Annotated in this window: 55 protein-coding genes, 3 pseudogenes and 1 other annotated feature (1 of these 59 running past the window's edge); of the genes and pseudogenes, 18 read left to right on the forward strand and 40 right to left on the reverse strand. The window is 56.8% G+C overall.

The window, feature by feature from the left end; all coding sequences use genetic code 11:
* Window positions 1-54 precede the first annotated feature (54 nt).
* The 12 genes and pseudogenes from nepI to INF86_RS12415 form a co-directional block, all read right to left on the reverse strand.
* A complete protein-coding gene (gene nepI / locus INF86_RS12360; protein WP_023298972.1) occupies window positions 55-1,245 on the reverse strand; it encodes a purine ribonucleoside efflux pump NepI in 1,191 nt (396 codons plus the stop codon).
* Between the two features lie 100 nt (window positions 1,246-1,345).
* The gene (locus INF86_RS12365) at window positions 1,346-1,798 is read right to left on the reverse strand and encodes a DUF1198 domain-containing protein (RefSeq protein ID WP_014830062.1); all 453 of its coding nucleotides are present in this window, start codon (window positions 1,796-1,798) and stop codon (window positions 1,346-1,348) included.
* A gap of 151 nt (window positions 1,799-1,949) precedes the next feature.
* Window positions 1,950-2,954, reverse strand: coding sequence for an alpha/beta fold hydrolase (locus tag INF86_RS12370; RefSeq protein WP_193543573.1), 1,005 nt, complete (start codon window positions 2,952-2,954; stop codon window positions 1,950-1,952).
* A gap of 161 nt (window positions 2,955-3,115) precedes the next feature.
* Window positions 3,116-4,507, reverse strand: a complete 1,392-nt coding sequence (gene uhpT, locus INF86_RS12375) for a hexose-6-phosphate:phosphate antiporter (protein ID WP_193543574.1) — start codon at window positions 4,505-4,507, stop codon at window positions 3,116-3,118.
* A 132-nt stretch (window positions 4,508-4,639) separates the two neighbouring features.
* Complete coding sequence (locus INF86_RS12380; RefSeq protein ID WP_022646557.1) at window positions 4,640-5,950, reverse strand: MFS transporter; 1,311 nt, start codon at window positions 5,948-5,950, stop codon at window positions 4,640-4,642.
* Window positions 5,943-7,448: a signal transduction histidine-protein kinase/phosphatase UhpB gene (gene uhpB, locus INF86_RS12385; protein ID WP_032626673.1), complete on the reverse strand. Its 1,506-nt coding sequence runs from the start codon at window positions 7,446-7,448 to the stop codon at window positions 5,943-5,945. The genes INF86_RS12380 and uhpB overlap by 8 nt, the downstream gene beginning before the upstream one ends.
* Window positions 7,445-8,038 carry a transcriptional regulator UhpA gene (gene uhpA, locus INF86_RS12390; RefSeq protein WP_022646555.1) on the reverse strand — a complete coding sequence of 198 codons (594 nt, stop codon included), beginning with the start codon at window positions 8,036-8,038 and terminating at the stop codon, window positions 7,445-7,447. Before uhpA ends, uhpB begins: the two co-directional genes overlap by 4 nt.
* 125 nt (window positions 8,039-8,163) lie before the next feature.
* The gene (gene ilvN / locus INF86_RS12395; protein ID WP_015570113.1) at window positions 8,164-8,451 is read right to left on the reverse strand and encodes an acetolactate synthase small subunit; all 288 of its coding nucleotides are present in this window, start codon (window positions 8,449-8,451) and stop codon (window positions 8,164-8,166) included.
* Window positions 8,452-8,454: 3 nt separating this feature from the next.
* A complete protein-coding gene (gene ilvB, locus INF86_RS12400; protein WP_193543575.1) occupies window positions 8,455-10,143 on the reverse strand; it encodes an acetolactate synthase large subunit in 1,689 nt (562 codons plus the stop codon).
* A gap of 106 nt (window positions 10,144-10,249) precedes the next feature.
* Window positions 10,250-10,348 carry an ilvB operon leader peptide IvbL gene (gene ivbL / locus INF86_RS12405; protein WP_057979964.1) on the reverse strand — a complete coding sequence of 33 codons (99 nt, stop codon included), beginning with the start codon at window positions 10,346-10,348 and terminating at the stop codon, window positions 10,250-10,252.
* A gap of 146 nt (window positions 10,349-10,494) precedes the next feature.
* Window positions 10,495-10,914 carry a type II toxin-antitoxin system HigA family antitoxin gene (locus INF86_RS12410; RefSeq protein WP_193543576.1) on the reverse strand — a complete coding sequence of 140 codons (420 nt, stop codon included), beginning with the start codon at window positions 10,912-10,914 and terminating at the stop codon, window positions 10,495-10,497.
* Window positions 10,911-11,225, reverse strand: a pseudogene (locus tag INF86_RS12415) (type II toxin-antitoxin system HigB family toxin). The gene INF86_RS12410 and the pseudogene INF86_RS12415 overlap by 4 nt, the downstream one beginning before the upstream one ends.
* A 486-nt stretch (window positions 11,226-11,711) precedes the next feature.
* Between INF86_RS12415 and tisB the strand changes: the two are divergent.
* The 4 genes and pseudogenes from tisB (at window position 11,712) to emrD (ending at window position 14,153) form a co-directional block, all read left to right on the forward strand.
* On the forward strand, window positions 11,712-11,801 hold the full coding sequence (gene tisB / locus INF86_RS12420) for a type I toxin-antitoxin system toxin TisB (RefSeq protein ID WP_022646551.1): 90 nt from the start codon (window positions 11,712-11,714) through the stop codon (window positions 11,799-11,801).
* 64 nt (window positions 11,802-11,865) lie between these two features.
* Window positions 11,866-12,312, forward strand: a complete 447-nt coding sequence (locus INF86_RS12425) for a GNAT family N-acetyltransferase (RefSeq protein WP_023298965.1) — start codon at window positions 11,866-11,868, stop codon at window positions 12,310-12,312.
* Between the two features lie 62 nt (window positions 12,313-12,374).
* A pseudogene (locus INF86_RS12430) lies at window positions 12,375-12,793 on the forward strand (EamA family transporter).
* 175 nt (window positions 12,794-12,968) lie between these two features.
* On the forward strand, window positions 12,969-14,153 hold the full coding sequence (gene emrD, locus INF86_RS12435; RefSeq protein WP_193543577.1) for a multidrug efflux MFS transporter EmrD: 1,185 nt from the start codon (window positions 12,969-12,971) through the stop codon (window positions 14,151-14,153).
* Here emrD and INF86_RS12440 read toward each other — a convergent pair.
* A pseudogene (locus INF86_RS12440) lies at window positions 14,059-15,144 on the reverse strand (cellulase family glycosylhydrolase); the annotation flags it as partial. The gene emrD and the pseudogene INF86_RS12440 overlap by 95 nt on opposite strands.
* Window positions 15,145-15,241: 97 nt before the next feature.
* Between INF86_RS12440 and dsdA the strand changes: the two are divergent.
* The gene (dsdA, locus tag INF86_RS12445) at window positions 15,242-16,528 is read left to right on the forward strand and encodes a D-serine ammonia-lyase (RefSeq protein ID WP_193543578.1); all 1,287 of its coding nucleotides are present in this window, start codon (window positions 15,242-15,244) and stop codon (window positions 16,526-16,528) included.
* 32 nt (window positions 16,529-16,560) lie between these two features.
* Here dsdA and INF86_RS12450 read toward each other — a convergent pair whose 3' ends face one another.
* The 4 genes from INF86_RS12450 to INF86_RS12465 form a co-directional block, all read right to left on the reverse strand.
* Window positions 16,561-16,908 carry a DUF202 domain-containing protein gene (locus tag INF86_RS12450; protein ID WP_022646545.1) on the reverse strand — a complete coding sequence of 116 codons (348 nt, stop codon included), beginning with the start codon at window positions 16,906-16,908 and terminating at the stop codon, window positions 16,561-16,563.
* Window positions 16,898-17,245, reverse strand: a complete 348-nt coding sequence (locus tag INF86_RS12455) for a YidH family protein (protein ID WP_022646544.1) — start codon at window positions 17,243-17,245, stop codon at window positions 16,898-16,900. Before INF86_RS12455 ends, INF86_RS12450 begins: the two co-directional genes overlap by 11 nt.
* Window positions 17,246-17,337: 92 nt before the next feature.
* Entirely contained in the window at window positions 17,338-18,660 is a 1,323-nt protein-coding gene (locus INF86_RS12460; protein WP_038414984.1) for a 6-phospho-alpha-glucosidase, read from the reverse strand.
* On the reverse strand, window positions 18,657-20,279 hold the full coding sequence (locus tag INF86_RS12465) for an alpha-glucoside-specific PTS transporter subunit IIBC (RefSeq protein WP_063150655.1): 1,623 nt from the start codon (window positions 20,277-20,279) through the stop codon (window positions 18,657-18,659). The genes INF86_RS12460 and INF86_RS12465 overlap by 4 nt, the downstream gene beginning before the upstream one ends.
* 221 nt (window positions 20,280-20,500) lie before the next feature.
* On the opposite strand from INF86_RS12465, the gene INF86_RS12470 reads away from it, so the two are divergent.
* Window positions 20,501-21,247 carry a GntR family transcriptional regulator gene (locus INF86_RS12470; protein WP_022646541.1) on the forward strand — a complete coding sequence of 249 codons (747 nt, stop codon included), beginning with the start codon at window positions 20,501-20,503 and terminating at the stop codon, window positions 21,245-21,247.
* On the opposite strand, the gene INF86_RS12475 is transcribed toward INF86_RS12470, so the two are convergent.
* From INF86_RS12475 to ibpA, 3 genes are all read right to left on the reverse strand, one after another.
* Window positions 21,215-22,876: a putative transporter gene (locus INF86_RS12475; RefSeq protein WP_023305138.1), complete on the reverse strand. Its 1,662-nt coding sequence runs from the start codon at window positions 22,874-22,876 to the stop codon at window positions 21,215-21,217. The genes INF86_RS12470 and INF86_RS12475 overlap by 33 nt on opposite strands.
* A 172-nt stretch (window positions 22,877-23,048) precedes the next feature.
* Window positions 23,049-23,477 (reverse strand): small heat shock chaperone IbpB, encoded by a 429-nt coding sequence (ibpB, locus tag INF86_RS12480; protein WP_022646539.1) that lies wholly within the window; start codon window positions 23,475-23,477, stop codon window positions 23,049-23,051.
* Between the two features lie 136 nt (window positions 23,478-23,613).
* A complete protein-coding gene (ibpA, locus tag INF86_RS12485) occupies window positions 23,614-24,024 on the reverse strand; it encodes a small heat shock chaperone IbpA (protein ID WP_003861094.1) in 411 nt (136 codons plus the stop codon).
* Window positions 24,018-24,092, reverse strand: a sequence feature (ROSE (Repression Of Heat Shock gene Expression) occurs in the 5'-region of heat shock genes and acts as an RNA thermometer to modulate expression.). It overlaps the preceding gene by 7 nt.
* 247 nt (window positions 24,093-24,339) lie before the next feature.
* Between ibpA and INF86_RS12490 the strand changes: the two genes are divergently transcribed.
* Entirely contained in the window at window positions 24,340-24,672 is a 333-nt protein-coding gene (locus INF86_RS12490; protein ID WP_032622035.1) for a YceK/YidQ family lipoprotein, read from the forward strand.
* Here INF86_RS12490 and INF86_RS12495 read toward each other — a convergent pair.
* The 8 genes from INF86_RS12495 to INF86_RS12530 form a co-directional block, all read right to left on the reverse strand.
* Entirely contained in the window at window positions 24,669-25,898 is a 1,230-nt protein-coding gene (locus tag INF86_RS12495; protein WP_227414785.1) for a DUF3748 domain-containing protein, read from the reverse strand. The two genes, INF86_RS12490 and INF86_RS12495, sit on opposite strands and share 4 nt — an antisense overlap.
* Before the next feature lie 51 nt (window positions 25,899-25,949).
* Window positions 25,950-27,287 (reverse strand): MFS transporter, encoded by a 1,338-nt coding sequence (locus INF86_RS12500; protein WP_161496779.1) that lies wholly within the window; start codon window positions 27,285-27,287, stop codon window positions 25,950-25,952.
* Between the two features lie 117 nt (window positions 27,288-27,404).
* Entirely contained in the window at window positions 27,405-28,553 is a 1,149-nt protein-coding gene (dgoD, locus tag INF86_RS12505) for a galactonate dehydratase (protein WP_017694024.1), read from the reverse strand.
* Window positions 28,550-29,167, reverse strand: coding sequence for a 2-dehydro-3-deoxy-6-phosphogalactonate aldolase (locus INF86_RS12510; protein ID WP_038414979.1), 618 nt, complete (start codon window positions 29,165-29,167; stop codon window positions 28,550-28,552). The genes dgoD and INF86_RS12510 overlap by 4 nt, the downstream gene beginning before the upstream one ends.
* Entirely contained in the window at window positions 29,151-30,029 is an 879-nt protein-coding gene (locus INF86_RS12515; protein WP_058646759.1) for a 2-dehydro-3-deoxygalactonokinase, read from the reverse strand. Before INF86_RS12515 ends, INF86_RS12510 begins: the two co-directional genes overlap by 17 nt.
* Entirely contained in the window at window positions 30,026-30,715 is a 690-nt protein-coding gene (gene dgoR / locus INF86_RS12520) for a D-galactonate utilization transcriptional regulator DgoR (protein ID WP_003861109.1), read from the reverse strand. Before dgoR ends, INF86_RS12515 begins: the two co-directional genes overlap by 4 nt.
* Window positions 30,716-30,941: 226 nt before the next feature.
* Window positions 30,942-31,754, reverse strand: a complete 813-nt coding sequence (yidA, locus tag INF86_RS12525) for a sugar-phosphatase (protein ID WP_023305134.1) — start codon at window positions 31,752-31,754, stop codon at window positions 30,942-30,944.
* A gap of 113 nt (window positions 31,755-31,867) precedes the next feature.
* A complete protein-coding gene (locus INF86_RS12530; protein ID WP_193543580.1) occupies window positions 31,868-32,893 on the reverse strand; it encodes an NAD(P)-dependent alcohol dehydrogenase in 1,026 nt (341 codons plus the stop codon).
* A gap of 110 nt (window positions 32,894-33,003) precedes the next feature.
* Between INF86_RS12530 and INF86_RS12535 the strand changes: the two genes are divergently transcribed.
* Window positions 33,004-33,939 carry a LysR family transcriptional regulator gene (locus INF86_RS12535; RefSeq protein WP_063147012.1) on the forward strand — a complete coding sequence of 312 codons (936 nt, stop codon included), beginning with the start codon at window positions 33,004-33,006 and terminating at the stop codon, window positions 33,937-33,939.
* 9 nt (window positions 33,940-33,948) lie between these two features.
* Here INF86_RS12535 and INF86_RS12540 read toward each other — a convergent pair whose 3' ends face one another.
* The 6 genes from INF86_RS12540 to dnaA form a co-directional block, all read right to left on the reverse strand.
* On the reverse strand, window positions 33,949-34,350 hold the full coding sequence (locus tag INF86_RS12540; RefSeq protein ID WP_038414975.1) for a hypothetical protein: 402 nt from the start codon (window positions 34,348-34,350) through the stop codon (window positions 33,949-33,951).
* A gap of 2 nt (window positions 34,351-34,352) precedes the next feature.
* Window positions 34,353-35,057, reverse strand: a complete 705-nt coding sequence (locus tag INF86_RS12545) for a hypothetical protein (RefSeq protein ID WP_022646529.1) — start codon at window positions 35,055-35,057, stop codon at window positions 34,353-34,355.
* Between the two features lie 229 nt (window positions 35,058-35,286).
* On the reverse strand, window positions 35,287-37,698 hold the full coding sequence (gene gyrB / locus INF86_RS12550) for a DNA topoisomerase (ATP-hydrolyzing) subunit B (RefSeq protein WP_023298951.1): 2,412 nt from the start codon (window positions 37,696-37,698) through the stop codon (window positions 35,287-35,289).
* A gap of 28 nt (window positions 37,699-37,726) precedes the next feature.
* The gene (gene recF / locus INF86_RS12555) at window positions 37,727-38,800 is read right to left on the reverse strand and encodes a DNA replication/repair protein RecF (RefSeq protein WP_022646527.1); all 1,074 of its coding nucleotides are present in this window, start codon (window positions 38,798-38,800) and stop codon (window positions 37,727-37,729) included.
* Window positions 38,800-39,900, reverse strand: coding sequence for a DNA polymerase III subunit beta (gene dnaN, locus INF86_RS12560; RefSeq protein ID WP_003861122.1), 1,101 nt, complete (start codon window positions 39,898-39,900; stop codon window positions 38,800-38,802). Before dnaN ends, recF begins: the two co-directional genes overlap by 1 nt.
* Before the next feature lie 4 nt (window positions 39,901-39,904).
* Window positions 39,905-41,299, reverse strand: a complete 1,395-nt coding sequence (gene dnaA / locus INF86_RS12565; RefSeq protein ID WP_063150663.1) for a chromosomal replication initiator protein DnaA — start codon at window positions 41,297-41,299, stop codon at window positions 39,905-39,907.
* Window positions 41,300-41,937: 638 nt separating this feature from the next.
* Between dnaA and rpmH the strand changes: the two genes are divergently transcribed.
* The 9 genes from rpmH (at window position 41,938) to INF86_RS12610 (ending at window position 49,457) form a co-directional block, all read left to right on the forward strand.
* On the forward strand, window positions 41,938-42,078 hold the full coding sequence (gene rpmH, locus INF86_RS12570; RefSeq protein WP_000831330.1) for a 50S ribosomal protein L34: 141 nt from the start codon (window positions 41,938-41,940) through the stop codon (window positions 42,076-42,078).
* Between the two features lie 16 nt (window positions 42,079-42,094).
* Window positions 42,095-42,454 (forward strand): ribonuclease P protein component, encoded by a 360-nt coding sequence (gene rnpA, locus INF86_RS12575; protein ID WP_006808764.1) that lies wholly within the window; start codon window positions 42,095-42,097, stop codon window positions 42,452-42,454.
* Entirely contained in the window at window positions 42,418-42,675 is a 258-nt protein-coding gene (gene yidD, locus INF86_RS12580) for a membrane protein insertion efficiency factor YidD (protein ID WP_001307474.1), read from the forward strand. The genes rnpA and yidD overlap by 37 nt, the downstream gene beginning before the upstream one ends.
* 2 nt (window positions 42,676-42,677) lie before the next feature.
* A complete protein-coding gene (gene yidC, locus INF86_RS12585; RefSeq protein WP_023298949.1) occupies window positions 42,678-44,321 on the forward strand; it encodes a membrane protein insertase YidC in 1,644 nt (547 codons plus the stop codon).
* Window positions 44,322-44,393: 72 nt separating this feature from the next.
* Entirely contained in the window at window positions 44,394-45,758 is a 1,365-nt protein-coding gene (gene mnmE / locus INF86_RS12590; protein ID WP_155024912.1) for a tRNA uridine-5-carboxymethylaminomethyl(34) synthesis GTPase MnmE, read from the forward strand.
* 111 nt (window positions 45,759-45,869) lie between these two features.
* Window positions 45,870-47,045, forward strand: a complete 1,176-nt coding sequence (locus INF86_RS12595; protein WP_032622027.1) for an MFS transporter — start codon at window positions 45,870-45,872, stop codon at window positions 47,043-47,045.
* The gene (yidZ, locus tag INF86_RS12600) at window positions 47,014-47,985 is read left to right on the forward strand and encodes an HTH-type transcriptional regulator YidZ (RefSeq protein ID WP_022649883.1); all 972 of its coding nucleotides are present in this window, start codon (window positions 47,014-47,016) and stop codon (window positions 47,983-47,985) included. Before INF86_RS12595 ends, yidZ begins: the two co-directional genes overlap by 32 nt.
* 122 nt (window positions 47,986-48,107) lie before the next feature.
* Window positions 48,108-48,854 carry a 4'-phosphopantetheinyl transferase superfamily protein gene (locus tag INF86_RS12605; protein ID WP_023298947.1) on the forward strand — a complete coding sequence of 249 codons (747 nt, stop codon included), beginning with the start codon at window positions 48,108-48,110 and terminating at the stop codon, window positions 48,852-48,854.
* 36 nt (window positions 48,855-48,890) lie between these two features.
* Window positions 48,891-49,457: an NADPH-dependent FMN reductase gene (locus INF86_RS12610; RefSeq protein ID WP_022649881.1), complete on the forward strand. Its 567-nt coding sequence runs from the start codon at window positions 48,891-48,893 to the stop codon at window positions 49,455-49,457.
* A gap of 91 nt (window positions 49,458-49,548) precedes the next feature.
* On the opposite strand, the gene adeP is transcribed toward INF86_RS12610, so the two are convergent.
* Window positions 49,549-50,886, reverse strand: a complete 1,338-nt coding sequence (gene adeP, locus INF86_RS12615; RefSeq protein WP_139152660.1) for an adenine permease AdeP — start codon at window positions 50,884-50,886, stop codon at window positions 49,549-49,551.
* 165 nt (window positions 50,887-51,051) lie between these two features.
* On the opposite strand from adeP, the gene yieH reads away from it, so the two are divergent.
* Window positions 51,052-51,717 (forward strand): 6-phosphogluconate phosphatase, encoded by a 666-nt coding sequence (yieH, locus tag INF86_RS12620; protein WP_193543581.1) that lies wholly within the window; start codon window positions 51,052-51,054, stop codon window positions 51,715-51,717.
* An 85-nt stretch (window positions 51,718-51,802) separates the two neighbouring features.
* Here the strand turns inward: yieH and phoU are convergent, their stop codons facing one another.
* The 5 genes from phoU to pstS all read right to left on the reverse strand — a co-directional run.
* Entirely contained in the window at window positions 51,803-52,528 is a 726-nt protein-coding gene (gene phoU, locus INF86_RS12625) for a phosphate signaling complex protein PhoU (protein WP_003861153.1), read from the reverse strand.
* 26 nt (window positions 52,529-52,554) lie between these two features.
* Window positions 52,555-53,328, reverse strand: coding sequence for a phosphate ABC transporter ATP-binding protein PstB (pstB, locus tag INF86_RS12630; protein WP_003861154.1), 774 nt, complete (start codon window positions 53,326-53,328; stop codon window positions 52,555-52,557).
* A gap of 47 nt (window positions 53,329-53,375) precedes the next feature.
* Window positions 53,376-54,266, reverse strand: coding sequence for a phosphate ABC transporter permease PstA (gene pstA / locus INF86_RS12635; RefSeq protein ID WP_022649878.1), 891 nt, complete (start codon window positions 54,264-54,266; stop codon window positions 53,376-53,378).
* Complete coding sequence (pstC, locus tag INF86_RS12640) at window positions 54,266-55,225, reverse strand: phosphate ABC transporter permease PstC (protein WP_022649877.1); 960 nt, start codon at window positions 55,223-55,225, stop codon at window positions 54,266-54,268. The genes pstA and pstC overlap by 1 nt, the downstream gene beginning before the upstream one ends.
* A 127-nt stretch (window positions 55,226-55,352) precedes the next feature.
* Window positions 55,353-56,061, reverse strand: the 3' portion of a protein-coding gene (pstS, locus tag INF86_RS12645) for a phosphate ABC transporter substrate-binding protein PstS (RefSeq protein WP_022649876.1). The gene runs 332 nt beyond the window's last position; the window shows 709 of its 1,041 coding nt (coding positions 333-1,041); its start codon lies beyond the right edge, outside the window; the stop codon is at window positions 55,353-55,355.

Consider the following 56,061-nt stretch of genomic DNA (forward strand, 5'->3'; position numbering starts at 1 on the left):
CGAGCAGTCCCCTCTCCCCTGCGGGGAGAGGGTTAGGGTGAGGGGGAAAATTGACTACTTCGCCTTAACCTTCCCCGCCACCAGCAGCGCGGTCAGCAGCATCAGCGTACCGGAGATCACCAGCGGTGACGTCAGCCCCAGATGGTCGAGCGCTACGCCGCCCACCGCCGCGCCGCAGGTGTTCGCCAGCTGGATCACCGCCACCTGAATCGACCCGGCTTTTTCCGCCTGATCGGCAAGCGAGCGGGTGATCCACGTCGACCAGCCCACCGGCACCAGCGCAAAGGCAAAGCCCCAGACAATCGCAATCGCCGATGCGACCCACTTGTCGCTGCCCCACAGCACCAGCACCGCGGCACTGATCGCCAGCACCAGCGGCGCACCCGCCAGCGCCACCTTCAGGGAGCGCTTCAGGAACTGAGACGACAGTGAGGTGCCGACGAAGCTGGCGATACCGAAGCTCAGCAGCACCAGCGTCAGGCCATCCACGTCAAAGCCCGCCATGGTCATATACACCGGGCGAATATAGGTAAAGAAGGCAAACTGCCCGGCAAAGGCCATGAAGATGGCGGTCATCCCCGCCAGCACGCCCGGACGCTTGAGCAGCGCGAACATGTTCTGTTTGTGGTGCGCCGCTTCACCCGGCAGAGACGGTAGCGCTTTCCACACCCAGATAATGCACAGCACGCCCATCACTGCCGCCGCGTTAAAGACGTTACGCCAGCCGATAATCCCACCAAGGAAGCTGCCCAGCGGCGCGGCAATCACCAGCGCAATAGAGACCGCGCCGAAGATAACGGACAGCGCTTTTGGCACGGTGCGCGCGGGCACCAGGCGCATGGTCAGCGAGGCCGACATCGCCCAGAAGCCGCCTAACCCCAGCCCCAGGCAGGCGCGACCCAGCAGCAGCAGGGTGAAGCTTTCAGCGAAAGAGACCAGCAGGCAGGAGAGCGTCAGCAGCACGCTGAACAGAATGACCACTTTACGACGGTCAATGGTGCCAATCGCCTGGGTGATAAACAGGCTGGCGAACATCGCCACAAAAGCGGTGACGGTAACGGACTGCCCCGCCACGCCTTCGGAAATGCCCAGATCCTGCGCCATCGGCGTCAGCAGGCTGACCGGCAGAAACTCAACGGTGATCAGGCAGGCGACGCAAAATGCCACGGAGAAAACCGCCGACCAGTTGGGGCGAGACACCTCTTTGGCCTGCGGCGGAGTCGTGGGCTGGATATGTTCTGTCATGGCATCACCTGAGATAAAAACGTGCGGAAAAGTCGCGCAGTTTATCATCAAAAGTGTGACGGATTTAACGATTTGACAACTTTTGTGGTTTTAGAGGGGATCAGTGCAGATAAAACACACCTTCTTCCGGCAGAAATAGCTGGTTATAGCGCAGCTGGAAGGCGTTCAGCTCCTGCGGATCGGGCTCCATTTCGCGCATAAAGCCAAGTGCCAGTCGAATTTGCGCATCGGTAATGGGTGCGGCAAGGCGGGCTTTACGCAGCATACGGTGCCAGGTATGCAGATTCTCTTCACTGCCGTCGACAATGCAGACCTGCCAGATGAGCAGCACCTGCGCCGCATTTTGCAGATGTGCCTCGTCGGGGCGCTCAAGGTAGCGGATAAACTCATTGCCCGGCGTTTTACCGAACTGATCGATCATCGACTCGACTGGCATCGGGGTGATGCCCAGCCGCTCGCTTAAACGTTTGATGGCGCGGCGGGAGTCTGAGGTCAGGACACGAAATCCAACCACAAATACCACGGCAAGCGTTGCCAGCATTATCCAGACCATGCGTTCTCCTTAGACTAGCCGCCCATCATAGCGGGAAACGCAGCGCGTCAACAGCGGGAACGGCCAGAATAGTGAACCGAAAAAAGCTGGATAATTGCGATGAAAGCAATCCCGCGCAGGCGTGGCTGCGCGGGCTGTTGCTGGAGACCCGTCAGCGCGCCTGAAGCCCTTTCAGCAGCGCGTCGTGGAAACGTTCAGGATCCTGCATCTGCGGCGCGTGGCCCATGTCGTTAAACTCGACCAGCGTCGCGTGCGGAATGCGCTTCGCCGTCTCTTTGCCCAGCACCGCGTAATTGCCGAGCGTCTTGCGGATCTCCGGCGGGGCGAGATCTTTCCCGATGGCGGTATTGTCCTTCGTACCGATCATCAATAATACCGGCATCTTCAGCTCGCTAAATTCATAGACAACCGGCTGGGTATAAATCATGTCATAGAGCAGCGCCGAGTTCCACGCCACGCGCGCTTTACCCGGCCCGTTGTTCAGCCCGGCGAGCATGGTGACCCAGCGCTCGTACTCCGGTTTCCACTCCCCGGCGTAGTAGGTGTTTTTCTCGTACTGACGAATACCGTCGGCGCTAACTTTCAGCTCGCGCTGGTACCACTGGTCGACCGTAATATGCGGCACGCCGCGCGCTTTCCAGTCTTCCAGACCAATCGGGTTCACCATCACCAGCTGCTCTACCTGGTGCGGCCACATCAACGCATAGCGGGTTGCCAGCATGCCGCCGGTCGAATGTCCTATAACCGTCACGCGCTCGACGCCCAGCGTTTTCAGCAGCGCGTGGGTGTTATCCGCCAGTTGCTGGAAGGTGTACTGGTAATGCTCCGGCTTGGTGGATTTACAAAAACCAATCTGGTCAGGGGCGATCACGCGATACCCACCGGCCGACAGCGCGCGGATAGTGCCGTCCCAGGTGCCAGCACAGAAGTTTTTGCCGTGCATCAGCACCACGGTGCGGCCGTTGGGTTTTTCCGGTTTCACGTCCAGGTAAGCCATATCCAGAGGCTGGTTCTGCGAGGTAAAGGTAAAGTGTTTTACCGGCCAGCCGTAGTCAAAACCTTCCAGCTTCTCGCCGTAGGTGGGGGCATCCGCGGCCATTGCGGGGGACGCCAGCGCCATCAGCAGCGCCAGGCAGGACAATCGTCGGGTTAACATGCAAGCTCTCCGTTAGCAAAAGGGCTAAGGCTGCACGAAAGGCGGCAGCAAAAACACTGTAGAGCATAGAGAGGAGCGAGTGTGTAAAGCGGAGTAAAGGTAGGCCGTGCAAAATAAAAAAGCCCGGCATCACACACCGGGCAAAGAAGTTACCTGCACACTCAGGCTACTTTTAATTTCTGCGCACGATTCTCACGGCGGATCTTACGCTCTTCCAGCACCGCAACCATCGTCATCAGGACGATACAGCCAATCGCGGCGGCATCCAGCGCGGCGAAGGTGCCCGCCCAGCCGGTAAGGCCGAAAATCGGCGTGCCGTCGGCGATCATCCCCAGACCCAGCTTTGCGAAGCTGTCGCCGATCAGGTAGGCGAAGGTGCCCTTAATCCCATCGGCGGCGCCGATCGCTTTTTTCGGGACGAAGCCCACTGCCGCCACACCGATCAGTAATTGCGGACCAAACACCAGGAAGCCGAGCGCGAACAGGGACGCCAGGTAAATGTACTGGTTGCTGGCGTGCTGGTAGACGCCAAGGGTGGCGATAATCAGCGCCAGCGCGACGCAGGCCACCAGCGCGCGGCGGCCATTGGCGAGGTCGGAGAGCCATCCCCACAGCAGCGTGCCGACCAGCGCGCCCACTTCAAACAGGGTGAAGCCCTGAATCGCCACTTCTTTAGAAAGCTTCAGCTCCTGGAAGGCATACACGGTGGACCACTGGTCGATACCAATGCGCACCACGTACAGGAAGATGTTCGAGAAACAGAGCAGCCAAATCACTTTGTTTTTCAGCACGTACTCAACAAAGATCTGCCATTTGGACATCTCGTTTTCTTCGGTCTCTTTGTCCTCTTCGCTGATCTCTTCCCCGAACAGCTCTTCGGCTTTGCCGAGGCCGTACGATTCCGGGGAATCGCTGCCGTAGCGCAGGCCGATAAAGCCAACAATCAGGGCAATAATCGACGGGAAGATAAACATGCCGATGACGTGACCGTCGAACAGGTAGTTCGCGCCGAACAGCGCCACGCCTGCCGCACCCGCTCCGCCGAGGTTGTGGGAGATGTTCCACATGCCGAGGTACGAACCACGCTTGCGGCGCGGGGTCCATTTGGTGATGGTGGAGTAGCTGCACGACCCGCCGGTGCTCTGGAAGAAACCGCTCAGGGCGTAAAAGGCGATCATCAGGAACAGGCTGACGGAGCCCGCGCCCATGCTGGCGCTGAAGCCGAGCATACAGATGGCAGAGAGGATCAGCATAAACGGCAGGAACTGCTTGGTGTTTTTGCCGTCCGCATAGTAGGAAACAACGGTTTTCCCCACGCCATAGGTGATGGAGAAGCCCAGGCCAATCATCCCCAACTGCGTCATGCTCAGCCCGTAGGTGGAGATCATGTCGTTCTGCGCGATGTTAAAGTTTTTGCGGATCAGGTACATAGTCAGGTAGCCGATGAAGACCACCAGATAGGACTGCATGAACGGTTTGAACCACATTTTGCGCCGCACGTCGAGCGGCAGATCCAGGGTCGGCTTGCGCACCTGATTTAAGAAGGCCAGCATGACTGAGTTACTCCTGAGCTGATTTTTGCAGCATTGTAAAAACCAGCCAGGAGAGATGCCTGAGACAGCGTCCAGGTGAAACCGGGAAAATTTCTTAGTTTTGCGCGACTCGGCAGCAAAAGGTGAGGCGCGTCACGCTTCGCGCGGTGCCTGCGCGTGCAAAAACGGCAGCAACAGCAGGGCGGAGATGCCCGCCGCGATAGCGATCACCGCGAAGAACCCGCTCCAGTGCCAGATGTCGATCACCCGCGCCAGCGGCCAGCCGGAGAGCGATGCGCCGAGGTAGGCAAACAGCCCGACAAAGCCCGTCGCCGCGCCTGCCGCCTCTTTGTGGGAGCACTCTGCCGCCGCCATGCCGATCAGCATCTGCGGGCCAAAGACGAAAAAACCGATGGTGAAGAAGCACGCCGCCTGCATCACGTAGCTGGCGAACGGCATCAGCCACAGCGAGCCGACGGAGAGCAAAATACCGGCGGCGAAGATCAGGTTCATCGGCCCGCGGTTGCCGTTGAAGAGCTTGTCCGAGCCCCAGCCCGCCACCAGCGCGCCGATAAACCCGCCCAGTTCAAACATGGTCACTGCCGAGTTGGCGGTCACCAGATCCACACCGAGCGTCTCGGACATGTACAGGTTGCCCCAGTCGTTGATGGCCGCGCGCACCACGTAGACCAGCACGTAGCAGAGCGACAGCAGCCAGATGTAGGGGTTTTTCAGTACGTATTTGGTGAGGATCTGCTGGCGGGACAGCCCGGCCCCCTCCTGCTGCTGGGCGATCTCCATCTCGTCGTGCCGCCAGTCGCCCACCGGTGGAAGGCCGACGGTTTGCGGCCTGTCGCGCAGGCGCCAGCAGAGGAACAGCCCGGCGACAATCGCGAGGCTACCGGCAATCATCATCCCCGCACGCCAGCCGTAGTGCAGCGCGGCAGCCCCCACCACCATCGGGATCAGCGCTCCGCCAACGTTATGCGCGGTATTCCATATCGCCCACCAGCCGCCGCGCTCGTTGCGTGAGTACCAGGCGGTCAGCAGGCGGGCGCAGACCGGCGCGCCCCAGCCCTGGAAGAAGGCGTTCAGCGCCCACAGCAGGGCGAAGGCCCAGAGCGAGGTGGAGAAGCCAAACAGGATGTTCACCACGCCGGTGGCGATCAGCCCAACGCCCATGAAATAGCGCGCATTGGAGCGGTCGCTGACGATGCCGGAGAAGAACTTCGACAGACCGTAGGTGATGTAAAACAGCGTCGCCAGCAGGCCGATGTCGGTGCGCGCCATCACGCCGCTGGCGAGGATCTCCGGCGCGGCGGCGTTGAAGCTTTTGCGGGTGAAGTAGAACAGCGCGTAGCCGAGCCAGATAGTGACCAGGATATGACGTCGCCAGTAGCGATAGCGGGCGTCGATTTCCGCTTTGTTGCCTAGCGGGGCGGCGCTGGCCGGGGTTTTAAACATGGTACGTCCTTAACGGCAAACTGACGCTGACGCGCGTCCCGTGGGTGCAGGAGATCGTCAGCGTGCCGCCCAGCGCCTTCACGCGCTCGCGCATGCCCGCCAGGCCAAAGCCCTGTTGGCCGGATCCCGGCGGCAGGCCGCAGCCGTCGTCTTCAATCACCAGCATCAGGCGCTCGTCCTGCTGCCAGCCCTGGATCGTGACCGCGCTGGCACTGGCGTGTTTGACGATGTTGTTCAGCCCCTCCTGACAGACGCGGAACAGCGTCACGCGCTGACCTTCGCTCAGGATAGCTTCATTGATGCGCCAGTCGAGATGGCTGACTATCCCGCGGCTTTCCAGCTCCATCTCGCGCATCAGGGAACGCACCGCCTGCTCCAGGGACAGATCGTCAAGCTGGCGCGGGCGCAGCCGTCCTAACAGGCGGCGAACGGAGTCATAGACACCCAGCGAAAGCTGTTCGATATGCGCCCCGCCCTGCTTCACACCCGCGTTTTCTGCCGCCAGGCGCTGGACAATGCCCGCCTGGGTGCGGATGGCGGTGATGGTCTGACCGATGTCATCGTGCAGCTCGCGGGCGACCTCCTGGCGCACGCTCTCTTCCGTCTCCAGCAGACGCTCCGCCAGACGGCGATTGCGCGCCAGCTCGGCTTGCAGAGACTGGTTCAGCTCGCGCAGACGCTGGATGCCCGCCCCCAGCAGCAGCCCGGTCAGGCTCTGGGCCAGCAGCGAGAGCAACAGATCTACCGGATGATCGTGCCAGGTCTGGCTGGCGATCAGCGCGATGGCGTTCATCAGGGTCGCGATCAGCGCCCCCTGCCAGCCGTAGTGCCAGGCGAGGGCGATGATCGGCAGCGCCAGACAAAACGGCGTGAAGCGTGATAATTCAGCGGGCAGACCAAGCTGCAACCACAGGCTCACCACAAACAGCAGCAGATACCAGATCAGGTGCCGGGCGCGCCAGTTCACCGGCTGGGAGACCAGCGCCGGGCCGAGCGGCTGCCAGACGGTGCTGGTAAGGTAATGCCAGAAAACCAGGCAGGTCGGTGCCAGCGTCAGGCCGCCGGTGAGGGTCAGCAGCAGGGCGTTGAGCACCTCCTTTTCGCCCACCCACGGCAGGGACTGCAACAGCGCGGCGGCAATCAGCGCCGCCCCCTGACGCAGCAGCGTGCGCCAGTCGCGCTGGTGACGGTAGCGGGAAATCAGGGCGACCGGGATAAGCGTGAGCAGGCTTCCGGTCATCAATAAGGGCAGATGCGCCAGCGCCACTTCCTGCGCCAGCCAGATCAGCATCAGCCACTCTGCGCCCAGCAAAACGGGCCAGTAGCCGCGCGGGCACTGAAGCATCAGTCCCAGACGCAGGCCAAAGGGGAACAGCAGCACCGCCAGCTCCGGGCGTTCCACCAGATGCAGGCTGATGCTCCACAGGCAGAACCATGCGGCGGAGAAGATAAAAAAGCTGGCGACGACGGCGATCAGCCGTGAAAAAACGGGGCTCATTGCCAGCTGTCAAACATACGGCGCGCCAGCTCGACATCGTTACTGACGTTGAGTTTTTCCATCAGGTTGGCGCGATGAACGTGCACGGTTTTCGGGGACAGATCCAGCTCCGCGGCAATCTCTTTCACCGACATGCCCTGGGCAAGTTTCTCTGCCACCTGACGCTCGCGTCTGGTGAGCGGATCCTGCCGTCCCGCCGCCAGCTTGATGGCGATATCCGGCGTCAGGTAGCAGCCGCCGGTGGAGACGGTGCGCACGGCGGCAATCAGCTCGTCGGGGCTACAGCGTTTAGAGAGGAAGCCGCGCGCGCCCGCGTTGAGCGCCTGCTCGACCAGCGCCGGGCTGTCGTGGACCGAGAGCATAATGGTCGCCATCCCTTTCGGCAGCTGGCTTAACAGCTCCAGCCCGGAGAGATCCGGCATTGAGATGTCGCAGATACAGACCTGCACCCCGCGTCCCGGCAGGCCCGCCAGCGCCTCGCGACCGGAGCCAAACTCGGCCACGACCTGAAAATCCGGTTCGAGGTTTAAAAGCTGGGCAAAGCCGGAGCGGACGATAAGGTGGTCGTCGATAAGGGCGATGGTGGTCATGGTTTGATCCTGATGCGTGAACACGCCGGATGGCGGCGTAAACGCCTTATCCGGCCTACGTGTAACGTCCTTGCAGGCTGGATAAGCGCAGCGCCATCCGGCAAAAGCCTTTTACCTTAAGTGATTTACTCGAAAAACACCGCAATTTTGTTAAACATGGTGGGATCGGACTGGTTGCGTGCCACTTTGGTGACATCTTCCAGCTTGTCGATCTGCGCCATCATCTGCTCCAGACGCTGATCGTCGTTCACCAGTAGCCAGATGCGGCTGTGCTCGCTGCCCTGAATCGGCAGGCACAGAATGCCTTCCACGTTAAACGCCCGTCGGGCAAACAGCCCGCAGACGTGGGTCATGACGCCAGGGTGGTTGCGGACGGTGAGTTCCAGAATGACATTATCACATTGTTTCTGCATGGCTTATTCCCCCACCATCTCAGTATTGGCCGCACCCGGCGGCACCATCGGATACACTTTTTGTTGCGCGTCGATACGCACGTGGATCAGCGCCGGGCCAGGGCGAGAAATCGCATCCTGCAACGCCGCGTGGGCATCTTCTTCGGCGTTCAGATCGCAGGTGTGCAGGCCAAAACCAGCGGCAATCTGCATGAAGTTGATCATCCCCGGATAGGTCGCCGCAAACACGCCCTGCTTATAGAACAGGCTCTGCTGCTGGTGTACCAGGCCCAGCGCCTCGTTGTTCATCAGAATGATTTTGACGTCTAACTGGTTTTCGGCTGCGGTGGCCATCTCCTGAATGTTCATCATCAGGCTGCCGTCACCGGAGAAGCAGATCACCTTACGGTCCGGGTTGGCGAGCGCCGCGCCAACCGCTGCTGGCAGGCCGAAGCCCATGGTGCCAAGGCCGCCGGAGGTCAGCCACTGGCGCGGGCGGTTAAGCGGATACGCCTGGGCGGTCCACATCTGATGCTGGCCGACGTCGGTGGTGATAATCGCGCTGTCATCCACGCAGGCGGCAACGGCGTTGATAAGGCCATAGTGGCTCAGCGGGTCGCCCTCGGTTGGGATAGCGCCCGGGAACTCGCGTTGCAGATCGGCTACCAGCTGGCGCCAGTCGGCGCGGTCGTTTGCCTCCGTCTGTGGGATCAGCTGTGCCAGCACCTCGGCCACGTCGCCCTGAATCGCCACGTGCGGCTGCTTGATTTTACCCAGCTCGGCGCGGTCGATATCCACATGAATGATTTTGGCGTTCGGGCAGAACTCCTCGGTTTTGCCAATCGCCCGGTCATCAAAACGCGCCCCCATAACAATCAGCAAATCCGCCTCTTGCAGGATGTAGTTGGTGCTGCGCGCGCCGTGCATGCCCAGCATGCCGAGAGAGAGCGGGTGCGCTTTTGGCAGCATGCCGAGCGCCATCAGGGTCATGGTGGTAGGCAGGTTGGCTTTTTCCGCAAACTGGCGGATTTCATCCGCGGCGTTAATCGCCCCGCCGCCCAGATAGAGCACCGGACGTTTGGCGGCGTTAATCATGGCGGCGGCGTCGCGCACGCTCTCAGCGCTGAACTCCGGCGCGGGGGCACGCTCGCCCGGCTCCGGCAACACGTCGATCTCGATCTCTGCGGTCTGGACATCCTTAGGAATGTCTATCCACACCGGGCCCGGGCGGCCAGACTGCGCAATGCGGAACGCATCGCTGATAACCTGAGGAAGCTCTGCGATGTCGCGAACTAAATAGTTATGTTTGGTGATGGGGATAGAGATGCCGTAGGTATCCACTTCCTGGAACGCATCGGTACCGATCATCGAGGACGGCACCTGGCCGGTAATGCAGATCAGCGGAATGGAGTCGAGACGCGCGTCGGCGATGGCGGTGACCAGGTTAGTGGCGCCCGGCCCGCTACAGGCCATACACACCGCCGGTTTGCCCTGGGTACGCGCCATGCCCTGAGCGATAAAGCCTGCGCCCTGCTCGTGACGCGCCAGCACGTGGCGGATCTGTGTACTTTGGCTTAACGCATCGTACAGCGGCAGCACGGTCCCACCCGGGATGCCCGCAACGGTGGTGATGCCCTGTCGTTCCAGTAAATGAACAATCAGCTGCGCGCCGGTGAAACGCGTTTTTGTGGATGTTGTGCCCGAACTTGCCATGCTCCAGTCCTTTTCTTCTGGGCCGACTTTCCGGGGAGGCTCTTAAACGAAAAACCCCGCCCGGTTTGCGCCGGCGGGGTTTTGGATTCGTGTGTTGATCCAGTCCCTACGGCGCATTGCCGACGACCACCACCACACGCACGACGACCACTGCGGCAGGTTGCGCAGTTTTTAGTAGGGTCGAAGTGAAGATGGATGAAGTCATTGGGGACCTGTGTTTGGAATCATTGATAGAATTTATACAAACACAGGTTTTCGGATGTGACAATGGAAATATTTTCAACTGCCCAAAAATGCGTCAGGGATCACGTTTCGTTTGTTGGGCGATGACACTCAATAAAGGGTTTTTACTCACTCAATAAATAGCGCAGGTGATACCCCAAATCTGGCCGCCAGCTTTTTAATATGGTTCAGAGTAAGCTGTCTCTGACCATTCAGAACCCGTGAAACCATCGATTTACTACCAATTTCATCCGTAAAATCCGATATCGTCAGATTGTATTGATCCATCAAGGTTCTCAAAACTGCAATTCCGACGGGAACGGACTCCATCTCCTTGCGTAATGCGACTATCTCTGGCCGATTAGCTTCGTAATGGCTAATTCTGGCGCAAACAATATCCAGCAAGGGGCTATTGGGCTCGTTCATAAGGAGATACTCAACCAGCTCAAGCGCATCCTTATAATCTTTCTCGCTCGGCTGTTCACCCAGTAAAGGAACGGCCGCAACAAGGGCGTGCGTAGCTTTCATTGCATCAGCGACGATCATCATTTCTTCCCCTTAGTGCGATGTTTCTCCGTAAAACGGTCATATTCCTTATGAGTAAAAACATGGCGCACATAAAACTTTTGGCTTTCAAAGAATATGAGAGCCACTACTCTGAGATTGTTATTTGCAATATCAATAACATAATGCTTATCAAGATACTTGAAGTTATCCAGCGTTGGGAAAAGTTTTCTCAGTGCAGCGGGCGTCGGGCAGTGGCTCTTTTAAATAACTCGTCCTAAAAAGAGAAGCTCTTCTCTGTATTGCGGGAACTGGCTTACCGCATCCAAAATTGCCTTCATTGAGATTAAATGCATCCTGCTTGCCTGCCGCGTCCGTTGCCATTATGGCAACGATAACACCTATTGCCAATAAGTCAACGGAGGATACTATTTTCACTTCGTCAGAAAACAAAAAACCCCGCCTAAGCGAGGTTTTTATCAGGGTTTTGCGGTTGGTCGCCGCAGAACACACTGTGTTACGTCAACGCAAAAAGTATACGCGATCGAAGACGAACGCGCAATTCCGGCACGGATTTTGACGTTTTTGAGTATGGATCGCCTTCCAAAATTTGTCCATAAAATACTGTTCATGCATACAGTATTTATCTATACTGAGGGTGTTCGCAGTGAGCGAGGGGGCCGCAGTTTACCGGCGCAACGAAGTCCTGGCTGAAACGGGTGGTGCCGTCAGTGCCTTAACCCCTGAAGTGAGCACACTGTGTTACGTCAATCCAGGTGCTGGCCACAGGCGGCGGAAAGGTACGCCAGCATCGTGCTCCTTTTAACCAAAAGGAGACGCGTATGAGCGTCGTGGATATGGTCATACTTGTCCTCAAACTCATTGTTGCTGTATTGCAACTGCTTGATGCTGTCCTGAAATACGTTAAGTGATTCAGGTTCAAGTCGCACCTGAGAGGGGCGGGCAACCGCCCCTCTTTAATAACGAGGGAATGCTATGTCGCGTCTGTTAATTGAGCCTGTTACGCCTGATGAACCGGGCTATATCGCCCTGAAGGCCGAGAGTATCGCGTTAAATTTCAATATGCTGCGCAGGCTGGAAGAGAACTGGCAGCGCGGTGAGAATCGCTTTAACGCGCCGGGTGAAAAGCTGCTGGGTGCGTTTCTTAACGGCAGGCTGGTGGGCGTGTGCGGTCTAAATCGCGATCCATTCAGCCAGCAGCCGCGCGCCGGACGTATTCGTCATCTCTACGTCAGCGAAAAGTGCCGTGGGCTGGGGATTGGAAAACAACTTTTGACCGTGGTGATGGCGGATGCCAGCATCTGGTTTGATTTTCTTAATACCCATGCGCCGGAAACCGCGTACGGATTTTATCATCGGGCGGGCTTCAGGCTGGTGTCAGACGAGCCCCGGGTGACGCACCGCCTTTTTTGCGCAGTGTAAGCGGCTGGCAGCCTCGACGGGGGAATGTTACAGTTGGATGACATTTCACCAACCGATCCGCCATGTCCATCACCGTTTTCTGCATTTTACTGTTCGCCGCACTGCTGCATGCCAGCTGGAACGCCATCATTAAAGCCGGAACGGACAAGCTCTACTCGGCGATCGGGGTCAGCGGTTCAGCCGCGCTTATTGCGCTGATTTTACTCCCCTTCTCGCCCCAGCCGACTGCCGCAAGCTGGCCATATTTGTTCGTCTCCTGTGCGTTACACTGCTCGGCGGCGTCGGGACGATGGGATCTTACGGTCTGGCACTCTGGGCGATGACTCAGGCGCCGCTGGCGGTGGTCGCCGCACTACGTGAAACCTCTATTCTCTTCGGCGCATTCATCGCATTTGTGCTTTTAAAAGAGAAGGTTGTGGGCCTGCGCATCGCGGCGGCGCTGGGTATTGCAGCCGGTGCGGTCCTGCTGCGCCTGGCGTAATTCGCTGGCAACATTAGTTGCCGATCTTGTTTACAAATCCTGCCTTCACGCCTTCTGTCATTCATCACAGTAATGCTTAAATTGTCATCTCTCTGTGGTAGATTCCTCGCGCATTTATGGGAATGCGTAGTCACTTATTCTTTATTTATCTCTTTTGGCAAAAGTATTCAGCGACATGAAAAAGCAACGGAACGTGAACTTATTGTTGATGCTGGTGTTACTGGTGGCCGTCGGGCAGATGGCGCAAACCATCTACATTCCGGCGATTGCCGATATGGCAAAAGATCTGAGCGTCCGCGAAGGTGCGGTACAGAGCGTGATGGCAGCCTACCTGCTGACCTATGGCGTTTCACAGCTGGTTTATGGTCCCCTGTCCGATCGCGTCGGGCGTCGTCCGGTCATTCTGGTGGGCATGAGCATTTTCATGGTGGCGACGGTGATTGCCATTATTACGCACAGCCTGACCATCCTGATTGCCGCCAGCGCCCTCCAGGGCGTGGGCACCGGCGTCGGCGGGGTCATGGCGCGTACCCTGCCGCGTGATATGTACCAGGGCACCCAGCTTCGCCACGCCAACAGTCTGTTAAATATGGGCATTCTGGTCAGCCCGCTGCTCGCCCCGCTGATTGGGGGTCTGCTGGACACCGTCTGGTCCTGGCGCGCCTGTTACGCCTTCCTGCTGGTGCTGTGCATTATTGTCACCTTCAGCATGGCGCGCTGGATGCCGGAAACACGTCCGCAGGACGCGCCGCGCACGAAGCTCATCGCCAGCTACAAAACGCTGTTCGGTAATGGGTCGTTTACCTGTTATCTGTTGATGCTAATCGGCGGCCTGGCGGGCATTGCGGTGTTTGAAGCCTGTTCCGGCGTGCTGCTGGGCGCTGGTCTTGGCCTGAGCAGCATGGTGGTGAGCATTTTGTTTATTCTGCCGATCCCGGCGGCGTTCTTCGGCGCATGGTTCGCCGGACGTCCGAACAAACGCTTCTCTACGCTGATGTGGCAGTCGGTGATCAGCTGTCTGCTGGCCGGGCTGATGATGTGGATCCCGGGGCTGTTTGACGTGATGTCGGTCTGGACGTTGCTCATCCCGGCGGCGCTGTTCTTCTTCGGCGCGGGCATGCTGTTCCCGCTCGCCACCAGCGGCGCAATGGAGCCGTTCCCGTTCCTCGCGGGCACCGCTGGTGCCCTGGTCGGCGGTTTACAGAATATCGGTTCCGGCGCGCTGGCCTGGCTTTCGGCTATGATGCCGCAGACCGGGCAGGCGAGTTTGGGCCTGCTGATGACCCTGATGGGGCTGCTGATTTTGCTGTGCTGGCTGCCGCTGGCGTCGCGCGTCCCGCATCACGAACAGCCGGTTTAACCGCATGATGGCCCGGCTTCTCGCCGGGCTTTTCACACACGGGCGCAATCATCGCCTGTAATAACGGCTCTGGCGCAGGCCGCCAGGCACCCTCTTCCCCGTCGTAAAACTGGAAGTCCGCGTTAAGCGCATACGGGATTTTCGCCTTTTGCAGCTCGCAGGCCATATAGTTGGCGAAGGCCATTTGCGAAGCGGTTGGCGTGAGGTGGTTTGACTCCCCCACGCCCCAGCCCCCGACCCAGCTAACGTGCCCGGTTTTTTGCTGCCAGTGCAGCGCGGCATTGATTCGGTTACGGATAGCCGCTTTCTCAGCCGCGGTTCCGGACGTCCACGGGTATTTGCCGTTCGTTTTCAGCGGACCCCAGGGGAAAATATGCCATTCCGCCAGCAGGTAATTCTGGCTGTGTGCGGGCAGCTTCAGGCTGGATAAATCCTCCGGCGCGGCGCGCAGACGAGGGGCGATAAAAATCATGCGGCTGGCATCAATGGCGTGAATGTCTTTGATCGCTTTCTCATACACCCGGTTGAGCGAAGCAACGTTGTGGTTGAGCTTGTCCGCCGGTTCGTAGATCAGGTCAAACCCCAGCAACGGCGAGCGCTGACCAAAATAGTGCGCCACGGCAATCCACCAGTTGATCACCGCTTTTTCGGTATCCGCTTTCGGGTCGTTTTTATATTCATCGGCCTGATAAGCGATGATGGGGATGACGCCGTATTGCTCGCAAGCCTCCACCAGCTTACGCAGGTGAATCAACCGCGCTTCCGTCGGTTCGCCCGCCACCCGAATACGGACATGATGTATGCCTTTCGCCTGGAAATCACGGACCACCAACGGGTCGAATTCGCGTATACCGCGCTCGGTGCGGGCCCAGTCGACATCCATTCCGACGCCCAACATCTGCGCGTAACGGGCAGCCGTCAGGGGTGGCTCAGCGGCACAGGCCCAGCCGGAAGCGAGCGCTAACACGGTGACAATTAACGGCTTTAACACGACGCCCCTTGCAAATAATCAAATGCTTTACTCTGTATTTAGCATGCTTTTTCACAATTGGTGTAGAGTCAAAACGAACTAAATTCTGAGACAGATTATGAAAACGACTGACCTGACCGGCCTCATTGACCGGTTTCCGCTGCTGGCGGATTTGATTGCCCTGAAAGAGATCACCTGGCTTAATCCGAACACCACGACGCTGGCGGAAGGGTTGCCATATGTCGGGCTGACCAAAGCCGACGTGGACGACGCGCATGCGCGCCTGAAACGCTTCGCGCCGTATCTGGCGAAAGCCTTCCCGGAAACGGCGGCAACGGGCGGGATTATCGAATCCGAACTGGTCGCGATCCCGGCGATGCAAAAGCGGCTGGAGAAAGAGTCCGGCAAGGCCATTCCAGGCACGCTGCTGCTGAAAAAAGACAGCCATCTGCCGATTTCCGGCTCCATTAAAGCGCGCGGCGGTATCTATGAGGTGCTGGCCCACGCGGAAAAACTGGCGCTGAAAGCCGGGTTGGTGAGCGTTGAAGATGACTACAGCATCCTGCTGGAGCCACGCTTTAAAGCCTTCTTCAGCCAGTACAGCATCGCGGTGGGTTCAACCGGCAACCTGGGGATGTCCATCGGCATTATGAGCGCGCGCATCGGCTTTAAGGTCACGGTGCATATGTCCGCAGACGCCCGCGAGTGGAAGAAAGCCAAACTGCGCAGCCACGGCGCGATCGTCGTGGAATATGAGCAGGATTATGGCGTGGCGGTGGAGCAAGGGCGCAAAGCGGCGGAAAGCGATCCAAACTGTTTCTTTATTGACGATGAGAACTCACGCACGCTGTTCCTGGGCTACGCGGTTGCAGGTGAGCGCCTGAAAGCGCAGTTTGCCGCGCAGGGGCGCGCGGTGGATGCTGAACATCCTCTGAACGTTTATCTGCCGTGCGGCGTCGGCGGCGGGCCTGGCGGCGTAGCGTTTGGCCTGAAGCTGGCCTTTGGCGATAACGTCCACTGTTTCTTCGCCGAGCCCACGCACTCCCCGTGCATGCTGCTGGGCGTTTACACCGGGCTGCACGATGAAATCGCCGTGCAGGATCTGGGTATTGATAACGTGACGGCGGCGGACGGTCTGGCGGTAGGTCGCGCGTCTGGCTTCGTGGGCCGCGCGATGGAGCGTCTGCTTGACGGGTTCTATACCCTCTCCGATCAAAGCATGTACGACCTGCTCGGCTGGCTGGCGCAGGAAGAAGGCATTTGTCTGGAGCCGTCGGCGCTGGCGGGGATGGCCGGGCCGGTACGCATAACGGCGAATGCTAACACTACACACCTGGTCTGGGCGACCGGCGGCGGCATGGTGCCGGAAGACGAGATGGCGAAATATTTAGCGAAAGGGAAGTAAATATGCCGGGTGGCGGCTGCGCCTTACCCGACCTACAGGTGCAAAATTTGTTGAATGTGGGTGACCGCAAACAGCAGTGACAGCGACAGCACGGCCAGGGCGATAAGGAACTTATCCCGCACCGCCTTCGGCTGTACAAAGTCGCTCTGCGCCACGTCCATCAGGTTACGACTGCGGGTGTAGCGCCATAAAATGATGGCTACCAGCGCCAGCACAACAATGGAGATCCAGAATGGCGCCCCCGTGCGGTGCCAGTTGTGCTTAATGGCAAGCGCGATCAACGCACCATACCCCAGCAGCGTGCGCAGCCAGGCCAGCGAGGTTCGCTCCGGCTGAAGCCCGGGGTCCGCTTCCCGCCGCGCTTTGCGGCTATCCGGCATACAGCACCAGTAACATCACTACGCCCGCAACCATCAGCAAAATCGTACTGATGATGATCAAACCGCGCGTGTAGGGGAGATCCTGCTTCAGACGCATCGCCTTTTCATTTCTCAGCCAGCGCAGATAGCCATAAATCGCCAGCACGCCGGCAATCAGGCACAGCAGCAGGGCCAGCACTTCGCGAATCAACGGAGTGGCAAAATCGGGGGCGAGCTGATCAAGGCCAACGCCTGCGGCCAGAAAGCCCAGGGCGGTGCGGATCCACGCTAAGAACGTGCGTTCGTTAGCCAGTGAGAAGCGGTAGTCCGGCGCTTCACCGAGGCGGGAAATGTTCATGAAGGTTCCTTGTCGTGCAGCATGCAGGCTTCAGCATAGCGTAATTCAGCCAGGACAAGGAGACCGGCATCTGGCGATGCCGGTCAGAAAGATTAGTGCAGCTCTGGCCAGTAATCCTTATTAGCTTCAATCAGATCGTCCAGAATCGCCTTCGCCACCGATGCGCTCGGTACGGTTTTCGACAGGGTAATCGCCTGCCAGAGTTTCTGATACGAGCGCTGCTCCCAGGCGTCCACCACCAGTTTTTCCACCGCCACCTGCTGGCTCATGAGCCCTTTCTGGAAGTGCGGAATATCACCCACGGTCAGCGGCTCCGGTCCGTTGTGGCCGACCAGACACGGAATTTCTACCATCGCGTCGGCGTCAAAATTATGGATAGCCCCATTGTTAGGCACAATCAGCAACATGCGTTCCTGGGTATTAAAGGCAATCGCGGTCGCCAGATCGACGATGTACGATGCATGTTCGTCGATTTCCAGTTCACCGGCAGAAGAATGACCGGCTTCGATAATCGCCCGGCATGAACTGAATACATGCTTCTCACGGTGATCCATCACTTCATTGGCGCGGGTACGCTCCGGGTTGGAATGGGCGACCACATAGTCCGGGAACAGGTAATACTTCAGGTAGGTGTTCGGCATGGTGTCCGGATCCAGCGCCTGTACGTCTTTGGCCTTGGCGAAGGTATCGTTCCAGCTCGCTTCAGTATGCGCATCTTCCGAAGGTGGAACATAACCGTTTTTCGCCACGTATTCGCGCAGTTTCGGCATCAGATCGTTTCCGTTCAGATCTTCAATCGACGTCCACCAGCCGAAGTGGTTCAGACCGTAGTAGCGCACGCGCATCTCTTTGCGATCTTTCAGGCCGACGATTTGCGCCATACGGCCTTCAATGCCGATCGGCATGTCGCAGATGTTGAGGATTTTCGCGTTCGGACGCAGGCGGCGCGTGGCTTCCGCGACAATCGCCGCCGGGTTGGAGTAGTTCAGCATCCACGCGTTCGGGGAGTACTGCTCCATATAATCTACCAGCTCAAGCACGCCGCCGATGGAGCGCATGCCGTAGGAGATGCCGCCCGGCCCGCACGTTTCCTGGCCCAGCACGCCGTGGCGCAGCGGGATTTTTTCATCTTTTTCACGCATCGGGTATTTGCCCACGCGAATATGCGCCATCACGAAATCCACATCGGTAAAGGCTGCTTTCGGATCGGTGGTGTAACTAAATTCAATCTCAGGCGCCTGCTCCCTGAGGATGATTTTGCACGCCTCCGCGATAACCTCCTGACGTGCTCCGTCATTGTCATAGAACTTCAGCGCACGCAGCGGGAAACGGTCACGGTTGGCTAACAGCATCAGGACGATACCAGGCGTGAATGTACTGCCGCCGCCTGCAATAACAACTGAGAATTTTTTCATGATATAGCCTCTGTCAGAGTGGTTTGTTCGTTTGTTAAAGGGGTTTTCATCAGCGATTCCAGCTGGTCGCGCACCTGAGGAACGTGCAGACCGACAATCACCTGAATGCCGTTGCCGCGTCGCACCACACCGTGTGCGCCCAGGGCTTTGAAGACGTCGTCGCTTTGGGTTTTCGTCATATCCACCAGGGCGATACGCAGGCGGGTGGCGCAGTTATTGATACTTTCGATATTTGCTGCGCCGCCGAGCGCCTGTAAGAACCCAGCGGCCTGTCCGACTTGCTGGCTGGCTGCTGCCGGGGCGGTGGTTTGCCCACGCGCCGCCTTATAGTCGGCCTTGCTGTAGAGCTTGATTTCGCTCTCTTCCCGGCCCGGCGTTTTTAGATTCAGACGTTCGATAAGCGTCCTGAAGACCACGAAATAGAGAGCGGTGAAGCAGAGGCCGATGCCAATCTGGGTGAATACCGTCGAGGCGTGGTTATGGAACATCGGGATCCAGTTTTGCGGCAGGAACTGGTCCAGCAGACCGCCCCCCATGTTCCCCACCACCCCGAAGGTATACATCACCGTCGCCATCGTTGCGGCCAGCACGGCGTGGATGGCAAACAGCAACGGCGAGATAAACAGGAAGGTGAACTCCAGCGGTTCGGTAATACCCACCAGCACGGCGGTAAGCGTGGCCGGAACCAGCAGCCCCGCAACCTTGACGCGGTTTTCCGGCGACGCGGTGTACCAGATCGCCAGCGCAATCCCGACCGAGCCAAACACTTTCGAATTGCCGTGCAGGGCGAAGCCGCCTTCAGGGAACAGTGTTTTCAGCGGCACAGTGCTCTGGCTGAATTCCTGCAGGTGCTGCGCCCAGTAGACCTGAATGCCGCCCTCTACCGCCGCCGGGCCGAAGATAAACGGACCGTAGACGAAGTGGTGCAATCCGGTTGGGATCAGAATGCGTTCCAGGAAGGTATAGACCCATACGCCGAGCGCACCGGCAGAGCGCAGGAAAGCCTGCAGGGACTCAATGCCCATCTGCACTTTCGGCCAGCCCAGCAGCGTCAGCCAGGCGCAGGGCATCATCACGAAGAACGCGAGGATAACGACAAACGAGGTACCCTGGAAAATCCCCAGGAAGACTGGCAACGGCTTGTCGAAAAATCGGTTGTGGATGGCGGTGACGAGCCCGGAAATGATAATCGCCCCGATGATGCTGGTATCAAGCGTTTTGATTCCGGCAATCATCGCCAGCCCGCTGCCAGCAGTGGGTTCAGCAGAGAAGTCGACGCCAAAGAAGTGACCCCAGGTCATCCCCATCGCGTTGATAAAGTAGTTCCAGGTCAGAAAGCTAATCAGCACCGCCAGACAGGCGCGGCCCTGCGCCTGCTTTGCCAGGCCAATCGGTAAGCCGACAGCAAAAATCAGCGGCATATTGCGGAACACCGCCCAGCCGCCCTCTTCGATGATGTGAACAATCTGCGCGAACAGATGATCGGGGGCCGTTAAAGCTTCGCCGACAAACAGCGGGTTGCGAAGCATGATGGCGATCCCGACCACGATCCCGGCAAAGGGAAACAGTAAAACCGGGGTGAACATGGCGCCGCCAAAACGTTGTATTTGACTGAGCATTTTTAAATCCTCATGAAACAACCTGTAGGGGTAGAGGCCTTTATGATTTTTTACTGGCCTGAGGTGAGCATAAGAAGTTACTGATGCGGGAACATGGCGTGCCGCTGCGATTCGTGATCGCATTCATGGTTTTAATTTGACCAATCAGGTCTACTTTTGATAGCAAATATGGACAAGTTAAGACGTAATTCACGCCATAACGGGCGAGCAGAGGTCTACAGGTGATCTACAAATCTATTGCCGACAGATTGCGGCTACGGCTCAATTCGTCGGACTACAACATTGGCAGCCCGTTACCCGGCGAAAAAGCGCTGGCAAAGGAGTTTGGCGTAGCCCGGATGACCATCCGCAAGGCATTGGATCTGCTGGTAAGCTGGGGGCTGGTTGAACGTCGACACGGCAGCGGGACGTTCGTGGCGCGCAAAGACGTTCATCATGAAACGACTAACCTGACCGGGCTGGTGGAGGTACTGCGCCAGCAGGGGAAAGAAGTGCAGAGCAAGGTGTTGCAGTTTGAAGTGATGCCCGCGCCGCCCGCCATCGCCAGCCAGCTGCGGATTCAGGTTGATGAGCGGATCTATTTTTCAAGGCGGGTGCGTTACGTGGACGGAAAACCGCTGATGCTGGAGGACAGCTTTATGCCGGTGAAGCTGTTCCGCAATCTTTCCCTGGCGCATCTCGAAGGGTCTAAGTTTGATTACATCGAGAAGGAGTGCGGGATCACCATTAGCGGCAACTACGAGAGCCTGACGCCAGTGCTGGCAGATAAACAGCTGGCCGGTTATATGAATCTGCCGGAACAGACGCCGCTGCTGCGCATCACCTCTCTTTCCTACAGCGACAGCGGCGAGTTCCTCAACTATTCCGTGATGTTCCGGAACACCAGCGATTACCAGGTGGACTACCATCTGCGGCGTATCCACCCGGAAGACTTATTAGCCCATCCCCCAGAACAGCACCGCCAGTAGTTGCGGGGTGATAATGCGCAAAAACATCACCAGCGGATAGACCGTGGCGTAGGACAACGCCGCCGCGCCGCTGGTGGCGTGCAGGTTATTGGCGAACGCCAGCGCGGGCGGATCGGTCATGGAACCGGCCAGCATGCCGCACAGCGTGAGATAGTTCATTTTAGCGAACATACGCGCCAGTAATCCGACCGTTATCAGCGGGATGGCGGTAATGAATACGCCGTAGCCTACCCAGCTCATCCCTTCGCCGTTCACCAGAGTATCGACAAAATCGCCACCGGATTTCAGCCCCACCACCGCCAGAAACAGCACGATGCCCAACTCCCGCAGCGCCAGGTTAGCGCTCGGCGGCATAAACCAGTAGAGCTTACCGATGGAGCCGATACGCCCGAGGATCAGCGCCATAATGAGCGGCCCGCCTGCCAGCCCCAGCTTCAGTGCTACCGGGAAGCCGGGCACGTACAGGGGGATGGAGCCAAGCATGACGCCAAGCCCGACGCCGATAAAGACCGGCAGCATCTGCACCTGCTGGAGTTTTTGCTGGGCGTTGCCCACCATGTTCGCTACGGCATCAATAGATGAAGGACGCCCGACGAGGTTGAGAATATCACCGAATTGCAGGCTGGCATCCTGGCTGGCCACCAGCTCGACACCGGCGCGGTTAAGCCGGGAGATCACCACGTCATAACGCTCTTTTACCTGCAAATCGCGTATTTTCTTGCCCAGAACCTTCTCATTGGTCACTACCACGCGCTCCACGCGCATGTCCGTTCCACGGGTTGAGAGCGAGGTATCCACCTCCTGACCAATCACCAGCCGGGCATTGTTTAAATCCGCCGGTTGCCCTACCAGATGCAGGAGATCGCCGTGCTGAATGAGGGTGTCAGGTGAAGGCACCATCAGCGTGTCGTCACGTTTCAGGCGTGAACAGATAATGGTCGCGCTGTTCAGAATGGGAACATCCTGTATCGCCATATTATTCAGGTTAGGGTTTTCGACGCGAATGTTGATGGTTTTAATGAGCGCATGGCCGTTGGTCAGCGTGCTTTCATGCTCTTTCGCCTCCTGCTCGACGTTAATGCGGAACAGCACGCGCACCAGCCACATGGAGAGCAAAATACCGCAAATGCCAAACGGATAGGCCATGGCGTAGCTCATCCCCATCTGATCGACGACATCAGCAGGGATACCCAGATCGCGCAGAATTTGCTGGCCCGCCCCGAGCGCGGGCGTATTGGTTACGGCGCCGGAGAAGATGCCCAGCACGACGGGCAGCGGAATAGCGAAGAGTTTGTGCAGAATGGCGGTGACCAGCCCACCCATCACGACGATGCCGAAGGCAAAGAGATTAAGGCGTAAACCGGAGACGCGCAGGGAAGCGAAGAAGCCCGGCCCCACCTGAATACCGATGGTATACACAAAGAGGATCAGGCCGAACTCCTGGATGAAATGCAGCATATCGGCGCTGAGCACCCACCCAAGCTGGTCGGCAAAATGGCCGACAAAAATCCCGCCGAAAAGCACTCCGCCAATCCCAAACCCGACGCCGCGGATTTTGATATTCCCCAGCCATAGCCCCACTACCGCGACAAGGGCCAACACGCTGACGGTTAACGCGATATCACTCATGTTCCACATCCTGTGTATAACCTTAGTTATAACAGGGATTCTCTCAGAGCTGGCGGCGGTTGTATGGGCGATGGCGCACAAAAAAGCCCTGCCGGGGCAGGGCCTTGTGCGGTCTGTGAGCGTTGTCGGGTGGCGGCTGCGCCTAACCCGACCTACAGTTTCGGCGGGTTTGTTAACTGTTTAACGCCGGCCTGTCGCTAATGGCGATGCGCTGCGGCGCGATAGCTTCCGGCACGTTACGGGTGAGGTCAATATTCAGCAGCCCGTTAGTGAACGTCGCGCCAGAAACTTCCATATGGTCTGCCAGGGTAAAGCTCAGGCTAAACGGCTGAGTGACAAGCCCCTGATGCAACCATTTGGTCTCGGTGTCAGGTTTTTCCGGTGACCCTTTAACGGTCAGGCGCGTACCCTCAAGCTGGATGTCGAGATCTTCCTGACGGAACCCGGCCAGCGCAAGCGTGATGCGGTAGTGGTTATCATCGCTTTTTTCGATGTTGTACGGCGGAAACGTCTGCTGTTCGGTTGCGCTTTGCAGCGCGTTAGCCAGTTTGTCAAAACCGATCCACTGACGCAGCAGGGGGGAAAAATCATAGTTACGCATACTAAATCTCCTTCTGAGAAGCGAGTTCGGCACAGTTTATTTTTGTGCGCAGTTGTACCTGCAAACCCTTACGGATTCGCATATGCTCCCTTTACGGCAAGCAATTTCAGGTGGGCCGCAGCCGCGACCCGCTTAATTAATTGATTTCGATACGACGCGGTTTTTTCTCTTCCGGAATCACACGTTCCAGCTCGATAAACAGCAGGCCGTTCACCAGGTTCGCGCCCTTGACGTGGATGTTCTCAGCCAGCTGGAACTTGCGTTCAAAGTTGCGCTCTGCGATGCCCTGGTAGAGGTAGGTTCGTTCTTTCTGCTCGCCCGCATGGGAGCCTTTCACCACCAGCAGATTGTCCTGCGCGGTGATCTCCAGTTCGCTCTCTGCGAAACCGGCGACAGCAATCGCAATGCGATAGTGGTTTTCGTCAACCAATTCAACGTTGTAAGGAGGATAGCCGTTGCTCTGGCTCTGGTTGTTTTCTAAGTGGTTGAACAGACGATCAAAACCAATGGCAGAACGGTATAGCGGAGAGAGATCGAAATTACGCATAGATAAAAACTCCTGGAATCAGCGAGAAAATGTAGCCTTCCACCATGGACAGGCTTCTGCTTCCCCGAACACCCATCAGGCGTGTCCGTTATCGGGTTACATTCTTAAAATGGGTCTGGATACGGCCTTTTCAAGCCTGTTGATGTGAGATTTTTTTGCACTTTGCTGGTTGTCGCATAGACTCAGGGGCACAGCACAAAGGGTTAAATTGCGATGGCGACCACAGTGCGGGAGTTTTGAGCTATCCATTTTGAACGCGCCTCGCTATAACCCTGAGTTGCAGGTCAATGCCGTGCTACTAATGATGACTGAGTGATGATGAGAAATGTTCTGATTAAGCTGGCGACGTTCAGCGGGGTTGTTTTACTTTGCGGGTGTTCGAGCGTGATGTCGCACACCGGCGGTAAAGAAGGAACATATCCGGGGACGCGCGCCAGTGCCGCCATGATCTCTGATGATGAGACAAACTGGGGTACCAAATCTCTGGCGATTCTTGATATGCCGTTTACGGCGGTTGCCGATACGCTTCTGCTGCCGTGGGATATGTTCCGCACCGACAGCTCAGTGCGTTCGCGCGTTGAGAAAAGCGAGCAGGAGACGCTGGCGACTAACTCCGTCATCCCGCCCGCAGAGATGACCCCGCGCTAATTCTGTGCGGTTTCCGTTAGCCACAGCTGGCGGAAACCGTCCTTCTCTTCCATCCACGCAACAAAACGTCCGTCCGGGGAAAACACCACAGCGTCAGCAGACGGCGGGTTGCCATGATCGGACGTCAAAAACGTCACCTTTCCGGTCTGCGCATCGCAGCAGGCAATGCGGCCTGCAAGCACAAATCCCAGCCCGTTGCCGGAAGGATGCCAGCTAAAGGCCGACTGAATATCACTCTCAGCGTGGGTCAACTGACGCGGCTCACCGCCTTCAGGGGAGATAAGCCACAGCTGCACAATGCCGTTATCGTCCCGCATTAAAAACGCAATCTGCGTCCCCTGTGGATTGCTGCGCACCCAGTGGCGCGGCACGTTCACCAGCCCCGGATACGCCTTCTGATGGGTGAAGGTAAGGCGGCGTTGCATGACGCCCGCAGGCGGCGCGGGCATTGTATCCGGCGTCCCCTGCAACGGCGCATCGCCCGCCCGTTTCCAGCCCTGCTCGTCCTTGGGAAGGTCCACAATAAACAGTTCGGGCACTTTCTCGCCTTTCGCAGACACCGTATCGCCGATAAACGCCAGCCTGTCGTTGCCCACCCAGCCCTCTTCATAGGCGCGGTTAATCTCATCGCTGCCCGGTTGCGGGTTCGGCGTTGTCCGGCTTACCAGTACGCTCCAGAAGGTTCCGGCATATTCCCGCGGATGGTTCCCCTGTGGGTTTACCGGACCAAAAGGCGCCGCCACCCCGACGTTACGCAAATCCAGCTGCGGATCGCGCGCGTGCAGTACATGGTCGTTGTAGGTAAAGCTGACGAACTGCCCGTTCGGGCTAAAAACGTGAACGTGGCTGCCGCCACGCAGCGCCCCCGCCGTGTAAGGCGCGGTGATATCCATCGCATCAAGATTGCTCACCTGGCCGTTGTGCGCAATCACTCCCTGACGATGGTGAAAATCATACTGCCAGTCTGCATCCGGTTTTTTCGGGCCGTGGATAAAAACATATTTGTCCTGCGCCGGATGAACGGTCACCACGCCGACATGCGCGCCGTCAGTCGCACGGTAGATCACCTCAACCTCGCCCGTACCGACGTTGACCCGCTCAATGGTTTTACCGGTAAACGACGCGCCGGACGGGCGGACATCATAGACAAGCCACTGGCTGTCTGGCGTCCAGATGTTGATGTTGGTGAGCTGGTGGTTGCGGGAAGCGAAGGTGATTTGTTTCATGAAAATACCCTGATGCGCGGTTATCGCATCAGGGTAAAACATCCGAAGGGATTAGCCTACTCGTTTCACGTCACCTACCAGCAGGATGTAGGAGAGCGCGCCGATCAGCGCCACGGCAGAGATATACACCAGAGCCGGACCAAAGCCGTAGTCCTGCGCCAGGTAACCGATGACCAGCGGCACGGTGATCCCGCCCAGGCCGCCAACGAAGTTAAACACGCCACCGGTCAGGCCAATCAGCCGCATCGGTGCCAGGGACGACACCAGCGACCAGGTGATGGAGGCAAAACCGTTCCCGAAGAACGCTACCGCCATCAGGGTCATGATCCACACTGGATCGTTGGTGTAGTTCGCTCCCATGATGCAGGTAGAGATCAGCAGTCCGCAGATAATCGGCGTTTTACGCGCAACGCCCAGTGAGAAGCCTTTTTTCACCAGCTTATCCGCCAGCCAGCCCGAGAGCAGCACGCCGAAAAACGCCGCAAGGAAGGGTACGGTGGTCATAAAGCCCGCCTTCAGCGCGGTTATCCCTTTTTCCTGGGTCAGATAGTTCGGGAACCAGGTGAGGAAGAACCACAGCGTGGAGGTCACCGCGAACTGGCCCAGATATACGCCCACCAGCTTACGGTGGAAGACCAGCTTCCAGTCCGCTCTGGTCAGCGGCTGGCGCGCCTCTTTTTTCACTGGCGCATCGCCGTCCACCAGACCGCCGCCGTCGCGGATGTAGTCCAGTTCGGCTTTGGTGATGCTTTTGGTCAGACGCGGCGGCTGATAGACCTTAAACCAGATTAACGACCAGATAATGCCGATCCCGCCGGTGACGATGAACACCCAGTGCCAGCTCAGCAGCTCCTGGATCCAGATTAACAGCGGCGTCAGAAACGCCAGACCAACAAACTGCCCGGAGGTGTAAAAACCAACAGCGGAAGCGCGTTCGTGTTCAGGGAACCAGCTGGTCACCATGCGGTTGTTGGTCGGGAACGCGGGCGCTTCAAACACCCCGGTGATGGCGCGCAGGCCTATCAGCGACATCAGCCCGGTGGCGAAGCCCTGGAACAGGGTCGCCACGGACCAGCCCAAAATAGCGATAAAGTAGGTCAGACGTGACCCCACGCGGTCAAGGAACCAGCCGCCGGGGATCTGGCAGAGCGTATACAGCCAGGCAAACGCCGAGAAGACGTAGCCCATTTCCGCTTTGGTGATGCCAAACTCTTCCTGAATATGGGCCGAGGCCACGGCGAGGTTGGCGCGGTCTACATAGCAAATGACCACGGTAATAAAGATCATGATCAGCGTCAGGTAACGACGACGCCCGGTTTTTGCAGCAGTAACTGGAATATCCATCGCAATCTGTCTCCAGATTTTGGGCATAGCGAAGCCGCTCACCATGCCCTGTAATTTACAGAGGGTTATATTTTTTCTATGTACGTTTTTTTTGCCCGGTGGCGCTTCGCTTACCGGGCCTACGAGAGAGTAGGCCGGATAAGCGTAGCGCCATCCGGCGATTTACCACTCGGCTACGGAACCGTCTTCAAGACGCCACAGTGGGTTACGCCAGTCCGGCGCACTTTTACTCAGCTCAATGACTTTGGCTTCGTCGATCTCCACGCCAAGGCCCGGCTTCGTTAAAGGTTTAAAGAAACCGCCTTCCATGCTGAAGTCTTCTTTGTTTTTCACAAAGTCGAGCAGCTCCGCGCCCTTGTTATAGTGAATGCCCATGCTTTGTTCCTGGAACACTGCATTACGGGAGACGAAGTCCACATGCAGACAGGCTGCCAGCGCAATCGGCCCAAGCGGACAGTGCGGTGCCAGCGCCACATCGTAGGCTTCTGCCATGCCGGCAATTTTGTAGCATTCGGTGATGCCACCCGCGTGGGAGAGGTCCGGTTGCAGGATCGCAATGCCGCCCGCTTCCAGCACGCGCTTAAACTCGAAGCGCGAGAACATACGCTCCCCCGCCGCGATGGGAATGTGCGTCTGTTCAGCCAGTTTTGGATAGTATTCCGCCTGCTCGGCCAGAACAGGCTCTTCAATAAACAGCGGGCGATACGGCTCCAGCTCTTTAATCAGCACTTTGGCCATTGGCGCGCTGACGCGGCCGTGGAAATCCAGGCCAAACTCAATCTCGTTGCCGAAAGCCTCGCGGATTTGCGCCACGGTGTTCACCGCCCGGTCTACCGCGCGCGAGTTATCGATAACGCCCATCTCTTCGCAGCCGTTGAGTTTGAAGGTGTCAAAACCGATGTTGCGCAGCTGCCGGATACCGTCGATCACTTCCGCAGGGCGGTCACCGCCCACCCAGCTGTAGGCTTTGATTTTGTCTCGCACCAGGCCGCCCATTAATTGCCAGACCGGGGCATTCAGAACTTTGCCTTTGATATCCCACAGCGCCTGATCGATACCGGCGATGGCGCTCATCAGGATCGGACCGCCACGGTAAAATCCCGCCCGGTACATGACCTGCCACAGGTCGTTGATGCGCGCCGGATCCTGGCCAATCAGGTATTCACCCAGCTCGTGAACCGCGGCTTCAACCGTACGCGCACGGCCTTCAATCACCGGCTCGCCCCAGCCAACCACGCCTTCGTCGGTTTCGATTTTCAGGAACATCCAACGCGGGGGTAAACGGTACGTGGTAAGTTTGGTTATTTTCATTGCACTGCCTCTCGATACGCTTTCACAAATGCTGCCGCCTGCTGTGCGGTACGCTCAACGGGCTGTCCGGCACGATAGAGATCGCTGCCCAGCCCCGCGCCCGCACAACCCGCTTTTATCCACTGCACCAGGTTTTCCGGCGTGACGCCGCCCACGGCAAAGACCGGCACGCTGGCGGGTAAGACCGCTTTCAGCGCTTTGATGTAATCCGGGCCAAAGGCCGACGACGGGAAAATTTTGAGAGACTGTGCGCCCGCATCGAGGGCGGCAAAGGCTTCTGTGGCCGTGGCGCAACCCGGGCATACGGTCATGCCGTAATCCACCGCCCGGCGGATCACCTCGGGGTTGATATTCGGTGTGACGATAAGCTTGCAGCCCATCTTCGCCAGTTCATCCACCTGCTCCGGCTGTAATACGGTACCAGCACCAATCAGCGCCTTATCACCGAACGCCTTAACAACTGCCGGAATGCTTTTTTCCCATTCCGGGGAGTTGAGCGGGATTTCCACCGCGTCGAACCCGGCGTCGATCACCGCGCCAACGTGCGCTAAGGCCTCACCGGGCGTGATACCGCGCAAAATCGCGATCAGGGGAAGTTCAGTTTGCCACTGCATGAGCGATGCTCCTTATGCCTGCCTGAAATGCCGTGTCACCTTCCACCGCAGCAACATCCCGTCCGATAGCGTGGAACGCCTGGCGGTAACGAGACGTCAGCGATGAACCCGCGACGAGCGTGATGGCCTGCTGCCCGGCGAACCCGTCGCTCAGGGAGGCGACTTCGGCGCCAATCAGCAGGCCGGACAGAAATTCGCTGACCTGCTCGCGCGGAAGATTTCCCAGCACGTGCGAGGCGCGAACCTCAAAAAGTTGCGGCAAAACGGCAGGGGATGCGATCCCGCGCTCAAGCCCGGCGGCAAACGCTTCCGGCGAAGGGGTTTGCTCCGGCAAACCGGCCCCCACCAGCGAATGCTTAAGCAGCAAGTGGTGCAGTTCGCCGGTCATCACCGTGCGGAAATCATGAATTTGCTCAGCATCCGCCTGGACCCATTTGCAGTGCGTCCCGGGCATGACGTAGACAGAAGAAGGAGAAAGGGTGCGCGCCCCGAGCAGCTGCGTCTCTTCGCCGCGCATCACGTTATGGTTATCGTCGCGAGAGACGCATAAACCGGGAATAATCCAGACATTGTCGCCAACAGACGTTAACTGATCGCCAACGGCGGTGAAATGCACCGGAACCGACAGGTAAGGCGCAACCTTCCAGCCCACGTTACTGCCGACCATTCCGGCCATCACCACTGGCGTAGTACCGTCGCGCCAGTTTTGTGTCACCTCTGCTAACACCGCTTCGGGGGATTTACCGTTCAGGCGCGTCACACCTGCTTCTGATTGCCTGCTTTCCAGACACTGCTCCCCCTGGTAGAGCCAGGCGCGCAGATTGGTCGATCCCCAGTCAATTGCGATGTAGCGTGATGTCATGTGATTTCCTTCAACCTTCGTGTCGAGCTGGCGATCATGGTCAGCGCCGCCTGCTCTGCCGCATCGCCGTCCTGATGCCGTATCGCATCGAACAGCGCTTTATGTTCCTGAAGCGTTTTCGGCATGTTGGCCTCATCGCCCATCCAGGTACGTTCAAAAACTGCTCGCTGTAGCGAGCTGATCGCCACGCTAAGCTGCTGTAACACCGGGTTATGCACCGACTGCAGTACCGCCTCGTGGTAGCGAATGTCCGCCTCGTTGAACGCCTCCCGATTCTGGTTATTGGCGATCATGTCGTTTAACGCCGACTCAATCTGTGCCAGGTCACCTGACGTTGCGCGCTCTGCCGCCCAGCGGGCGATGGCCGGTTCCACCAGATTTCGGACTTCGCTCATCGCGCCGATAAGCCGTGGGTCGTAGTCGTTTTCCAGTACCCATTGCAGAACATCGGTATCGAGGTAGTTCCACTGGTTACGCGGCGCAACAAACGCGCCGCGATAGCGCTTCATTTCAATCAGCCGCTTCGCCATCAGCGAGCGGAACACTTCCCGGATGATATTGCGCGAGGTTTCAAACTCCTCGCACAGTTCCGCCTCTGCTGGCAGCGGCGAACCGGGAACGTATTTGCCACCCACAATCTGAGTGCCCAGCGTGATGACAATGCGATCGGTTTTATTGAGTGTCATGGAGAGTCCTTGTGCTCTGTAAGTCCATCACTACTTTACCGCGACCGCTGAATTTCGCCTCACTTTTGCAGTACAAACGTGAGTCCTTTAGCCTTTGCTGTGGTGACAATGTAGTACAATCAGTTAATGTTGTACTACAATCTAGATCACAAAAAGAACAATTCGATAAATTCAGGGCCAAAAAAAGCCCCGGTTGATAACCGAGGCTGATGATTACAGACAGCTGTTAGGACAGGACAAATTTCTCAATCGCATAAGCCACGCCGTCTTCCAGGTTAGATTTGGTGACGAAGTTCGCCACTTCTTTCACCGACGGGATCGCGTTATCCATCGCCACGCCCATGCCTGCATATTCGATCATCGCAATATCGTTTTCCTGGTCGCCCAGCGCCATGATCTCCTCAGGCTTGATGCCCAGCGCATCGGCAAGCGATTTGACGCCCGTGCCTTTATTGACGCGTTTATCGAGGATTTCGAGGAAGTACGGCGCACTTTTCAGCACGGTGTATTTCTCTTTTACCTCAGCCGGAATGCGTGAGATGGCTTTGTCGAGAACCGCAGGTTCATCAATCATCATCACTTTCAGGAACTGGGTTGCCGGGTCCATGTTTTCCGCTTCGCAGAACACCAGTGGAATGGTTGCAACGTAGGACTCGTGCACCGTGTAGTAGCTGATATCGCGGTTGGCGGTGTAAAGCGTATTGCGATCGAGCGCGTGGAAGTGAGAGCCCACTTCGCGGGAGAGCTTTTCCAGGAAACGGTAGTCATCATAGCTCAGTGCAGTTTGCGCCACCGTGCTGCCATCGGCTGCCTTTTGCACCAGAGCGCCGTTATAGGTGATGCAGTAATCGCCAGGCTGATTCATGTGCAGCTCTTTCAGGTAGCTGTGCACCCCGGCATACGGGCGTCCGGTGGTGAGCACCACGTTCACGCCTTTTTCGCGTGCGGCGGCGATCGCATTTTTAACGGCAGGAGAGATAGTGTGGTCTGGCAGCAGCAGCGTGCCGTCCATATCGATTGCAATGAGTTTGATAGCCATGAGGTCCCCGGGATAAATGAGTGCTATTTCATGCTAACGCGATTAAGCACACAAAAATAGAGCTACCTTGCGTAACAAAAAGCCCCTTTTATATTTATCCCGGGAACAAGAACTCACTCGCGGGTGAGAACGATTTTGCCAAACGCACCGCGATCCAGATGCTCAAGCGCCTGTTCCAGTTCGTCAAAACGATAGCGATGTTCAATCACCGGTTTTAACTCCGTGACATCAACAGCACGGACGAAATCTTCCAGCGCCCGGCGGTGTCCAACCCCAATCCCCTGAATGACGGGGGATTTCAGCAGCAGCTCGCCAGCAGGCAGGGAAATGTCCGTTCCGGCCAGCACGCCAATAACGGAGATACGCCCGTGAACGGCTACCGCGCGAAGGGAATGTCTCAGGTTCTCCCCACCCACGGTTTCGATAATATGGTCGATGCCGCGATCCTGCGTCAGTGCCAGCGTATTTTCAGCCCAGTCGCCTTTCAGTCGGTTGATGCCCTGGCTGGCCCCCAGCTTTTTGGCCAGTGCCAGTTTTTCATCACTCCCCGACGTAACAATAACTTCTGCGCCGTGCGCTTTTGCTATCTGCAAAGCGAATAGCGCCACACCGCCCGTGCCTTGTACCAGCACCGATTGCCCGGCGCGTAAATGACCGCGCTCCACCAGCGCGAACCATGCGGTAAGCCCCGCGCAAGGAAGCGTGCTGGCCTCAGCGTCATCCAGGCTTTCCGGGGACGCCACCAGCGCGTTTTCACTCACAATCACATATTCGGCCAGCATGCCCTGGAAGTATCCACCGGACGTTTTATAGGGCAAATCGCGCGCGTCTGCCTGCGGCTTGCCGTCGATCCATTCCGGGAAGAAGGTTGAGATGACGCGTGCGCCGGGTTTGAAACGCGTAACGCCGTCGCCAACGCTGTCCACCACGCCTGCCATGTCAGATGCTGGGGTAAACGGGAAGGAAAGCGGAATCGGCATCGTGCCTTCAATCACCATTTTATCCCGGTAGTTGAGCGCAACGGCACTCACCCGCACGCGGATCTCACCCGGGCCGGGCTGTGGCACAGGCACCTGAACAAGCTGAAGGCTCTCGCGCCCAAGGGCGTTCATTGACCAGCGCTGCATTGTTTCTGTCATTTTTTCTCTCCTGCCATCAAATAAGCTTTAGGACTGACAGTCTACCGTTGACGTTTGGTCGCCAGTGGCGATAAGTTTTCCCATAATTGATGACGCAGTGGATACAATTCATGACCGATACGCTGAAGGATATACCTGTATTTGTGGCCGCCGTTGAGGCGGGAAGTTTTGCGCAGGCCGCCGTCCGTCTGCATTTGTCGCGCTCGGCGGTAGGAAAAAGCATTGCTCGTCTTGAAGAGCGGCTGGGGGTACGTCTTTTCCAGCGTACCACCCGCAGCCAGAGGCTGACCGACAACGGCGCTCTGTTTTATGAACGCTGCCTTCGCGCGCTGGAGGAGATTCGGGGCGCGGAGTCGCTGCTTGAAACAGGGAAGCAGCAGGTCAGCGGCCGCCTGCGCGTCGCCATGCCGGTTCTGTTTGGTCGCCAGTGCGTCGCGCCACTGCTGATAGAACTGACGCAGGAACATCCTGGGCTTGAGCTTGAAATGTCATTCAGCGACCGCGTGGTGGATCTGGTAGAGGAAGGCTTTGATATGGCGGTACGTAACGGCACGCTGCAGGACAGCAGCCTGCTGGTCGCCAGAAGGCTGGGCGAGCATCGCATGGTGCTGTGTGCCGCCCCGGATTACCTGATGAAGTACGGCCAGCCAGAAAACGTTGCTGATTTACCCCACCACACTGCCATTAACTATCTGCGATCAGGCAGAGTGCTGCCCTGGCAGCTAATGGATAGCGAAGGGAGATCGCACACCTTTACTCCCCGCTCATCGCTCAATATGGATGATTTACAGGCAATCTGCGACGCTGCGTTGGCCGGACACGGCCTTGCGTGGTTGCCCTGCTGGATGGCCCGCAGAGAAATACATCAGGGAAAACTCATCCCGCTTTTAAAGCAGGCACCGGACGTGCGCTTCGACGTTCATGCAGTCTGGCAGCAGACGCCGCATCTGCCGCTGAGGGTTAGAATAGCGATAGATACGCTGGCGAGCCGTTTACCGTCCCTGATGTCGCTGGATATGCCTGCGCCCATAAAAAAGCCGCGCTAAAAGCGCAGATTAACGATCTGATTCATACAGGCAAACCTGCTTACCAGGCGAAACTCTGCTTATAACAGTGAAGTACACATCCTGACTACGTTCTGACGTCCACAGCTCCCCGGCCGGGGCTTTTCTCGCAAAGGAATAGCCACGCAAAACAAGATATTGTTTAAGTGCAGCGGTATCAGATACCCCGCTAAAGCACACCCCAGCGGTGTCCGGCTGTCCATTTGCAGCAGAGTGACTGAAGGTATAATCCGTTGAAAGGCGTGGTGCCTGCTTAATCGATTCTGGGGTGTAAAGATGATAGCGAACCCTATCTGATTCACGGTATGTCATCTCAGGCTCATACGGCAAAAGGAGGTATATGACCGTGACAATCACAATGGCCAGCCCTGAGAATATGGCTAACTTTTTCATGCTCAACGTCGTCCTGAGTGGGTAAAGAAGGAATGATATGTGCCGTTATCGTTAAGAATACGAACAATGTCTGAACTGAAGTTATCAAACGGCGTTACCCACCTCATAAAGCGGGGAAGCGGGCCTTTATAGGGTTCATGCCGGATATTAAGGTCATCAGGGTCGGGAAAAATCAATGGAAGAAAACCCCGGTTCTTGAAATTACCGATCGGTCCGTAATGATCCCAGCGGCGTAGTGCGCTTTCACGACTGACAGGCCGCAACTGAGCCCGGTAATCCGAAGGAATCAGCGCCCTGTAAAAACCGAGCAGATCCGACACCAGGTCTTCTCCGCTGAACCCGCTATCGGTGTACCAACTGAAAAAAGCGCGGGACTGGTAATTTTCAAAATTTCTCGCGGTATCCATCATCATAGCCAGGGCAATGCTGTTAATTTCTGACATCGAGCGCCCACGTTTTATTTCCCAGCGAACAAACTTACCCGTTCCGGCCAGTCCTTTCCCGATATTCATTCTCTGATTGTATGCAATCGTGTAATAAGGTCTGCCACTGGCTTCGCCGCTGCTGAAATCAGCCAGAAGCAGGGAAATATCTTCGCCCCTGGCATGCCCCAGGTCGATCCAACCGAGGACCTCACTGTAGACGAGGCCGCTGCGGGTCGTTACCTGCCATTCATCGGCCCCGATAATATCGCTCCTGCTGCTCATACGGTTTATTCCTTTTTCCGTACCGATTTCAACTTTAACAGACCACCATACTCTTTATCGGGGTATATACTCCTGGGCGAGGATCACATCAATGAGATCGACTTCGTTTTATTGATATTCAAATATAAGTAAAAAAAAGAGAGTGACATCATGTCACTCTCTTTTTTGTTATTAGCCGACTGCATTCATTATGAGACATCATTTGGAATGAGCCCCACAAAAACAACCGTTAAATATCGATATTCGCCGCTTTCAGGGCGTTCTCTTCGATGAAGGCGCGACGTGGTTCAACCGCGTCACCCATCAGGGTAGTGAACAGCTGATCCGCTGCGATTGCATCTTTAACGGTGACGCGCAGCATGCGACGGCTTTCCGGATCCATAGTGGTTTCCCACAACTGGTCCGGGTTCATTTCGCCCAGGCCTTTATAACGCTGAATAGAGAGGCCACGACGGGACTCTTTCACCAGCCACTCCAGCGCCTGTTCGAAGCTGGCTACCGGCTGACGACGCTCGCCACGTTCGATGAACGCGTCGTCTTCGATCAGACCACGCAGCTTCTCGCCGAGGGTGCAGATACGGCGGTATTCCGGACCGGTAACAAACTCGTGCTCCAGCGGGTAGTCGGTATCGACGCCGTGGGTACGCACGCGTACGATCGGCTCGAACTGCTGCTCAGCGTTCTGCTGAACGTCGAACTTCCACTGGCTGCCGTGCTGCTCTTTCTCGTTCAGCTCGCTCACCAGGGTGTTCACCCAGCGGGTGACGGTCTGCTCGTCGCTCAGATCGGCTTCGGTCAGGGTCGGCTGATAAATCAGCTCTTTCAGCAGCGCTTTCGGATAGCGACGCTCCATACGGCCAATCATTTTCTGCGTGGCGTTGAACTCGGAGACCAGACGCTCCAGCGGTTCACCGGCCAGCGCTGGCGCGCTGGAGTTTGCGTGCAGGGTCGCACCATCAAGGGCGATCGCGATTTGGTACTGATCCATCGCCTCGTCATCTTTAATGTACTGTTCCTGCTTGCCTTTCTTCACTTTATACAGCGGCGGCTGGGCAATGTAGACGTGGCCGCGCTCAACGATTTCCGGCATCTGACGATAGAAGAAGGTCAACAGCAGCGTACGAATGTGCGAGCCGTCGACGTCCGCATCGGTCATGATGATGATGCTGTGATAGCGCAGTTTGTCCGGGTTGTACTCGTCGCGACCGATGCCGCAGCCGAGCGCGGTGATGAGCGTCGCCACTTCCTGAGAAGAGAGCATCTTGTCGAAGCGCGCTTTCTCAACGTTAAGGATTTTACCCTTCAGCGGCAGAATCGCCTGGTTCTTGCGGTTACGGCCCTGCTTTGCAGAACCGCCCGCGGAGTCCCCTTCCACAAGGTACAGTTCAGACAGCGCCGGATCGCGTTCCTGGCAGTCAGCCAGTTTGCCCGGCAGGCCTGCCAGGTCCAGCGCGCCTTTACGGCGGGTCATTTCACGGGCTTTACGCGCCGCTTCACGGGCACGCGCCGCATCGATAATTTTACCCACCACGATTTTCGCGTCGGACGGGTTTTCCAGCAGGTATTCGCTCAGCAGTTCGTTCATCTGCTGTTCAACCGCCGATTTCACCTCAGAAGAGACCAGCTTGTCTTTTGTCTGTGAGGAGAATTTCGGATCCGGCACCTTCACGGAGACCACGGCAATCAGGCCTTCACGGGCATCGTCGCCGGTGGCGCTGACTTTCGCTTTTTTGCTGTAGCCTTCTTTGTCCATGTAGGCGTTCAGGGTACGGGTCATCGCCGCGCGGAAGCCCGCAAGGTGCGTACCACCGTCGCGCTGTGGAATGTTGTTGGTAAAGCAGTAGATGTTTTCCTGGAAACCATCGTTCCACTGCAGTGCCACTTCCACGCCGATACCGTCTTTTTCAGTAGAGAAGTAGAAGATATTCGGGTGAATTGGCGTTTTGTTCTTGTTCAGATACTCAACGAACGCCTTGATACCGCCTTCGTAGTGGAAGTGGTCTTCTTTGTTGTCGCGTTTGTCGCGCAGTCGAATCGACACGCCGGAGTTCAGGAACGACAGTTCACGCAGGCGTTTCGCCAGGATCTCGTACTCGAATTCGGTGACGTTGGTGAAGGTTTCAAGGCTCGGCCAGAAACGCACCATGGTACCGGTTTTGTCGGTATCACCGGTAACGGCCAGCGGTGCCTGCGGCACACCATGGGTGTAAATCTGGCGGTGAATTTTGCCTTCGCGCTGGATAACCAGCTCCAGCTTCTGCGACAGGGCGTTTACCACGGATACGCCTACGCCGTGCAGACCGCCGGAAACTTTATAGGAGTTATCATCGAACTTACCGCCTGCGTGCAGAACGGTCATGATCACTTCCGCAGCAGATACGCCCTCTTCCGGGTGAATACCGGTTGGGATGCCACGACCGTCATCGGTAACGGACACGGAGTTGTCCGCATGGATCGTGACCACGATGTCTTTACAGTGACCCGCGAGCGCTTCGTCGATAGCGTTATCTACCACCTCGAATACCATGTGGTGCAGACCGGTGCCGTCATCCGTGTCGCCGATATACATACCCGGGCGCTTACGCACCGCATCCAGTCCTTTCAGGACTTTGATACTGGAGGAGTCATAAGAATTCGACATCAACGTTTCTCGCTCATTTCAACTTGGGTTAATCCGTTATTTTACCCTTTTCCACGGTAAACATCTTCGAATTTTCGTCCGACATGTCCATAACGTGTTCAGCGCTAATGGCGCTGACGAAAACCTGCGACTGCGTGGCTTTTAAGCGGCTGGCAAGTAGCCCGCGCCGCGCGTCGTCAAGTTCCGAGGCAAAATCATCTATCAGGTACAGGCAGCGTCGCCCACTTTCGCGGGTGAGGAATTCCCCCTGCGCCAGGCGCAGCGCGCACATCAGGAGCTTCAGCTGCCCGCGCGACAGCGTGTCTTCCACCGGCGCACCGTCGGCACGAATGCGGAAATCCGCCTTGTGCGGGCCGTGCGCGGTGTAGGTCAACATGCGATCGCGCTCGAAGCTTCTCTCTAACACCTCGGCATAATCCGTCTCTTTTTCCCAGCCACGCTGGAAAGAGAAGGTGAGAGAGAACTCGGGTAAAAACTGTTTGCAGGTATCGGCCATGTCTTCGGCGATACCTGCGCTGTATTCGGCACGCCAGCGGCTGATTTGTTCCGCAAGAGGAATTAATTCCATGTCCCACGGACGCAGCTGGGCGTAGCGCGTGACCTGGCGCAATGCGGCGTTACGCTGTTTAAGCAGACGCTTCAGATTGCTCCAGGCGTTAAAGAAACCGGCTTCATTGTGAAAGCATCCCCAGTCGAGGAACGCTCTTCTGTATTTGGGGCCGCCGTTGAGTAAAGTAAACCCCTCCGGCGTAATCAGCTGCATCGGCATCAGCAGTGCCAGCTCCGCCACCTTGTGGCCGTCGGTGCCGTCGATGCGCACCTTGCTGTCGCCCTGCTTGTCTTTGGTCAGGCCGATGGCGGTTTCCCGCTCGGCGCCCTGCAAGCGCCCATGCAGCACAAACGCATCCTGCTCGTGGCGAATTACGCGACCAATCTGCAAACTGCGAAACGCCCGGCCATGACCGAGCGTATAGATGGCTTCCAGCACGCTGGTTTTGCCGCTGCCGTTCGCGCCAACCAGGAAATTAAAGCCAGGGGATAAAGCGAGATCCGCGCTCTCGATGTTGCGAAAGTCGCGGATCAACAGACGGGTGAGCGACATTACAGTCTCATTGGCATGACAACATAAGCAGCCGACTGTGATGCGGCATCTTCAATCTGTACGCTCGAAACGGAGTCAGTCAGCAGGATGCGAACGTTCTCGCATTTCAGTGCATTCAGCACATCCAGCACATAGCTGACGTTGAAGCCGATTTCCATCTCAGCCCCGGCGTAGGTGACGTCCAGAATCTCTTCTGCCTCTTCCTGCTCCGGGTTGTTGGCGGTGATTTTGATCTGGTTTTCACTCACGTACAGACGTACGCCGCGGAATTTCTCGTTGGAGAGAATAGCGGCGCGCGCGAACGCCTGCTTGAGGATGTCGCAACCTGCCTCCAGCGTTTTGTCCGGGTTCTTCGGCAATACGCGGCGATAATCCGGGAAACGTCCGTCTACCAGCTTCGATGTGAAGACAAAATCGCCCACGTGGGCACGAATATTGTTGCTACCGATCTGCACGCGCAGCGGGGTGTCGCCGCCGTCGAGCATACGCATCAGTTCAATTACGCCTTTACGCGGTACGATCACCGAATGGTTTGGCAGTGAATCGCCAATCGGCATAGAACAGACCGCCAGACGGTGACCGTCTGTAGCCACGGTACGCAGCTCTTCACCTTCGGTTTCGAACAGCATGCCGTTTAAGTAGTAACGAACGTCCTGATGCGCCATGGAGAACTGTGTGGCTTCAATCAGACGCTTCATCGTCGCCTGCGGCAGGGTAAATTCAACTTCGCTCTGCCAGTCATCCAGGTTCGGGAAGTCCGCAGCGGGCAACGTGGAGAGGGAGAAACGGCTGCGGCCAGAGCGCACCAGCATGCGGTCGCCCTCCAGCTGCACGGCGATTTCAGCGCCTTCCGGCAGCCCACGGCAAATATCAAAGAATTTACGTGCCGGAACCGTGGTCGCGCCCGCGTCGTGCGGCTGAGTCAGCGTAACGCGCGCGATCATTTCCATTTCCAGATCTGTGCCGGTCAGCGACAGCGTACCGTCAGCGACCTGAAGCAGCAGGTTTCCAAGAATAGGCAGCGTAGGGCGGCCGCCTAATGGGCCACTCACCTGTTGCAGCGGTTTTAATAAATGTTCACGTTCAACGGTAAATTTCATAGCGTCACGATGATAATGTTCTGATTAAATTGGAAAAATCTTCTTTTATGTCGTGGCTTTCTTCGCGTAACTGCTCAATCTTGCGACAGGCGTGCAGCACGGTCGTATGGTCACGTCCACCAAACGCATCACCGATTTCCGGCAGGCTGTGGTTGGTGAGCTCTTTTGCCAGCGCCATCGCCATCTGACGCGGACGCGCCACCGAGCGGGAACGACGTTTAGACAGTAAATCTGCCACTTTGATCTTGTAGTACTCAGCCACCGTCTTCTGAATATTGTCGATGGTGACCAGTTTTTCCTGCAATGCCAACAAATCGCGCAGCGCTTCACGCACAAAATCGATGGTGATCGCACGACCGGTAAAATTGGCGTTGGCGATAACGCGGTTCAGTGCCCCTTCCAGCTCACGAACGTTGGAACGCAGGCGCTTGGCAATAAAGAACGCCACTTCACCCGGCAGGCGAATGTCGTTCTCGTCGGCTTTTTTCATCAGGATCGCGACGCGGGTTTCCAGCTCCGGCGGCTCGATCGCCACGGTCAGGCCCCAGCCGAAGCGGGATTTGAGACGATCTTCAACGCCGTTGATCTCTTTTGGATAACGATCCGAGGTCAAAATGATCTGCTGATTGCCTTCCAGCAGGGCGTTAAAGGTGTGGAAAAACTCTTCCTGCGATCGTTCTTTATTGGCAAAGAACTGGATGTCATCGATCAGCAGCGCATCAACGGAACGGTAGTAGCGTTTAAACTCTTCGATCGCATTGTTTTGCAGGGCTTTTACCATGTCCTGAACGAAGCGTTCGGAGTGCATATACACTACTTTGGCATTGGGCTTACGCGCCATAATGCCGTTGCCCACCGCATGCAGCAGGTGCGTTTTACCGAGACCCGTGCCGCCATAAAGGAACAGCGGGTTGTAAGCACCACCGGGATTATCGGCAACCTGGCGGGCCGCCGCGCGCGCCAGCTGGTTCGACTTACCTTCAACGAAGTTATCGAACGTGTGTTTCACGTTAACATTAGAGCGGTAGGTAGGCTCAGCGGGGGCTGGAACGTTATCCCAGCCCTGACGAGCCGGTGCAACACGAGGCGCTGGAGCGGGCGTCGCCTGTGCAGGGGCTGCCACATTGACAACTTCACGAACGGTTTGGGTGACCGGCTTTGTGCCCACTTCAAAACGCAGCTGTGGGGCATCTGACCCGCAGAAATCGTTCAGCAGTCCATTGATGTTATTAAGGTATTTATCCCTTACCCAATCGAGCACGAAACGGTTTGGCGCGTACAAAGCCAGCGTGTTATCGCTCAGTTCCGCCTGCAATGGGCGGATCCACATACTGAATTCTGTGGCTGGTAACTCATCCTGCAATCGGGCAAGACACTGCTGCCAAAGCGAAAGTGACACGGCGGACTCCACTCGAACAATAAAAGAAAACTATTGAATATTCATGATTGTTGGCGCACATCGACATGACCCCATCAGGGTGATGTGCGAACCGCTATCTGCGGTTATACACGCTATCGTTGATACAGCCTGAACGATGTTGTGTTTATGTCCGGCCAGGATCGCTGGATCCCGATCAGGACCGCGGATCATAGCCTAAACTGAGCCAGAGATCTTCTGTTTCTCACAGATTCTTCCCGATTTATCCACAGGAAGATCCGGAATCGGGTAAGTGTAAACGATCCTGACGCGAGTGCCTCGCGATTTAGGCCGCATATTGGAAAATTTAATGAGCACAGACAATTTTGGGCTTAAATGATCTAACGAAGATCCAGGAGGATCCTTGCGCTTTGTTGGCGAGCCCGTATAATCCTCGACCCGGCGCGTGATGCTCATCTTCCTGCGTCGTTCGTTGCTCATTTTCCACGCGAAATCGTGCGGAAATACGCAGGGATTTAAGGAAAGAGAATTGACTCCGGAGTGTACAATTATTACAATCCGGCCTCTTTAATCACCCACGCTGAGGCGTTAGTCGTTCGAATCTCGTTCGGGTATACGCAAAAGTCAGTGAATTTATTCAAGTTTAGGTAGAAATCGCCATGAAACGCACTTTTCAACCGTCTGTACTGAAGCGCAACCGTTCTCACGGCTTCCGTGCTCGTATGGCTACTAAAAATGGTCGTCAGGTTCTGGCACGTCGTCGTGCTAAAGGCCGCGCTCGTCTGACCGTTTCCAAGTAATAAAGCTAACCCCTGAGTGGTTAAGCTCGCATTTCCCAGGGAGTTACGTTTGTTAACTCCCACTCATTTCACTTTCGTCTTCCAGCAGCCACTACGGGCTGGCACGCCGCAAATCACCATCCTCGGCCGCCAAAATTCGCTGGGGCATCCCCGCATCGGTCTCACAGTCGCCAAGAAAAACGTTAAGCGTGCGCATGAACGCAACCGGATTAAACGTCTGACGCGTGAAAGCTTCCGTTTACGTCAGCACGAACTGCCTTCAATGGATTTCGTGGTGGTGGCTAAAAAAGGGGTTGCCGACCTCGATAACCGTGCTCTCTCGGAAGCGTTGGAAAAATTATGGCGCCGCCACTGTCGCCTGGCTCGCGGGTCCTGATAGCCCTCATTCGGGTCTATCAACGCCTGATTAGTCCGCTACTCGGGCCACATTGCCGTTTCACGCCAACATGCTCAAGCTACGGAATTGAGGCATTGCGCAGGTTTGGAGTGATAAAAGGCAGTTGGTTGACGGTGAAACGCGTATTAAAATGCCACCCTTTACACCCAGGTGGAGACGACCCCGTCCCTCCAGGACCTTTTGATACCAGAGAACACTAACGATGGATTCGCAACGCAATCTTCTTATCATCGCTTTGTTGTTCGTGTCTTTCATGATCTGGCAGGCATGGGAGCAGGATAAAAATCCTCAACCCCAGCAGCAGACCACGCAGACCACGACCACCGCAGCGGGTAGCGCCGCCGACCAGGGCGTACCGGCCAGTGGCCAGGGGAAACAGATTACGGTTAAGACCGATGTGCTTGAGCTGACTATCAACACCCGTGGTGGTGATGTTGAGCAGGCGCTGCTGTTGACCTACCCGAAAGAGCTGAAGTCTACCGAACCGTTCCAGTTACTGGAAACCACGCCTGAGTTTATCTACCAGGCACAGAGCGGCCTGACCGGTCGTGATGGCCCGGATAACCCGGCGAACGGTGCGCGTCCACTGTATAACGTCGAGAATGACACCTTTGTGCTGGCTGATGGTCAGAACGAACTGGTTATTCCGATGACCTACACCGACGCGGCAGGCAACACCTTCACCAAAACCTTCACCCTGAAACGCGGTGAATATGCGGTGAACGTGGGCTACAGCGTACAGAACACCGGTGCGAAACCGCTGGAAATCTCTACCTTTGGTCAGCTGAAGCAGTCCATCAATCTGCCGTCTCACCGTGACACCGGAAGCAGCAACTTTGCGCTGCATACCTTCCGTGGCGCGGCTTACTCCACGCCAGATACCAAGTACGAGAAATACAAATTCGACACCATTGCCGATAACGAAAACCTGAACGTCAGCTCTAAAGGCGGTTGGGTCGCAATGCTGCAACAGTATTTCGCGACGGCGTGGGTACCGAATAACGACGGTACGAACAACTTCTACACCGCGAACCTCGGCAACGGTATTGCAGCCATCGGCTACAAATCTCAGCCGGTTCTGGTGCAGCCGGGTCAAACCGGTAAGCTGGCAAGCACCCTGTGGGTCGGCCCGGAAATCCAGGATAAAATGGCTGCCGTTGCGCCGCACCTGGATCTGACCGTTGATTACGGTTGGTTGTGGTTCATCTCTCAGCCGCTGTTTAAGCTGCTGAAGTTCATCCACAGCTTCCTGGGTAACTGGGGCTTCTCCATCATCGTTATCACCTTTATCGTTCGTGGCATCATGTACCCGCTGACTAAAGCGCAGTACACCTCCATGGCGAAGATGCGCATGCTACAGCCGAAGATTCAGGCTATGCGTGAGCGTCTGGGCGATGACAAACAGCGTCAGAGCCAGGAGATGATGGCCCTGTATAAAGCAGAGAAAGTGAACCCACTGGGTGGTTGCTTCCCGCTGCTGATTCAGATGCCAATCTTCCTTGCGCTGTACTACATGCTGATGGGTTCCGTTGAGCTGCGCCACGCGCCGTTCGCCCTGTGGATCCATGACCTGTCCGCACAGGACCCGTACTACATCCTGCCGATCCTGATGGGCGTGACGATGTTCTTCATCCAGAAGATGTCTCCGACCACCGTGACTGACCCGATGCAGCAGAAGATCATGACCTTTATGCCGGTCATCTTCACCGTGTTCTTCCTGTGGTTCCCGTCAGGTCTGGTGCTGTACTATATCGTCAGCAACCTGGTGACCATCATCCAGCAGCAGCTGATTTACCGTGGTCTGGAAAAACGTGGCCTGCATAGCCGCGAAAAGAAAAAGTCCTGATTCGGTAACTTAACGCTAAAATAAGGGCGGTCGATTGACCGCCTTTTTTATTTGTATTGAACGAGAGCAACCATGAGCCATAACGACACTATCGTCGCCCAGGCAACCCCACCGGGACGCGGTGGTGTAGGCATTCTGCGCATCTCCGGCCTGAAGGCGCGTGAGGTGGCCGAAGCGGTGCTGGGTAAACTGCCAAAGCCGCGCTACGCTGATTATCTGCCATTTAAAGATGCCGACGGCACCTCGCTGGACCAGGGCATTGCGCTGTGGTTCCCCGGCCCAAACTCCTTTACCGGCGAAGACGTGCTGGAGCTTCAGGGTCACGGCGGCCCGGTGATCCTCGACCTGCTGTTAAAACGTATTCTGACCCTGCCTGGCCTGCGCATTGCGAAGCCGGGTGAGTTCTCCGAGCGTGCCTTCCTGAACGATAAGCTCGACCTGGCTCAGGCCGAAGCGATTGCCGACCTGATCGACGCCAGTTCCGAACAGGCAGCCCGCTCCGCGCTGAACTCGTTGCAGGGGGCATTTTCCGCACGCGTGAATCACCTTGTGGAAGCACTTACTCACCTGCGAATCTATGTTGAAGCGGCTATCGACTTCCCGGACGAGGAGATTGACTTCCTTTCTGACGGCAAAATCGAAGCCCAGCTCAACCAGGTGATGAACGATCTGGATGCCGTTCGCGCCGAAGCGCGCCAGGGCAGCCTGCTGCGTGAGGGCATGAAGGTGGTCATTGCTGGTCGCCCCAACGCCGGGAAATCAAGCCTGCTGAACGCCCTGGCGGGCCGTGAAGCGGCGATCGTGACCGACATAGCCGGCACTACCCGCGACGTCCTGCGCGAGCATATCCATATCGACGGCATGCCGCTGCACATCATCGATACCGCTGGCCTGCGCGATGCGAGCGATGAAGTCGAGCGTATCGGTATCGAACGCGCCTGGCAGGAGATCGAGCAGGCCGACCGCGTGCTGTTTATGGTGGACGGCACCACGACCGACGCCGTTGACCCGGCAGAAATCTGGCCAGACTTTATCGCCCGTCTCCCGGCCAAACTGCCGATCACCGTGGTGCGCAATAAGGCCGACGTTACCGGCGAAACGCTGGGCATCAGCGAGGTGAATGGTCACTCACTTATTCGCCTGTCGGCCCGTACCGGGGAAGGCGTGGAAGCCCTGCGTAACCATCTCAAACAGAGCATGGGTTTTGACACCAGCATGGAAGGCGGCTTCCTGGCGCGTCGTCGTCACTTGCAGGCGCTGGAAGAGGCGGCTCGCCACCTTGAGCAGGGCAAAGCCCAGCTGATCGGCGCTTGGGCCGGCGAGCTGCTGGCGGAGGAACTGCGTCTGGCGCAGCAGAACCTGAGCGAGATCACCGGGGAGTTTACGTCGGACGATCTGCTTGGACGAATTTTCTCAAGCTTTTGTATTGGTAAGTAATCCCCGAAAGAACATGGTGATTTCCTCCAGGGAAATCACCATTGTCCCAATGGCAACTCGCTTAATCCCCTCATGCCCCCTATCCTGCTTGCCTGCACCTATGGGGGATTTATGGCTCGTTTTCTGTTTTGTAGTTTCGCATTAGTTCTGCTGTATCCGTCCGGCATTGATATGTATCTGGTGGGGCTACCGCATATTGCACGCGATCTGGGTGCCAGCGAGGCGCAACTGCACATCGCGTTTTCGGCCTACCTCGCGGGAATGGCGTCGTCGATGGTATTTGCCGGGAAAATCGCGGACAGAGCCGGCCGTCAACCCGTCGCCATTACGGGGGCGGTTATCTTTACGCTGGCATCGGTACTGTGTTCAATGGCTCAGGAAAGCACAATGTTCCTGTCAGGGCGCTTTATCCAGGGCATTGGCGCGGGCGGCTGTTACGTGGTGGCGTTTGCCATTCTGCGCGATACCTTGAGCGCCCAGCGCCGCGCCAGGGTGCTGTCGATGCTGAACGGCATTACCTGCATCATCCCGGTGCTGGCACCGGTTGTAGGCTACCTGATCATGCTGAAATTTCCATGGCAGAGCCTTTTCTGGACCATGGCCACAATGGGCGCCATCGTCTTTATACTGTCCGTGACGGTTTTGAAAGAGACCCATCCCGGTTCGCAGCAGACGCACCACGCTGCTACCATTCATCCGGCTGAAAAGCTTCTGAATCGCTTTTTCCTGAGCCGCCTGGCCATCATCACGCTCAGCGTGGCGGTGATCCTCACCTATGTAAACGTTTCCCCGGTGTTACTGATGGAGACGATAGGCTTCGATCGGGGTGAGTATTCGACGGTGATGGCGCTCAATGCGATGGTCAGCATGGCGGTTTCATTCTCGATGCCCTTTGCGCTCAATATCTTCCGCCAGCGCACGCTGATGCTCGCTTCACAGACGCTGTTTCTCGCCGCAGGCGTAATTCTGGCGACCGCCACCTCACATGCGCTGATGCTGGTGGGTATGACCCTGATCTGCGCCGGATTCTCCGGCGGCTTCGGCGTGGCGATGAGTCAGGCGCTTGGCCCGTTCTCACTGCGGGCAGGCGTGGCAAGCTCGGTGCTGGGCATTGCGCAGGTCTGCGGTTCGTCGCTGTGGATTTGGCTGGCGGCGGTGATCGGCCTTAACGCGCTGAATATGCTGATCGGGGTTCTGATTGGCTGTAGCATACTCTGCATTACCTTACTTATGGTCATCCAGCCCGCGGCGCACTATGAAGAAGCCCATCAGCAGTCTCGATCTTAATCTTTTACTTTGCCTGCAGTTGTTGTTGCAGGAGCGCAGCGTCACCAAAGCCGCGAAGCGAATGAACGTGACGCCGTCCGCGGTGAGTAAATCGCTGGCGAAGCTGCGCGACTGGTTCGACGATCCGCTGTTTGTGAAAACGCCTTTAGGGCTACTGCCCACGCCGCTAACGGTGAGTCTGGAACAGGATCTGGCCGACTGGATGCAGATTGGCAATCAGATCGTCGATAAATTCCACCATAGCTCTCCAGGCGGGCTCAAGTTTGTGCTCGCCGCCGAAACGCCGCTGATGCTGATTCGCTTTAACACCCTGCTGGAGCAGGTGAATGAGCGCTACCCACAGGCGACGGTGAAGTTGCGCCAGTGGGATTATGATTCGCTGGACGCCATTACGCGCGGAGAGGTCGATCTCGGTTTTACCGGCCGCGAAACGCACCCGCGCTCCCGCGAGCTGCTAAAGCTGATGCCGTGGTTTATTGACTACGAAATCCTGTTCAGCGACCGTCCGTGCGTCTATCTGCGAGAAGATCATCCGGCACTTCACGAAGCGTGGAACCTTGAGACGTTTCTGCGCTACCCGCATATCAGCATCTTCTGGGAGCGCAGCGATACCTGGGCGCTTGATGAAGTGCTAAAAGAGATGGGCCGGGAGCGCAACGTCGCCATGAGCCTGCCCGGCTTTGAACAGTCGATGTTTATGGCGGCTCAGCCGGACCACAACTACATTGCCACTGCGCCCTACTACTGCCATCACTACAATCAACTCCACCAGCGTAATCTGGTCTGCCTTCCCATTCCCATCGATGAGGCGCAGGCAGAAAAGCTGACCGTACCCTTCACGCTAATCTGGCATAAGCGGAACAGCCATAATCCGAAAATTATCTGGCTGCGCGAAACTATAAAAGCCCTGTATACCGCGCCAGGTCAGGTTTTTGCCTAAGATAATGTAAAGTTCGGTCCTCAGGCTTCTCTTATTTCTATTTACTGATTAAAACAGAAGCTGAGTTAAGCGATAATCATGTAACCGTTTAACCGACTACGACCATTATCATGGAGCGAAAAATGGCTACGCACTTTGCACGAGGAACATTAACGGAAGGGCATCTCGTATCGGCCAGAATTTCTTCAGCCTGTCACAGTGAGGCGCTCAAACTACCTGAACACCGCAGGACGCGGTTTTTAGCCTCCAGAGCGCTCCTCGCAGAACTGCTTTTTATGCTGTACGGCACCAGCGAATTACCGGACATACTCACCCAGCCAGAAGGTCGCCCGGTTTTTGCGGACCCGGCACTCCCCCATTTTTCCATTGCGTATACCGGCAACATTGTTGGCGTCGCGCTGACGACTGAAGGTGATTGCGGCCTGGATATGGAGCTGCAACGCGTCACGCGCAGCTTCCATGGTGCTAACGCGCTCGATGAATACCCGCTCTCCAGCAATGAAAAGCTGTGGATACGTAACCAGAACGATCCCGTTGAAGCCAGAGCGCAGCTCATCACCCTTCGCCAGAGCATCCGTAAACTGAGCGGCGCGGCATCAGACGACGCCAGCCTGTTGCAGCTGCTTCCCGGCTCCGGACGCCTGCGTGCCGCGAAAGCCTCGCTGGTAGAGGCGCTCAGCGACGCTGAGGACGTGTTGATCTGGTCCGTTGCGGTGAGCCCCGCCATCGAACGGCTGAAAATCTGGGAGTTTGACAGTATTCGCGGTTGGCGTAGTCTTCCGGATGTACCTGAGCGCGCCAACGAGCCCGCCGCGCGCCTGATGCGATTAACCAGTTTACCGGCAGAAAAAGCATACACCCATAGCTGATCCGTCCAGGGTCATCATGATGAAACAGGAGTAATCATGTCTGATACGTTGAAAGTTGTTACGTTACTGGGAAGCCTGCGCAAAGGTTCGTTTAACGGGATGGTAGCGCGCACGCTGCCACAGCTGGCGCCTGCGGGAATGGAGATCAGCGCCCTGCCGTCTATTGGCGACATCCCGCTTTATGATGCTGACGTTCAGCAGGAAGAAGGGTTCCCGCACAGCGTGGAGGCGATAGCCGAGCAGATCCGTCAGGCTGATGGTGTAGTGATTGTAACGCCAGAATATAACTACTCGGTTCCGGGTGGTCTGAAGAACGCGATTGACTGGTTATCCCGTTTACCGGAGCAGCCGCTGTCAGGCAAACCGGTGCTGATCCAGACCAGCTCAATGGGCGCCATCGGCGGTGCGCGCTGCCAGTATCACCTGCGACAGATCCTGGTGTTCCTGGATGCGATGGTGATGAACAAGCCGGAATTTATGGGCGGCGTGATTCAGAACAAAGTCGACCCGCAGACGGGTGAAGTGGTGGATCAGAGTACGCGTGACCATCTCTCTGGTCAGCTGACTGCGTTTGGGGATTATATTAAGCGGGTTAAAACCTGATAAAAAAGCCCGGTGGCGCTAGCGCTTACCGGGCCTACACTCATCAGTAGGTCAGGTAAGCGAAGCGCCACCTGACACCACAAACCGCACCTTAGTGCGCGTCAATAAACACAATCTTGAGCACAAACAGCAGCGCCACAATCATCACGCACGGGCTGAGTTCGCGGAAACGGCCGGTACCGATCTTCATCACACAGTACGAGATAAAGCCCAGCGCGATACCTTCGGTGATCGAGAAGCTGAACGGCATCATCACCGCGGTAATAAACGCCGGAACGGCTTCCGTCAGATCTTCCCACTTCACGCGCGCCAGGCTCGAGGTCATCAGCACGCCGACGTAGATCAGCGCGCCAGCTGCCGCGTACGGTGGCACCATCCCCGCCAGCGGAGAGAGGAAGATCACCAGCAGGAACAGCAGACCCACGACTACCGCCGTCAGGCCAGTACGGCCGCCCACGGACACGCCGGAAGAGGATTCAATGTAAGCGGTAACAGACGAGGTGCCGATGAAAGAACCCGCAACGGACGAGATGCTATCCACATACAGCGCCTGCTTCATGCGCGGGAATTTGCCTTTCTCGTCCGCCAGACCCGCTTTGTCCGTCACGCCAATCAGCGTACCGGAGGAGTCAAACAGGTTGACCAGCATGAAGGAGAAAATCACTCCGGCCAGACCCAGGTTCAGCGAGCCCGCCAGATCAACGTGACCAATCACGGTAGAAACGCTCGGTGGCGCAGAGACAATACCGCTGTAATGCACGTCACCCAGCATCCAGCCCAGCAGCGTGGTCACGATGATAGAGACCAGCACCGCAGCGTGAATGTTACGCGACGCCAGGATCGCGATAATAAAGAAGCCCAGCACGCCCAGCAGCACGCTGTGAGAGGTCAGGTTACCAATGCTCACCAGCGTTTCCGGGTTCGCCACGATTACGCCAGCGTTTTTCAGCCCCATCATGCCGATAAACAGACCGATACCGCTGGTGATGCCCACGCGCAGGCTCACGGGAATGTTCGCAATCATCCAGTAGCGCACACGGAAGATGGTCAGCAGCAGCAGGCCGACCGCGCCCCAGAAAATAGCGCCCATCCCGACCTGCCACGGCAGGCCCATCGCCTGAACCACCACGAACGCAAAGAACGCATTCAGACCCATTGCCGGGGCCAACGCCACGGGCAGATTAGCGAAAACGCCCATCAGGATGCTGCCAAGGGCCGCGATCAGACAGGTGGTAACAAAGACGGCGCTGGTGTCCATGCCAGCCACGCCCAGAATTTGCGGGTTAACGAAAACGATATAGACCATCGTCAGGAAGGTAGTAAAACCGGCGATCACTTCGGTGCGTGCCGTTGTGCCGTGCTCGCGCAGTTTGAACACGCGCTCAAGCAGCCCCTGACCAGATGTCTGGGTAGTGTGTTGTTGACTCATCATCAATTTCCGAACAAGGAGGGAAAATTCGTCGCTATCCTATACCAAAATGCGACAATAGTGGCGGTTACGGGATACTTTTTTCATTGATTTTGCTTATACGGCAACGATTGCGTCTCGTTAAACTGTCGTACGTAAACGTTAAACTTGTTAAAAGGGAAAGGCATGTCCGGAATTGAAGCGGTATTTTTCGACTGTGACGGTACGCTGGTCGACAGTGAGGTCATTTGTTCCCGCGCGTATGTCGCCATGTTCCAGGAATTTGGCATTACGCTCGATCTCGAAGAGGTGTTTAAACGCTTTAAGGGCGTAAAGCTGTACGAGATCATCGACATCATTAACGAAGAGCACGGGGTGGATCTGGCGAAAGCGGATCTGGAACCGGTGTACCGCGCCGAGGTCGCACGCCTCTTCGACGCCGAGCTGGGAGTTATCGCCGGCGCTAACGCGCTGCTGGATGCGATGACGGTGCCGATCTGCGTGGTCTCTAACGGCCCGGTCAGCAAAATGCAGCACTCACTCGGCAAGCTGGACATGTTGCACCACTTCCCGGAAAAACTGTTCAGCGGCTACGATATCCAGCGCTGGAAGCCGGATCCGGCATTGATGTTCCACGCGGCGAAGGCGATGAACGTCAACGTGGAGAACTGCATCCTGGTGGATGACTCGTCTGCGGGCGCGCAGTCGGGGATTGATGCGGGGATGGAGGTGTTTTACTTCTGCGCCGATCCGCACAACAAGCCGATCGATCATCCAAAAGTGACGACCTTTACAGACCTGGCGCAGCTGCCGGAACTGTGGAAGGCGCGCGGGTGGGATATTACTCGCTGAAAAAACAAAGCCGGATGGCGCTAACGCTTATCCGGCCTACAAGGATTGTAGGGCGGGTAAGCGATAGCGCCACCCGCCACACACATCACTCTTTCGGATCTTTACCCGCCAGCAGCTTGTCCAGCTCGTCGCCGCCCACGTGACGGAAATCCTGTCCCTTCACGAAGTAGAAGATGTATTCGCAAATGTTCTGGCAGCGGTCGCCAATACGCTCAATTGAGCGCGCGCAGAACAGCGCGGTCAGCACGCTTGGAATGGTACGGGAATCTTCCATCATGTAGGTCATTAGCTGACGCACTATGCCTTCGTATTCCTGGTCAACTTTCTTATCTTCACGGTAGATACGGACCGCTTCGTCCAGATCCATGCGCGCGAAAGCGTCCAGCACATCGTGCAGCATCTGCACGGTGTGGCGACCGAGAGACTCCAGGCTCACCAGCAGCGGCTGGTGCTGCTGGGAGAATTTCTCCAGCGCGGTGCGGCAGATTTTATCCGCCACGTCACCAATACGCTCCAGCTCGGCGATAGTTTTGATGATCGCCATTACCAGACGCAGGTCGCTCGCGGTTGGCTGACGCTTGGCAATGATGCGCACGCACGCTTCGTCGATGGCGACTTCCATCATATTGACGTTGTGATCGCCTTCGATAACGCGCTTCGCCAGCTCGCTGTCCTGGTTGTGCATTGCCGTAATCGCATCAGAAAGCTGCTGCTCGACCATGCCGCCCATGGTCATCACCTGGGTGCGAATGCTTTCCAGCTCTGCGTTAAACTGGCCGGAAATGTGTTTATTAAGATTGAGGTTGTCCATGGTTTCTCCACATGCACTAAGGCAAATCAACCGTAGCGGCCAGTAATATAATCTTCGGTTTGTTTCTTCGCAGGACGGGTGAACAGCGCGTCCGTATCGCTGAACTCAATCAACTCGCCCAGGTACATAAACGCCGTGTGGTCAGAACAACGGGCAGCCTGCTGCATGTTGTGAGTGACGATCACCACGGTGTAATCCTGCTTCAGCTCGGTGATCAGCTCTTCGATACGCCCGGTTGAGATCGGGTCAAGGGCTGAGCACGGCTCATCCAGCAGCAAGACTTCCGGGCGAATGGCGATACCGCGCGCAATGCACAGACGCTGCTGCTGACCACCGGAGAGAGAGTACCCGCTCTGGTGAAGTTTATCTTTGGTTTCGTTCCATAATGCGGCCTTGGTCAATGCCCACTGCACACGCTCGTCCATATCCGCACGGGAGAGCTTCTCAAACAGACGCACACCAAAGGCGATGTTGTCATAGATCGACATCGGGAACGGCGTGGGTTTCTGGAACACCATCCCCACTTTCGCACGCAGCAAGGCGATATCCTGGGTATTGGTCAGGATGTTGTCACCGTCCAGCAGAATTTCACCTTCTGCGCGCTGCTCCGGATAGAGCGAATACATTTTGTTAAAGGTGCGCAGCAGCGTGGATTTACCACAGCCAGACGGACCGATAAATGCCGTGACCTGGTTCTTCGCGATATCCAGGTTGATATTCTTCAGGGCATGGAATTTGCCGTAGTAGAAGTTCAAATCACGAACCTGAATCTTACCCGGGGCAGTATCAACCATACTCATTGACTCATTTCCTCATTCGGCGCCGCGATGTGCCGCGCCGTAAAAATTTAACCGTGTTTCTGCTTCGCGAAAATGACGCGCGCCAGAATGTTCAGCAACAGTACGCAAAGGGTGATGATCAGCACCCCGGCCCAGGCCAGCTGCTGCCATTCCGCGAATGGGCTCATCGCAAATTTAAAGATCGTCACCGGCAGGTTGGCGATCGGCTGCATCATGTCCGTACTCCAGAACTGGTTGGAGAGGGCGGTAAACAGCAGCGGTGCGGTTTCACCAGCGATACGGGCGATAGCCAGCAGGATACCGGTCATGATCCCCGAGACGGACGCTTTCAGGGTGATCGCCGAAATCATTTTCCATTTCGGCGTGCCCAGCGCGTAAGCCGCTTCACGCAGGCTGTCCGGCACCAGTTTCAGCATGTTTTCAGTGGTACGAATAACGATAGGCACCTGCAACAGCGCCAGCGCAATCACACCCGCCCAGCCGGAGAAGTGTTCCATTTGCGCCACCACGATGGTGTAAACAAACAGACCTACCACAATCGACGGGGCAGAAAGCAGAATGTCGTTAATAAAGCGGATGACTTCAGCGATCCAGGACTTGCGGCCATACTCCGCCAGATAGATACCCGCCATGATGCCCAACGGCGTACCGAAAACGGTCGCCCACAGGATCAGCAGGCCGCTGCCCGCCAGGGCGTTTGCCAGACCACCACCCGCCGTGTTTGGCGGCGGCGTCATCTCGGTGAACAGCGCCAGGGACATTCCATCAATACCACGGGTGATGGTGGACATCAGGATCCAGATCAGCCAGAACAGGCCGAACGCCATCGTGGCCATGGAAAGCGTCAGCGCAATGCGGTTTTTAATCCGGCGCTTTGACTGCATTTTGCGACGAGATTCCGCAAGCTGAGCGGTGTTTTGCATGTCGAGAGTCGCCATTAGCGTGCCCCCTCGTTTTTAGCCAGACGCATAATCATCAGCTTGGAGATAGCCAGCACAATAAAGGTAATAACAAACAGGATCAGACCCAGTTCCATCAGCGCTGCGACGTGCAGCCCGGATTCCGCTTCGGCAAATTCGTTCGCCAGCGCAGAGGTAATACTGTTCCCCGGCATGTAGAGCGACACGCTGTCGAGCTGGTAGGTGTTGCCGATGATAAAGGTCACCGCCATGGTTTCACCCAGCGCGCGGCCTAAGCCCAGCATGATGCCGCCGATCACCCCATTTTTGGTGAACGGAAGGACGATGCGCCAGATAACCTCCCAGGTGGTGCAGCCGATGCCGTAGGCCGACTCTTTCATCATCACCGGGGTTTGTTCGAAGACATCGCGCATGACCGCCGCAATGTACGGAATAATCATGATGGCGAGTATCACGCCAGCCGCCAGAATACCGATACCGAATGCCGGGCCAGAGAACAGGGCCCCCACAAACGGAACGGCGGAGAGAACATTACCCACCGGCTCCTGGAAGTACGTCGCAAACAGCGGAGCAAAGATAAACAGGCCCCACATGCCGTAAACGATACTTGGGATGGCCGCCAGCAGTTCAATGGCGATACCCAGCGGACGTCGCAGCCAGCCTGGTGCCAACTCCGTCAGGAACAGGGCAATACCGAAGCTTACCGGCACCGCAATCAGCAGAGCGATAAAAGAGGTCACCAGCGTGCCGTAAATCGGCACCAGCGCACCGTAGATATCGTTCGGCGCATCCCACTCTTTGGTCCACAGGAAGGCGAAACCAAATTTTTGAATGCTCGGCCAGGAGGAGAAAATGAGGGACACGATAATGCCGCCCAGCAGCAATAGCACAATCAGCGCAGCCAGTTTCACCAGCGCGCTGAAAATCATGTCACCTTTTTTACCCGGAGGGTTAAATGCAGGCTTGGTTGCAGCCATAAATTACTCTTCTTTATGAGACGTCTTACGAATATGCCCGGTGGCGCTGACGCTTACCGGGCCTACAGGATGAACCGTAGGGCGGGATCGCTGCGCGCCACCCGCCATCTTCGTCAAAAATATCCTGTTAGTACAGCGCTTTACCGCTGCTGTCTTTCACGTTGGTTTTCCATGCAGCACGGATCTGCTCAACCACGCTGTCTGGCAGGCTGGCGTAATCCAGGTCATTCGCCTGTTTGCCGCCGTTTTTGTATGCCCAGTCAAAGAACTTCAGCACTTCAGCACCCTGCTCAGGCTTCTTCTGCTCTTTGTGGACCAGAATGAAGGTGGTAGACGTGATAGGCCATGCATCGTCGCCTTTCTGGTTGGTCAGGTCCTGCGCGAAGGATTTGCTCCAGTCAGCGCCTTTTGCGGCGTTAGCGAAGTTCTCTTCGGTCGGGCTAACCGGTTTGCCGTCAGCAGAAACCAGTTTGGTGTAAGCCAGGTTGTTCTGCTTCGCGTAAGCGTACTCTACGTAGCCGATAGAGCCAGGCAGACGCTGTACGAAGGCAGCGATACCGTCGTTGCCTTTACCGCCCAGACCGGTTGGCCAGTTAACGGTAGAGCCGGAACCGACTTTAGATTTCCACTCTTCGTTCACTTTCGCCAGGTAGCTGGTGAACACGAAAGAGGTACCAGAGCCGTCAGCACGACGAACCACCGCGATATTCTGCGAAGGCAGCTTAACGCCCGGGTTCAGTTTCGTGATGGCTTCGTCATCCCATTTTTTGATTTTGCCCAGGTAGATATCACCCAGGGTTTTGCCGTCCAGCACCAGCTCGCCTGATTTCAGGCCA

The sequence above is a fragment of the Enterobacter cloacae complex sp. I1M genome (assembly GCF_014982425.1).
Taxonomy (GTDB): domain Bacteria; phylum Pseudomonadota; class Gammaproteobacteria; order Enterobacterales; family Enterobacteriaceae; genus Enterobacter; species Enterobacter intestinihominis.

Excerpts from the sequence above, each read along its gene's own strand:
- nepI (WP_023298972.1), bottom strand. The coding sequence starts at position 1,245 with ATGACAGAACATATCCAGCCCACGACTCCGCCGCAGGCCAAAGAGGTG.
- INF86_RS12365 (WP_014830062.1), bottom strand. The coding sequence starts at position 1,798 with ATGGTCTGGATAATGCTGGCAACGCTTGCCGTGGTATTTGTGGTTGGA.
- INF86_RS12370 (WP_193543573.1), bottom strand. The coding sequence starts at position 2,954 with ATGTTAACCCGACGATTGTCCTGCCTGGCGCTGCTGATGGCGCTGGCG.
- uhpT (WP_193543574.1), bottom strand. The coding sequence starts at position 4,507 with ATGCTGGCCTTCTTAAATCAGGTGCGCAAGCCGACCCTGGATCTGCCG.
- INF86_RS12380 (WP_022646557.1), bottom strand. The coding sequence starts at position 5,950 with ATGTTTAAAACCCCGGCCAGCGCCGCCCCGCTAGGCAACAAAGCGGAA.
- uhpB (WP_032626673.1), bottom strand. The coding sequence starts at position 7,448 with ATGAGCCCCGTTTTTTCACGGCTGATCGCCGTCGTCGCCAGCTTTTTT.
- uhpA (WP_022646555.1), bottom strand. The coding sequence starts at position 8,038 with ATGACCACCATCGCCCTTATCGACGACCACCTTATCGTCCGCTCCGGC.
- ilvN (WP_015570113.1), bottom strand. The coding sequence starts at position 8,451 with ATGCAGAAACAATGTGATAATGTCATTCTGGAACTCACCGTCCGCAAC.
- ilvB (WP_193543575.1), bottom strand. The coding sequence starts at position 10,143 with ATGGCAAGTTCGGGCACAACATCCACAAAAACGCGTTTCACCGGCGCG.
- ivbL (WP_057979964.1), bottom strand. The coding sequence starts at position 10,348 with ATGACTTCATCCATCTTCACTTCGACCCTACTAAAAACTGCGCAACCT.
- INF86_RS12410 (WP_193543576.1), bottom strand. The coding sequence starts at position 10,914 with ATGATGATCGTCGCTGATGCAATGAAAGCTACGCACGCCCTTGTTGCG.
- tisB (WP_022646551.1), top strand. The coding sequence starts at position 11,712 with ATGAGCGTCGTGGATATGGTCATACTTGTCCTCAAACTCATTGTTGCT.
- INF86_RS12425 (WP_023298965.1), top strand. The coding sequence starts at position 11,866 with ATGTCGCGTCTGTTAATTGAGCCTGTTACGCCTGATGAACCGGGCTAT.
- emrD (WP_193543577.1), top strand. The coding sequence starts at position 12,969 with ATGAAAAAGCAACGGAACGTGAACTTATTGTTGATGCTGGTGTTACTG.
- dsdA (WP_193543578.1), top strand. The coding sequence starts at position 15,242 with ATGAAAACGACTGACCTGACCGGCCTCATTGACCGGTTTCCGCTGCTG.
- INF86_RS12450 (WP_022646545.1), bottom strand. The coding sequence starts at position 16,908 with ATGCCGGATAGCCGCAAAGCGCGGCGGGAAGCGGACCCCGGGCTTCAG.
- INF86_RS12455 (WP_022646544.1), bottom strand. The coding sequence starts at position 17,245 with ATGAACATTTCCCGCCTCGGTGAAGCGCCGGACTACCGCTTCTCACTG.
- INF86_RS12460 (WP_038414984.1), bottom strand. The coding sequence starts at position 18,660 with ATGAAAAAATTCTCAGTTGTTATTGCAGGCGGCGGCAGTACATTCACG.
- INF86_RS12465 (WP_063150655.1), bottom strand. The coding sequence starts at position 20,279 with ATGCTCAGTCAAATACAACGTTTTGGCGGCGCCATGTTCACCCCGGTT.
- INF86_RS12475 (WP_023305138.1), bottom strand. The coding sequence starts at position 22,876 with ATGAGTGATATCGCGTTAACCGTCAGCGTGTTGGCCCTTGTCGCGGTA.
- ibpB (WP_022646539.1), bottom strand. The coding sequence starts at position 23,477 with ATGCGTAACTATGATTTTTCCCCCCTGCTGCGTCAGTGGATCGGTTTT.
- ibpA (WP_003861094.1), bottom strand. The coding sequence starts at position 24,024 with ATGCGTAATTTCGATCTCTCTCCGCTATACCGTTCTGCCATTGGTTTT.
- INF86_RS12490 (WP_032622035.1), top strand. The coding sequence starts at position 24,340 with ATGATGAGAAATGTTCTGATTAAGCTGGCGACGTTCAGCGGGGTTGTT.
- INF86_RS12495 (WP_227414785.1), bottom strand. The coding sequence starts at position 25,898 with ATGAAACAAATCACCTTCGCTTCCCGCAACCACCAGCTCACCAACATC.
- INF86_RS12500 (WP_161496779.1), bottom strand. The coding sequence starts at position 27,287 with ATGGTGAGCGGCTTCGCTATGCCCAAAATCTGGAGACAGATTGCGATG.
- dgoD (WP_017694024.1), bottom strand. The coding sequence starts at position 28,553 with ATGAAAATAACCAAACTTACCACGTACCGTTTACCCCCGCGTTGGATG.
- INF86_RS12510 (WP_038414979.1), bottom strand. The coding sequence starts at position 29,167 with ATGCAGTGGCAAACTGAACTTCCCCTGATCGCGATTTTGCGCGGTATC.
- INF86_RS12515 (WP_058646759.1), bottom strand. The coding sequence starts at position 30,029 with ATGACATCACGCTACATCGCAATTGACTGGGGATCGACCAATCTGCGC.
- dgoR (WP_003861109.1), bottom strand. The coding sequence starts at position 30,715 with ATGACACTCAATAAAACCGATCGCATTGTCATCACGCTGGGCACTCAG.
- yidA (WP_023305134.1), bottom strand. The coding sequence starts at position 31,754 with ATGGCTATCAAACTCATTGCAATCGATATGGACGGCACGCTGCTGCTG.
- INF86_RS12530 (WP_193543580.1), bottom strand. The coding sequence starts at position 32,893 with ATGACAGAAACAATGCAGCGCTGGTCAATGAACGCCCTTGGGCGCGAG.
- INF86_RS12535 (WP_063147012.1), top strand. The coding sequence starts at position 33,004 with ATGACCGATACGCTGAAGGATATACCTGTATTTGTGGCCGCCGTTGAG.
- INF86_RS12540 (WP_038414975.1), bottom strand. The coding sequence starts at position 34,350 with ATGAAAAAGTTAGCCATATTCTCAGGGCTGGCCATTGTGATTGTCACG.
- INF86_RS12545 (WP_022646529.1), bottom strand. The coding sequence starts at position 35,057 with ATGAGCAGCAGGAGCGATATTATCGGGGCCGATGAATGGCAGGTAACG.
- gyrB (WP_023298951.1), bottom strand. The coding sequence starts at position 37,698 with ATGTCGAATTCTTATGACTCCTCCAGTATCAAAGTCCTGAAAGGACTG.
- recF (WP_022646527.1), bottom strand. The coding sequence starts at position 38,800 with ATGTCGCTCACCCGTCTGTTGATCCGCGACTTTCGCAACATCGAGAGC.
- dnaN (WP_003861122.1), bottom strand. The coding sequence starts at position 39,900 with ATGAAATTTACCGTTGAACGTGAACATTTATTAAAACCGCTGCAACAG.
- rpmH (WP_000831330.1), top strand. The coding sequence starts at position 41,938 with ATGAAACGCACTTTTCAACCGTCTGTACTGAAGCGCAACCGTTCTCAC.
- yidD (WP_001307474.1), top strand. The coding sequence starts at position 42,418 with ATGGCGCCGCCACTGTCGCCTGGCTCGCGGGTCCTGATAGCCCTCATT.
- yidC (WP_023298949.1), top strand. The coding sequence starts at position 42,678 with ATGGATTCGCAACGCAATCTTCTTATCATCGCTTTGTTGTTCGTGTCT.
- mnmE (WP_155024912.1), top strand. The coding sequence starts at position 44,394 with ATGAGCCATAACGACACTATCGTCGCCCAGGCAACCCCACCGGGACGC.
- INF86_RS12595 (WP_032622027.1), top strand. The coding sequence starts at position 45,870 with ATGGCTCGTTTTCTGTTTTGTAGTTTCGCATTAGTTCTGCTGTATCCG.
- yidZ (WP_022649883.1), top strand. The coding sequence starts at position 47,014 with ATGAAGAAGCCCATCAGCAGTCTCGATCTTAATCTTTTACTTTGCCTG.
- INF86_RS12605 (WP_023298947.1), top strand. The coding sequence starts at position 48,108 with ATGGCTACGCACTTTGCACGAGGAACATTAACGGAAGGGCATCTCGTA.
- INF86_RS12610 (WP_022649881.1), top strand. The coding sequence starts at position 48,891 with ATGTCTGATACGTTGAAAGTTGTTACGTTACTGGGAAGCCTGCGCAAA.
- adeP (WP_139152660.1), bottom strand. The coding sequence starts at position 50,886 with ATGAGTCAACAACACACTACCCAGACATCTGGTCAGGGGCTGCTTGAG.
- yieH (WP_193543581.1), top strand. The coding sequence starts at position 51,052 with ATGTCCGGAATTGAAGCGGTATTTTTCGACTGTGACGGTACGCTGGTC.
- phoU (WP_003861153.1), bottom strand. The coding sequence starts at position 52,528 with ATGGACAACCTCAATCTTAATAAACACATTTCCGGCCAGTTTAACGCA.
- pstB (WP_003861154.1), bottom strand. The coding sequence starts at position 53,328 with ATGAGTATGGTTGATACTGCCCCGGGTAAGATTCAGGTTCGTGATTTG.
- pstA (WP_022649878.1), bottom strand. The coding sequence starts at position 54,266 with ATGGCGACTCTCGACATGCAAAACACCGCTCAGCTTGCGGAATCTCGT.
- pstC (WP_022649877.1), bottom strand. The coding sequence starts at position 55,225 with ATGGCTGCAACCAAGCCTGCATTTAACCCTCCGGGTAAAAAAGGTGAC.